At 32.5% G+C, this 57671-nt stretch carries 42 protein-coding genes; 18 read left to right on the forward strand and 24 right to left on the reverse strand.

Features of this window, described 5'->3' with window-relative positions:
* Both OA85_RS17515 and OA85_RS14390 read left to right on the forward strand, forming a co-directional pair.
* The coding region (locus OA85_RS17515) for a hypothetical protein (protein WP_039110503.1) at positions 1-342 on the forward strand (342 nt) is incomplete at its 5' end.
* A gap of 186 nt (positions 343-528) precedes the next feature.
* Positions 529-1923, forward strand: coding sequence for an HYR domain-containing protein (locus OA85_RS14390; RefSeq protein WP_039110505.1), 1395 nt, complete (start codon positions 529-531; stop codon positions 1921-1923).
* A gap of 266 nt (positions 1924-2189) precedes the next feature.
* Here OA85_RS14390 and OA85_RS14395 read toward each other — a convergent pair whose 3' ends face one another.
* The gene (locus OA85_RS14395) at positions 2190-3515 is read right to left on the reverse strand and encodes an ammonium transporter (RefSeq protein WP_039110506.1); all 1326 of its coding nucleotides are present in this window, start codon (positions 3513-3515) and stop codon (positions 2190-2192) included.
* Positions 3516-3870: 355 nt separating this feature from the next.
* Entirely contained in the window at positions 3871-4248 is a 378-nt protein-coding gene (locus OA85_RS14400) for a PH domain-containing protein (RefSeq protein WP_039110507.1), read from the reverse strand.
* Positions 4249-4339: 91 nt separating this feature from the next.
* On the opposite strand from OA85_RS14400, the gene OA85_RS14405 reads away from it, so the two are divergent.
* Both OA85_RS14405 and OA85_RS14410 read left to right on the forward strand, forming a co-directional pair.
* On the forward strand, positions 4340-5875 hold the full coding sequence (locus OA85_RS14405; protein ID WP_039110508.1) for a YifB family Mg chelatase-like AAA ATPase: 1536 nt from the start codon (positions 4340-4342) through the stop codon (positions 5873-5875).
* 193 nt (positions 5876-6068) lie between these two features.
* Complete coding sequence (locus OA85_RS14410; RefSeq protein ID WP_039110509.1) at positions 6069-6767, forward strand: pseudouridine synthase; 699 nt, start codon at positions 6069-6071, stop codon at positions 6765-6767.
* A gap of 398 nt (positions 6768-7165) precedes the next feature.
* Here the strand turns inward: OA85_RS14410 and OA85_RS14415 are convergent, their stop codons facing one another.
* The 11 genes from OA85_RS14415 to OA85_RS14465 all read right to left on the reverse strand — a co-directional run bounded on the left by OA85_RS14415 (position 7166) and on the right by OA85_RS14465 (position 23290).
* Entirely contained in the window at positions 7166-7852 is a 687-nt protein-coding gene (locus tag OA85_RS14415) for a hypothetical protein (protein WP_039110510.1), read from the reverse strand.
* Positions 7853-8119: 267 nt separating this feature from the next.
* Positions 8120-9409 (reverse strand): DEAD/DEAH box helicase, encoded by a 1290-nt coding sequence (locus OA85_RS14420; RefSeq protein ID WP_039110511.1) that lies wholly within the window; start codon positions 9407-9409, stop codon positions 8120-8122.
* Between the two features lie 195 nt (positions 9410-9604).
* Positions 9605-10456, reverse strand: a complete 852-nt coding sequence (locus OA85_RS14425; RefSeq protein ID WP_039110512.1) for a neutral zinc metallopeptidase — start codon at positions 10454-10456, stop codon at positions 9605-9607.
* 86 nt (positions 10457-10542) lie between these two features.
* On the reverse strand, positions 10543-14025 hold the full coding sequence (locus OA85_RS14430; RefSeq protein WP_231557112.1) for a PAS domain S-box protein: 3483 nt from the start codon (positions 14023-14025) through the stop codon (positions 10543-10545).
* Positions 14026-14735: 710 nt separating this feature from the next.
* On the reverse strand, positions 14736-15503 hold the full coding sequence (locus OA85_RS14435) for a hypothetical protein (RefSeq protein ID WP_039110514.1): 768 nt from the start codon (positions 15501-15503) through the stop codon (positions 14736-14738).
* 40 nt (positions 15504-15543) lie between these two features.
* Positions 15544-16281, reverse strand: coding sequence for a nitroreductase family protein (locus OA85_RS14440; protein ID WP_039110515.1), 738 nt, complete (start codon positions 16279-16281; stop codon positions 15544-15546).
* A complete protein-coding gene (locus tag OA85_RS14445; protein WP_039110516.1) occupies positions 16272-17600 on the reverse strand; it encodes an aldehyde dehydrogenase in 1329 nt (442 codons plus the stop codon). The genes OA85_RS14440 and OA85_RS14445 overlap by 10 nt, the downstream gene beginning before the upstream one ends.
* Positions 17601-17676: 76 nt before the next feature.
* Positions 17677-18366, reverse strand: coding sequence for an RluA family pseudouridine synthase (locus OA85_RS14450; RefSeq protein WP_039110517.1), 690 nt, complete (start codon positions 18364-18366; stop codon positions 17677-17679).
* 94 nt (positions 18367-18460) lie between these two features.
* Positions 18461-19279 carry a 3-methyl-2-oxobutanoate hydroxymethyltransferase gene (panB, locus tag OA85_RS14455; RefSeq protein ID WP_039110518.1) on the reverse strand — a complete coding sequence of 273 codons (819 nt, stop codon included), beginning with the start codon at positions 19277-19279 and terminating at the stop codon, positions 18461-18463.
* Between the two features lie 181 nt (positions 19280-19460).
* Entirely contained in the window at positions 19461-20570 is a 1110-nt protein-coding gene (locus OA85_RS14460; RefSeq protein WP_039110520.1) for an acyltransferase, read from the reverse strand.
* A gap of 257 nt (positions 20571-20827) precedes the next feature.
* A complete protein-coding gene (locus tag OA85_RS14465; protein ID WP_039110521.1) occupies positions 20828-23290 on the reverse strand; it encodes a glycoside hydrolase family 3 N-terminal domain-containing protein in 2463 nt (820 codons plus the stop codon).
* Between the two features lie 158 nt (positions 23291-23448).
* Here OA85_RS14465 and OA85_RS14470 point away from each other — a divergent pair, with 158 nt between their 5' ends.
* The 4 genes from OA85_RS14470 (at position 23449) to OA85_RS14485 (ending at position 28267) form a co-directional block, all read left to right on the forward strand.
* Complete coding sequence (locus tag OA85_RS14470; protein ID WP_039110522.1) at positions 23449-24195, forward strand: NUDIX domain-containing protein; 747 nt, start codon at positions 23449-23451, stop codon at positions 24193-24195.
* 198 nt (positions 24196-24393) lie between these two features.
* Positions 24394-25506: an ATP-binding protein gene (locus OA85_RS14475; protein ID WP_231557113.1), complete on the forward strand. Its 1113-nt coding sequence runs from the start codon at positions 24394-24396 to the stop codon at positions 25504-25506.
* Complete coding sequence (locus OA85_RS14480) at positions 25499-26185, forward strand: response regulator (protein WP_039110523.1); 687 nt, start codon at positions 25499-25501, stop codon at positions 26183-26185. The genes OA85_RS14475 and OA85_RS14480 overlap by 8 nt, the downstream gene beginning before the upstream one ends.
* A 147-nt stretch (positions 26186-26332) precedes the next feature.
* Positions 26333-28267 (forward strand): KUP/HAK/KT family potassium transporter, encoded by a 1935-nt coding sequence (locus OA85_RS14485; protein WP_039110524.1) that lies wholly within the window; start codon positions 26333-26335, stop codon positions 28265-28267.
* A gap of 126 nt (positions 28268-28393) precedes the next feature.
* Here the strand turns inward: OA85_RS14485 and OA85_RS14490 are convergent, their stop codons facing one another.
* Complete coding sequence (locus tag OA85_RS14490; protein ID WP_039110525.1) at positions 28394-29821, reverse strand: L-serine ammonia-lyase; 1428 nt, start codon at positions 29819-29821, stop codon at positions 28394-28396.
* A gap of 273 nt (positions 29822-30094) precedes the next feature.
* On the opposite strand from OA85_RS14490, the gene OA85_RS14495 reads away from it, so the two are divergent.
* From OA85_RS14495 to OA85_RS14535, 9 genes are all read left to right on the forward strand, one after another.
* On the forward strand, positions 30095-30775 hold the full coding sequence (locus tag OA85_RS14495; RefSeq protein ID WP_035671520.1) for a response regulator transcription factor: 681 nt from the start codon (positions 30095-30097) through the stop codon (positions 30773-30775).
* Entirely contained in the window at positions 30772-32058 is a 1287-nt protein-coding gene (locus OA85_RS14500; protein WP_039110526.1) for a HAMP domain-containing sensor histidine kinase, read from the forward strand. Before OA85_RS14495 ends, OA85_RS14500 begins: the two co-directional genes overlap by 4 nt.
* A gap of 14 nt (positions 32059-32072) precedes the next feature.
* Entirely contained in the window at positions 32073-33218 is a 1146-nt protein-coding gene (locus OA85_RS14505; protein ID WP_082014180.1) for a serine hydrolase, read from the forward strand.
* Between the two features lie 129 nt (positions 33219-33347).
* The gene (locus OA85_RS14510) at positions 33348-33767 is read left to right on the forward strand and encodes a PepSY-like domain-containing protein (protein ID WP_052257274.1); all 420 of its coding nucleotides are present in this window, start codon (positions 33348-33350) and stop codon (positions 33765-33767) included.
* Positions 33768-33928: 161 nt separating this feature from the next.
* Positions 33929-34951: a YncE family protein gene (locus OA85_RS14515; protein ID WP_039110528.1), complete on the forward strand. Its 1023-nt coding sequence runs from the start codon at positions 33929-33931 to the stop codon at positions 34949-34951.
* A gap of 28 nt (positions 34952-34979) precedes the next feature.
* Complete coding sequence (locus tag OA85_RS14520) at positions 34980-36215, forward strand: TolC family protein (RefSeq protein WP_039110529.1); 1236 nt, start codon at positions 34980-34982, stop codon at positions 36213-36215.
* Positions 36184-37134, forward strand: a complete 951-nt coding sequence (locus tag OA85_RS14525; protein WP_052257275.1) for an efflux RND transporter periplasmic adaptor subunit — start codon at positions 36184-36186, stop codon at positions 37132-37134. Before OA85_RS14520 ends, OA85_RS14525 begins: the two co-directional genes overlap by 32 nt.
* 75 nt (positions 37135-37209) lie before the next feature.
* The gene (locus tag OA85_RS14530) at positions 37210-40260 is read left to right on the forward strand and encodes an efflux RND transporter permease subunit (RefSeq protein WP_039110530.1); all 3051 of its coding nucleotides are present in this window, start codon (positions 37210-37212) and stop codon (positions 40258-40260) included.
* Between the two features lie 206 nt (positions 40261-40466).
* Complete coding sequence (locus tag OA85_RS14535) at positions 40467-40916, forward strand: heavy metal-binding domain-containing protein (RefSeq protein ID WP_039110532.1); 450 nt, start codon at positions 40467-40469, stop codon at positions 40914-40916.
* A gap of 68 nt (positions 40917-40984) precedes the next feature.
* On the opposite strand, the gene OA85_RS14540 is transcribed toward OA85_RS14535, so the two are convergent.
* The 7 genes from OA85_RS14540 to OA85_RS14570 all read right to left on the reverse strand — a co-directional run bounded on the left by OA85_RS14540 (position 40985) and on the right by OA85_RS14570 (position 53884).
* Positions 40985-42253 (reverse strand): NRAMP family divalent metal transporter, encoded by a 1269-nt coding sequence (locus OA85_RS14540; RefSeq protein ID WP_039110533.1) that lies wholly within the window; start codon positions 42251-42253, stop codon positions 40985-40987.
* Positions 42254-42371: 118 nt separating this feature from the next.
* Positions 42372-44663, reverse strand: coding sequence for a BamA/TamA family outer membrane protein (locus OA85_RS14545; RefSeq protein ID WP_039110534.1), 2292 nt, complete (start codon positions 44661-44663; stop codon positions 42372-42374).
* Between the two features lie 99 nt (positions 44664-44762).
* Complete coding sequence (tnpA, locus tag OA85_RS14550; RefSeq protein ID WP_039110535.1) at positions 44763-45224, reverse strand: IS200/IS605 family transposase; 462 nt, start codon at positions 45222-45224, stop codon at positions 44763-44765.
* An 89-nt stretch (positions 45225-45313) separates the two neighbouring features.
* Positions 45314-50284, reverse strand: a complete 4971-nt coding sequence (locus OA85_RS14555) for a translocation/assembly module TamB domain-containing protein (RefSeq protein ID WP_039110702.1) — start codon at positions 50282-50284, stop codon at positions 45314-45316.
* A gap of 198 nt (positions 50285-50482) precedes the next feature.
* Positions 50483-52165 (reverse strand): Na/Pi cotransporter family protein, encoded by a 1683-nt coding sequence (locus OA85_RS14560; protein ID WP_039110536.1) that lies wholly within the window; start codon positions 52163-52165, stop codon positions 50483-50485.
* A 167-nt stretch (positions 52166-52332) separates the two neighbouring features.
* Positions 52333-53133, reverse strand: coding sequence for an NIPSNAP family protein (locus OA85_RS14565; RefSeq protein ID WP_039110537.1), 801 nt, complete (start codon positions 53131-53133; stop codon positions 52333-52335).
* A 61-nt stretch (positions 53134-53194) separates the two neighbouring features.
* A complete protein-coding gene (locus OA85_RS14570; protein ID WP_039110538.1) occupies positions 53195-53884 on the reverse strand; it encodes an aspartate/glutamate racemase family protein in 690 nt (229 codons plus the stop codon).
* Between the two features lie 213 nt (positions 53885-54097).
* Here OA85_RS14570 and OA85_RS14575 point away from each other — a divergent pair, with 213 nt between their 5' ends.
* Positions 54098-54943, forward strand: a complete 846-nt coding sequence (locus OA85_RS14575; RefSeq protein ID WP_039110540.1) for a transglutaminase family protein — start codon at positions 54098-54100, stop codon at positions 54941-54943.
* A gap of 13 nt (positions 54944-54956) precedes the next feature.
* Here OA85_RS14575 and OA85_RS17100 read toward each other — a convergent pair whose 3' ends face one another.
* From OA85_RS17100 to OA85_RS14590, 3 genes are all read right to left on the reverse strand, one after another.
* Positions 54957-55511, reverse strand: a complete 555-nt coding sequence (locus OA85_RS17100; RefSeq protein ID WP_052257276.1) for an OB-fold nucleic acid binding domain-containing protein — start codon at positions 55509-55511, stop codon at positions 54957-54959.
* A 9-nt stretch (positions 55512-55520) separates the two neighbouring features.
* Positions 55521-56441: an AraC family transcriptional regulator gene (locus tag OA85_RS14585; protein ID WP_039110541.1), complete on the reverse strand. Its 921-nt coding sequence runs from the start codon at positions 56439-56441 to the stop codon at positions 55521-55523.
* A gap of 68 nt (positions 56442-56509) precedes the next feature.
* On the reverse strand, positions 56510-57520 hold the full coding sequence (locus OA85_RS14590) for an aldo/keto reductase (protein WP_039110542.1): 1011 nt from the start codon (positions 57518-57520) through the stop codon (positions 56510-56512).
* Positions 57521-57671: the final 151 nt, after the last annotated feature.

Consider the following 57671-nt stretch of genomic DNA (forward strand, 5'->3'; position numbering starts at 1 on the left):
TCATCTTCCCATAACGGAAGCATCAATGTACAGGTAACTGCTACCGATGCCGCTGGTCTTACAGATGTTAAGACAGTTGTGTTAACGGCTAAAGATTTGACGGCTCCAGTACTCACAGTAGCATTGGATCAGGATGTAAACCTTGACGGATCATGTTCTGTAACGATTCCAGATGTAAGAGGAACCGCAACGGATAATTGCACAGGAACGACAATAGCACAGATTCCAGCAGTTGGTTCAGTGGTCTCATCTTCCCATAACGGAAGCATCAATGTACAGGTAACCGCTACCGATGCCGCTGGACTTACAGATGTAAAAACAGTAGTGTTAACGGCTGGATAATTGCACAGGAACGACAATAGCGCAGAGCCCTTCAATTGGATCTGTTGTTTCATCTTTCCATAACGGAAGCATCAATGTACAGGTAACTGCCACAGATGCTGCTGGACTTACAGAACTCACAACGGAACCATCAATGTACAGGTAACTGCTACAGATGCTGCTGGACTTACAGATGTAAAAACAGTAGTGTTAACGGCAAAAGATGTAATTGCGCCAGTACTTATACCAGCGGCTAGTCAGAATGTAAATTTAAATGCCAGTTGTTCAGTAACAATTCCAGATGTAAGAGGAACTGCAACGGATAATTGCACAGGAACGATAATTACTCAGATTCCTTCAATTGGATCTGTTGTTTCATCTTCTCATAACGGGACTATCAATGTACTGGTAACTGCCACAGATGGCGCTGGACTTACAGATGTAAAAACAGTAGTGTTAACGGCAAAAGATGTGACGGCTCCAACAATAGTTTGTCCGGTAAATATTACATTGTCTGCTTGTCAATCTATAGCAACATGGTCAACACCTGTTGTAAATGATAACTGTGCTGTAACAATAGCACAAACTGCAGGGCCAGTTTCAGGATCAACTTTCGCTCCAAATACAGTCACTACTATTACCTATACGGCAACTGACGCCGCTGGTAACACAAAGAGTTGTTCATTTATTGTAACAAGAGCTGCAACCCTTTCTGCAACTATCGTTACCAATAAACCTACACTCTACTTTGGTTATGCAGGTGATCAGACTGCAACAATCACAGCAACGCCATTTGGAGGTACCGCTCCGTACACTATAAAAATTACAATGGTAAATGGTATAACCCCTGGAGTAGCACCTGCGGCTGTTCGTGTTGATGGTAAAATGATCTATGATTTTATTAACTCAGCTGGCGACGAGTTATGGAATCCGGGAGCAAATACAAATTCAGTTTTATCAACAGGTATTACTTCCGCAACAAATACAGTGGCTGCCTCATCCACTTCAATACCAATCAATGGTAGCTATTCAGTAAATGTGACGCTTTTGGCAGATGCAAGATTCATTGCAACAGTAATAGATGCTAATGGATGTTCTTATGTAACTTCATATGAATTGGCAGCAAAGGTTGATGCTGAGGATGTCCGCTGCTTTGCAGGAAATAGCGGTAACGCCAAAGTTACGATCTGTCATAGAACGGGTAGCACGAAGAACCCATGCGTAACTATTTGCGTCGATGAGTCTGCAGTGCAGGAGCACCTTAATCATGGAGACTTCTTGGGCAAATGTACGCCAGATTGTATAGCACCAAAATCTAATGCAAAATTGGTACAGCTTGATAAAACAATTATAGAACCTATTATATTCAATGTAAAAGCCTATCCCAACCCAACCGATCACCAGTTTACTTTAGTTGTGGAAGGGGACAGCAATGAAAATGTTGAAGTAATAGTATATGACATGCTTGCCAGAATGGTAAAAAGGATTGAAAAGAGTAATGGACAATCCATTTTATTTGGCGAAGATTTACCATCAGGTGAATATCTTGTATTGATTAAACAAGGTATTAACCAAAAAGTGGTCAACTTGATTAAACAGTAAAACTTATTCAGAATTTAAAATCAACTCCATTTCAATTTTTATTGGGATGGAGTTGATTTATATAGAGACAGGATGTCTTAGAATTCTGTTTCGAGAAGAAATAGAAATTATAATTTTATTCTATTAGTTATTTGATAAATTTTATAGAACAATAATTTGTATTGCAACATCTTATAGAATTTATTTCTATTTGTTTTAATTGGGATAAAAAAAACACTCTGAAAACTAATTTTCAGAGTGTTTAAATTTATTTTATAAAAAATGATTTATAGGTATTCTCCGTGTTGAGAAATATCTAAACCTAATTCTTCTTTTTCTTCAGAAACTCTTAAAGGAGTAATTTTATTTACAATAAAGAAAAGGAAATAGGATACTGAAAATGCAAATACAGAAACAAGAACTAATGCTTTTAATTGAATTAAAAACAAAGTAGCATCACCAAAAATTAAACCTTGGTTATCTCCTACAATCGCATTTACAGATTTTGATGCAAATACACCAGTTAAAAGCATACCTACCATACCTCCAACACCGTGACAAGCAAATACATCTAAAGCATCATCAATTTTTCCTTTAGGGAATTTACTCACTACAAGGTTACTTACAATACTGGCAATAATACCAATTGCCATTGCATGAGGAATGCTTACGAATCCAGCAGCAGGTGTAATAGCTACTAAACCTACAACAGCACCAATACAAGCTCCCATTGCAGAAAGTTTGTGTCCAAGGATTTTGTCAAGAAATACCCAACCCATTGCAGCAGCAGCAGCAGCAACTGTAGTAGTTCCTAAAGCTTGAGCAGCAAGACTTCCAGCTCCAACAGCAGATCCAGCATTGAAACCGAACCAACCGAACCATAATAAACCTGTTCCTAATAATACATAAGTAATACGAGCAGGATTTGATTTTTGTACTTTTCTTTTTCCTAAGAACATAGCTCCAGCAAGAGCTGCCCATCCTGCACTCATGTGTACAACAGTTCCGCCGGCAAAATCCAATACTCCCCATCCAAATAACAATCCATCTGGATGCCATGTCATGTGACACAAAGGAGCGTAAACAAATAATATGAATAAAACCATAAATAATAAGTAAGCCCAGAAACGAACACGTTCTGCAAAAGCTCCTGTTATTAAAGCTGGTGTAATAATTGCAAATTTAGCTTGAAATAAAGCAAACAAAATCATTGGAATTGTTGGAGCTAATTCCCAAGCAGTGTTAGCACTTACTCCTTGAAAAAATAAGTTTGGCATAGGATTTCCTATAAGTCCACCTATTGATGGTCCAAAACATAATCCAAATCCAACAACAACCCATAGAACGGTAACTATAACCATTGCCATAAAGCTTTGTAATACGGTACTAATAACATTCTTTTTACCTACCATTCCGCCATAAAAGAATCCAAGTCCCGGAGTCATTAATAATACAAGGGCGGTAGCAACTATCATCCAAGCTGTATCTCCCGTGTCTAATTTTAATGCAACAACATGTGCACCTAATGTTGATGATTCAACAAATAGATGAATTGAAAAAATGGATAATACTAGAATTGTGATTAATATCACACTTAAAATAATCTTTCGCATAGTTTTTAGTTTTAAATTTCGATAAAAATATAAAATGATTTTAAACCCCCTATTAAAAAAGAGTATAATATTTTATTTTTATTGATTTTTCATTTTACCCCCCTATATTTTGTGGGTATGTGATAATTCAACATTAAATTTAATGATTTATTAATGTTGTTTTTCTAAAAAACAACAATTCTTATAAACTATTAAATTTATCATAATATATTAGCAGTCTTTTAATATTATAGGAGTTATTCGATTATTACACACAATAATAAACAATTTTATCGATAATCTGTTAAAAATAAGGAATAAAAAAAACACCTGATACAATACAAGTATTAGGTGTTTTTTTTAATTTTAGAAGTTATTATTTTAAAATGTGTCCACTTAAAATTTTATAGACTTCATTGATATTGTTTCCTCCCTTACCAAATTGTTTAGAGATTGGTGTGTCTTCACTTTTTAACCAAATTTTTAATTCAGCATCCATGTCCAGTATTCCAGCACTTTCTTTTGAAAACTTTTTGATACTAGAATAAGGAATTGACATATAATCGACTTTAGTGCCAACTAATTGTTTCTCCACCAAAATCAACCTTTTATTGGTGAAAATAAACATGTCTTTAATTACTTTATATGCTTTCTCGATTATTTCACCGTCAATTAAAATAGGTTCAAATTCTTTTGAAACATTTTCAATACTAACTTCTGATGCGTTGCCTAAAATGGCATTAAATAGTCCCATAATTTTTTAGAATTTATAATTTTCAAAAATAAATTAATTTCAGTGTTATTAATGCCAATATTTTACTAATTTTCATACAAAATTAACATACATGCTGATTAAAGTTTTTGGAAGTGCCGTTTTTGGAGTCGAAGCAACAACGATTACCGTCGAAGTAAATATTGATAAAGGTATTGGATATCACCTGGTAGGATTACCCGATAATGCCATAAAAGAGAGTAGTTATAGAATTGCTGCCGCACTCAAAAATAATGGGTATGCGATGCCTGGTAAAAAAATTACCATCAATATGGCTCCAGCCGATTTGCGTAAGGAAGGATCAGCTTATGATTTGACTTTGACTATTGGGATTCTCGTTGCATCTGGACAAATCAAAGCAGATGATGTTGATAAATACATTATTATGGGTGAACTTTCTCTTGATGGAGGGTTGCAACCCATTCGTGGAGCTTTACCTATAGCGATAAAAGCTAAAGAGGAAGGTTTTAAAGGTTTTTTTCTCCCAAAACAAAATGTAAAAGAAGCGGCAATTGTAGCTGGTTTAGATGTTTATGGAATTGAAAACATACAAGAAGTCATTGATTTTTTTGAAGGGAAAGGGACTTTGGAACCAACAAAAATAGACACTAGAGCTGAGTTTTATAAAGATTTAGATTTTCCTGAATTTGATTTTTCAGATGTCAAAGGACAAGAGAGTATTAAGCGGTGTATGGAAATTGCTGCAGCCGGAGGACATAATATTATTTTGATTGGTCCACCTGGTGCTGGAAAAACAATGCTAGCCAAACGTTTACCCAGTATTTTGCCTCCCATGACTTTGCGTGAAGCATTAGAAACGACTAAAATTCATAGCGTAGCTGGAAAACTAAAAGAAGTGGGCTTGATGAATCAAAGACCGTTTCGCAGTCCGCATCATACTATTTCGAATGTGGCTTTAGTGGGAGGGGGGAGTTATCCACAGCCAGGTGAAATTTCTATGGCACATAATGGTGTTTTATTTTTGGATGAATTACCCGAATTTAAACGGGATGTTCTTGAAGTGATGCGTCAACCATTGGAAGATCGAGAAGTAACTATTTCTAGAGCTAAGTTTACCGTTACTTATCCATCGTCTTTTATGCTGGTGGCAAGTATGAATCCTAGTCCAAGTGGTTTCTTCAATGATCCAGATTCGCCACAAACTTCTTCACCACACGAGATGCAACGATATTTGAGTAAAATATCAGGTCCTTTATTGGATCGAATTGATATTCACATAGAAGTTACTCCTGTTCCTTTCGAAAAATTATCAGATGACAGAAAAGCAGAGAGTAGTGTTGACATTCGAAAGCGAGTTACTGCTGCTCGTGAAATTCAATCAGGTCGTTTTGAGCAAATGGAAAATATACATTATAATGCACAAATGAACACGAAACATATCAGAGAATATTGTGCACTTGATGATGTTTCAAAACAATTGTTAAAAACGGCTATGGAACGATTAAATCTTTCGGCACGTGCATATGACAGAATTTTGAAAGTGGCCAGAACGATAGCCGATTTGGATGCTGCTCCCCATGTTGTTTCTGGACATATCGCTGAAGCCATTCAGTATAGAAGTTTGGATCGTGATGGTTGGTTGGGTTGAGATTTTCAGATTTTTGATCAACTATTTTTGATTTCAGATCTTTATCACAACGCTCCACAAAGTCGTCAACTATGAGGAAGTGACTTTCTATTTTTAACCGACTTTGTTTTCGAACTAAAATGAAAAAAGAAAAGCATAGAAATAAATAAGTCAAAAAAGAGATTTCAATAGAAATCTCTTTTATTTTTGCCAAATGTTAGAAATTCTTTACCAAGACGAATATATTATAGCAATTAATAAGCCAAGTGGATTGTTGGTCCACAAATCATTTTATGCGCGCGATGCAAAAGTTTTTGCTATTCAAGAATTGAGAAATCAAATAGGAGGGCAACACGTTTATCCTATTCATCGGTTAGATCGCAAAACATCTGGTGTCTTGTTATTTGCGTTGGATAAAAAAGTTTTAAAAATTATGAATGATCGTTTTGCCACACGCGAAGTCGAAAAAAAATATTTAGCAATTTTACGGGGTTGGTCACCCGAAGAACTAACGATTGATTATGATTTAACCAATGATGATGGCATTATACAAAATGCAATAACCTACTTTCATCGATTGCAAAGTACCGAAATTGAGTTAGAATTTAACAATAAACCTACGTCACGATATTGTTTGGTAGAAGCGATTCCTGAAACCGGACGTATGCATCAATTACGAAAACATTTCAAACATATTTTTCATCCCATTTTAGGAAGTCGGCCACACGGTTGTAACAAACAAAATAAATTATGGTTGGAGAATTTTGAACTGAAAGGAATGATGCTTCATGCACATCAGTTAATTTTTAATCATCCTATAACTAATGAACAATTTATCCTGAATGCAAAGATTAATGAAGAGTTTAGCAGAGTAGGTACTATTCTTAATCTAGATTTGAATACCTATGAATAGAATACTGATACCATTCATTACTATATTTTAGTCCAATATTTTTTTGTCACATCGAGCGCAGTCGAGATGTATAGCGGGTTCTCGACTGCGCTCGAACTGACAAATCGGACTAATTGATAAAAAGTATTGGTGTAATTTGTAAAGTAATGCTTTAAATTATTGTTGTATTTGGAAACAATAGTTTTCAGTATAGAGAGGAGCAGATTTCAGATTTTGAATCAACGTTTTTTGATTTCAGATATTTATCACAACGTTCCACAAAGTCTCCTACTTTGAGGAAGTGACTTTCGGTTTTTAACCGATTTTGTTTTTATAATATTTTAATTTTAAGGTCAGTTGGCGACTGAGAAACACATACTCAAAGTTGGAGACTTTGCGTAGCGGGGCATTTTCGTTGTTCAACTTTTTTGAAATAGAGGAATAATTATTCCTCCAATAATTGATACTAATAAACTCAATAAAGAAATAAGTAATGTTATATTTTCTAAATTTAAAAAAGATTTTTTGGTATTTATTATAATCTGTGTATAAGGTAAAAATGTACCTTTTAAATTTAAGATACCTGCATAAATTGTAGAAATTAAAAAGATTATTGTACTTATTGAGTAAATTATTTCTTGATTTTTTATAAATGTAGAAATAGCTATTAATGAAATTGTTAGAATAACACCAAGTAGATATGGAAAAATTTTGTTTATGGCCCAAAACCATGGTTTTTTGTTTTTTAGAAAATTTGAAACTTGAGTATACTTACCTAAAACCCAAGTTTCATCCATTCCATCAATATTTAGTTCAATAAAGTTTACAGTAAATTCAATTCGAATACTTTTATCTATTCTATTTTCATTCCAACTAATATTTCTTAGTGATAACCTATTAAAATTATTGGGTAATTCTCTATGAGCCAAAAAATCTTCTAAACTATTCGAGTTTATATTGATATTTTTAAGATTTGTGGTTATTTCAAAATCTTCTTTTCTTTCTGAATTAGGAATTTTTTCTCTCAATATCTTAATCAGTTCTTGTAAATCATCAATTTCTAATTTACAAGGATTCATTCTTCCAGATTTTGTATATTTTTTCATAGTTATTTTCTAGTGTAATATGACAACTGTCAAACTATTTTATTTCAAATATATTGTTTTTTTCTTACAAGTCGTCTGGCTATTTTAGATTTGGGAATTAATTTGCAAAATGGTATTATGAAAGTAAAAACGCTCTAAATAGCCCCGATAGAAATTAAAAACCTAGTAAGAGCTGGCTTTCAGCTCTTACTAGGTTTGTAATGTATAGCGGGAAATACGTTCTAAAAAAACGAAAATATTCTGCTCCTAAAAAATAATAAAAATTAATTATCTATTAGAACGTCGGTCATTATTTTGACTCGGGCGTCTTGGACCAAAACTGTTATTACTGCTCCGGTTTGTAGTGTCAGTTTTTGGTTTCTTAGGAGTTGAATTGCGTTGTTGTCTTCCTTGCCCTTGTTTGATTGGTTCTTTTGAAGCGTTAGGATCTGGCTCAAAACCTTTAATATTTTCTACTGGCAATTTCAAGCCTACCAATTTTTCTATATCACGTAAAAAGATAGTTTCGTCTGGACTAAATAAAGAAATAGCTTCTCCACTTGCTCCGGCTCTACCAGTTCTACCAATGCGGTGAACGTAATCTTCAGGAATATTTGGTAATTCAAAATTGACAACATGTGGTAATAATGGTATATCCAAACCTCGCGCTGCAATATCCGTAGCCACTAAAGCAGTCAGGCTTCCGTCTTTGAAACCCGCTAAGGCTTTGGTTCTTGCGCCTTGACCTTTGTTTCCGTGAATCGCTGCTGCTTTGATTCCTGCACTAATCATGCTTTCAGTCAGTTTGTTGGCGCCTTGTTTGGTACGTGTAAAAACCAAAATCTGTTTCCAGTTTCCTTCCGTAATCAATTTAATTATCAGTTCTGTTTTTTTCTCTTTTGCAACAGGATATACTTTTTGGATAATAGCATCTACGGTCGTGTTTTCCGGGGTTGCTTCCACGTGAACTGGATGGTGCAAAATGCCCATGGCCAATTTCTTGATGTCTTTTGAAAAGGTTGCCGAAAACATCAAGTTTTGCCTTTTTGAAGGTAATACTTTTATAATGCGCTCAATGTCTCGTACGAAACCCATGTCTAACATGCGGTCTGCTTCATCTAAAACTAAGATTTCAACTTTTGCAAGCGATATTAAACCTTGATTTTGCAAATCGATTAATCGACCTGGAGTGGCGACTAAAATATCGATACCTTGACGCAGTTGGGTAACTTGTGGATTCTGGTTTACGCCCCCAAAAATAACGGTACTACGTATGTCTAAGAATTCACTGTATTCTTTTATATTGGCCAATATTTGTGCTGCTAATTCTCTTGTTGGAGTCAATATTAAGGCACGAATAGGTCTTTGTCTCAACTGTTGACCTTGCGATAATAATTGTAATATGGGTAGTGTAAAACCGGCAGTTTTTCCTGTTCCTGTCTGTGCAGAGGCTAATACATCTTTGCCTTCTAAAATGGGTGGAATTGCTTTTTGTTGAATTGGAGAAGGGGTTGAATATCCTTTTTTGCTGACGGCTTTTAATAAAGCATCAGATAAGCCTAATGAGTTGAATGACATAAATAGTGTTTATAAAGTAAACACTATTAGTTAGTTTACTTTTTTAAGTGGGCGCAAAGGTACTGCTAATTTTTTCGATGTGCTTTTGATTGCTTGATTTTGTTTAAATAAAGATAGTACGTTGTTTTTAATCCGTTACAAACCATCAGTATTTAAGTTTTTAATATTGCTATTGAAATTTGCATTATCATTCAATTATTCTAACCCTGCAAAAGTATCTCCTTGTTTGATATCTCCAGTTTTATATCCTTTCATAAACCAAAATTTACGCTGTTCAGAAGTACCGTGTGTAAAAGATTCGGGTACAATATGTCCCTGCATTTTACTTTGAATCGCATCATCTCCTACAGCCTGTGCAGCACTTAAAGCTTCATCAATATCATCAATGTCAAGATTTTCTTGATTGTATTTTGCCCATACTCCGGCATAAAAATCAGCTTGCAGCTCCAATGCTACAGATAATTTATTGGCCTCTGTCTCACTTTTTCCTCCTTGCATTTCTCTCATTTTATTTGAAGTTCCTAGTAGATTTTGTACATGATGTCCAACTTCATGTGCAATTACATAGGCTACTGCAAAATCCCCCCCTTTAGCTCCAAATTTAGTTTGTAATTCATTAAAAAAATCTAAATCCATATATACTTTTTGATCTCCAGGGCAATAAAAAGGACCAGAAGCTGATGATGCACCTCCACATGCTGTTTCTACAGCTCCAGTAAATAAGACCATTCCAGGATTTTTATACGTCATATTATTTTCACTAAATATCTGTCCCCAAATATCTTCGGTATCAGCAAAAACAGTTTTAGGGAATTCAGCTAATTTTTTTTCCTCGACAGATAATTCTCTCTGTTCAGTAGGAGCACTTTGTCCTTGATTCATTTGTTCTAAAATAGGAGCTAGCATTTGACCATTTTCTCCTCCAAAAACATTTAATAATAAAATTATAATTCCTATTATTCCGCCACCAACAATGGTCTTTCCTCCTGACGACATACCTCTTCTATCTTCGACATTGTCACTTTGACGTCTTCCTATCCATTTCATAATTTTATGTTTTTTAAGTTAATCCCTTTATAAAGCTGACTCTAATTTAAAATATTTTTTAAAAATAAGAGCAAATTTCACTAGAATTAATTTGTCCATCTAGAAAGTGTCTCTTCAATAATTCCTTTTATTATTGGTTTTGAAATATAATCATTCATTCCTGCATTGATACACTTGTCTTTTTCATCTTTCTCAGTACCGGCAGTTATTGCGATAATAGGAATTTTTTCACCAGCTTTTAAATTACGAATTTCATTAGTTGCTTCGTATCCATTCATTATCGGCATTTGTATGTCCATGAAAATAATATCAGGATTTAGGGTTTCAAACTGATCTACAGCATCTTTACCATTGAAAACTTCAGAAATGATAACATCAGAATATAAATTTTTAATTATTGTTTTAAGCAATAACATGTTAACTTTATTATCCTCAACAATCATAATTTTTATTTTTTTAGGAATTTTATTGGTCTTAGCAAGGGACTCTTTTTTATCAATCAATGCCTCAATTTCATTTTCGAACGTTTCATCGCTAATCTCTAAATCTAAATCAAAATAAAAGGTACTTCCTGTATTAATAATACTTTTCAGTTGTAATTGACTATCCATCAAACCTAATAATTGATTTGAAATTGTTAAACCTAAACCGGTTCCGCCAAATTTTCTGGTTGTAGAACTATCTTCCTGAGAAAATGCCTGAAAAATTTTCTTTTGGTTTTCCTCTAAAATTCCAATTCCAGTATCTGTAACAGCAAAACGAATTTTTGCTCTGGAAACAACTGTTTTTTCGATAACAGAAACATCTAATTTGATATTCCCTTTTTCTGTAAATTTTACTGCATTTGCTAAAAGATTGATAAGGATTTGTTTCAAACGAACACTGTCAATCCAAAAATATTTAGGAACATCTGGAAATATATTTAATTCTAAACCTAATTTTTTTTGATTGGATTCATATAAAATTAAATCAATGATTTGGCTTAGTATTTCCTTAACATCATGTTTTTCAATAAATAAATCTAGTTTTCCGGCTTCTATTTTAGAAAAATCAAGAATGTCATTTATGATTTCTAACAAGGAATGAGCAGATTGATTTACAGTTGTCATGTATTTTTCCTGTGTTCTTCCCAAATTAGTTTTCATCAATAAATCAGTAAAACCAATAATTCCATTTAAAGGTGTTCTAATTTCGTGACTCATATTTGCAAGAAATTCTGATTTTGCTTTGTTGGAAGCTTCAGCTAATTCTTTTGCTTTTATAAAAGTTTCGGTTTGTTTTCTCTCTGTAATATCAATAAAAATACCTTCGATGAATGCAATTTTTCCGTCTTTATAAATAGCATCACCAAATTCTTCTACCCATATAATTTCCTTGTTTTTATGATGAATTCGATAAATAGAATGTATAGGTCTTCCGTTTTCTATAGCATCTTGTTCCTCGAGCAAAGTTCGTTCTTTATCTTCGGGATGGATTAAATCAATGAAAGACAGTTTTTTAGTAAGAAAATCTGATTTAGGATAGCCTGTCAGCTTTTCAATTTCATCGTTAATATAAATTTTAGTGGCGTATTTGTCATATTTAGATAAATAAACAGTCCCCGGAATATTATTAGCTAATAATCGAAATTTTTCCTCACTTTCATAGATTGCAGTCTCATTTGTGATTCGCTCAATCGAGGCAGCAATATTTTTTGCTAATGTTTGTAGAATATTGACTTCATCTTCACTCCATATTCTTTCTTTTTCGGTGTCATCAAATCCTAAAAATCCATGAAATTTGTTTTTTACAAAAATTGGAAAAAGAATTAATGAAACTACATCAACATGAGATAGTTTAGTTCTCAAGGATTCATTTTTTATTTTTGGAACAACAGCTTCAAAAATTTTATTATTTAAAAGTGGCGTTAATAATTCCTCAAAATAGGCATGAGGTAAATTTTGAAGCTTGATATTATTTTCAGTTAATTTAATATTGTTAATTATCCAACGGTATTTTTGGTTTATTAACCCTGTATTTGCATCATTTTCATAATAATAGGCACGATGCGATTTAGTGGCTTTACCCATGATTATAAGAACATCCGAAAAAATAGCATTAATATCTTTACTATTTAAAAATTTATCGGTGCAAAGTGCCATTGCCGATAAAAGATCACTTTTATATTCTAATTTTTTATCCGTTTGATGTCTCAGTTGCGATGCTATAGCTAAGGAAATAATATCAGATATTGTTCGGGCAAAATTGATGTCTTCATTATCCCAATTTCTAATAGTTCCAGTAGTTTCAAAGCTAATGGTTCCAAATAATTCACCATTTGTAAAAATGGGGATATCAAGCAATGACTTGATATTGTTTTTCAAAAAATAGTTTTCTGTGAATTCTGAAATATCCTTTTCATTAAAAACATCTGGTGCACAAATTTGTTTTTTACTTTTTATGGATTCAAAATAAATAGGAAATTTTTCTCTTTTCAAAAGATTTCCAGTGCCAAATTCATTTGTATCTAAATGGTATAAATCCTCACAACTAATGGAATCATCAGTATATTTCCAGTAGCCAACCCGATTGCATTTTGAAGCTTTTGCTGCAGCTTCAAGTATTAATTTTATGCTAATTTCTAAATTGCTATAACTGCTAAAATTCGTAGTAGATAATTTTTTAATTGTTTTGTTATACTCTTCCGTTTTTTCTTGACGTATTTTGCTTTCGGTTTCAATATTTTTAAGCTTTGTTATATCTCTTGCAATACCGGAGTAACCTACTATTATATTAGAATCATTTCTGCGAATAATTACCTTTTGGGAAATCCACATTATTTCTCCATTCTTTTTTAATAAAGGAATTTCGATTGTAGGGAAATCATTTTCGTTTTCTTCTAAGTTTTGATAAAATTGCATCATTTCATCGATATAATCAGCTCGAATAAATTCAGAATAATTTCTAGTTAAAATTTCTTCCTCTGCGTAACCTAAAATTTTAATGGTAAAGTCATTAATAAATATAAAATTGCCATCATCATCTACTTCAAAAATTATATCAGTAGCGGTTTGAATTAAATTTTTATATTGATTCTGAATTTGAACTTCATTCGTTACATCTTGTCCAATCCCTATAATTAGATCATCGGTAAACTTTTTATCTTTCCACTGGATGTATTTGTATTCTCCATTTTTGCATTTAAGTTTCCTTATAAACATTGCTTCTTCATTGAAATCAGTTTGGTATGCTTCGCCAAAAAATTCGGTGTCTTCAGTAAGTTCCCAATATCCTAACCCCAAAACTTCATTAATGGAATATCCTAAAATTGAAGTAATAGTTTCACTACAAAACGAAACCTCTCCCTTTCTATTTGTAGCAATAATAAGAGAATTTCCCTTATTTATAATTTGATCATTAAAACGAAATTTGTCCTTGATTTTTAATGATGATACATATCGAATGTAGTTTATAATGAATGTTATAAGGGAATAATTGAATAATAGAATACTTGTTTTAAATGGAATTAATTCAAAAAAGGTAACTGTAGTCAAATAAAGAATAACAAATAGAACAAAAAACCAATACAATTTTAAAGGTTTTAGAACACTATAGGAAAAGAAAAAAGTGACTATAAAGGCTATAATTGGAATAATGTCTGAAGGGGTGAAAATTAAATTTCTACAAATTAAACCAAAATATAATATAAAAACTACAATGAAAAAATGCTTAATATTTTTTAAAACATAGATAGATTTTGTACTAATAAAATACATAATCAATAAAGATAAACCAATAAGACCGTTTGTAATTAATAAGCTCTTTGGTCTTATGTCAAAAAGTTCAAAATTAATTTCTATGATGGGTAGTATAATTCCTAAAAATAAAAGATAGATTTGATATTCTTTATTTTTTGAATCACTGTAGTGGTTTTTTTCTATAAAAGTGCTGTTTAATTTTTTTTTGATTTTAAAAAAATTGTAGACCAACAAAAAAATAAAAATGAGTAAAATAGTAATTACTAACCAAAATTTCAAGTCGTTATTAATCAGTTTTTTAATTAATAAAAAATGATTGAACATTATAAAACCATTAAACGAACTAAAAAAAGTAAGGTTAAGTTTAGTTAATAATAAGGAGCTATAGTAGAATACCATAGAATATATTTTGCTTAGGTTTGAAAGACTCGATTTGGGTTTCTATCTTTTGGTCAAGAAATATAATGATTTTTTTAACATCAAAACACAACATAAATTTTTTAGTTGTGTTTTGATGTTAAAAATTAAATATTTAAGGTAATCTATTCCAATTCGCTTTCTGGATCAATTCCTATAATAGAAATGTAAATAGAATAATACATAGAATACATAAAAGGAATTGTAAAAAACACTCCAATACAACATCCTATAAATCCTACCATTGATGCTATAATTGCCACAATGATTAATCCTAAAATTACTAAAGGTTGTTTTGCAATAATGATGGCACTAGATTTAATAGCATCGATTGCTTTTAAATTACCAAAAATAATAAGCGGAATAGTTAGGAAAGTAAAAAACGATAGTATCATAGATAACAAAGTACCTATAAATTTAATTCCACTATAATCAAAAAGGGATGATAGTATTGAACTTAAAATAGAAATTGTTAAAGTTGAAATAACTAATTCTTTAAAATAGGGAGCCTTGTAATATTCGAAAACTGTTGAAACATGAAATTCTTCATCTTTTTCAGCGAAATGAGCCATTTTGATTAATCCTGCTGGAAAAGGGCTTAACAGGCAAGTAAAAATTATTGCACTGACTATATATATCAAAAGAGAAATTCCTGTGAAATTTTCGTTTTTTAAATTTTCTAAAAACTGTTGATTCATACCAGACATTCCAAAAGTATAAATTATAGCTCCAGCAGTTAGTATTCCTATAAATACTGAGAAAACAAATATCATTAAGCCAGCATATACTGCAATTTTTTTATAGTTTTCAAATGCCAAATTAAAAACGTTTGCAAAATCTAATTGGTATCCATTGTTTTTTATTTCTTCAATTTTTTCTTTTGTAGTTCTCATCAATTGGTTTGTTAGTTTTTAAGGTGTGAATTAAATGTATTTATATTTTAAAATAGACTTCTTCAAAAGGAATCCTAAAACGTTCTCCGTAAACGCCCTGTTCCTCCCGAAGTCCACATCCTATAATCATATTTATTTCGGATGAAGCAGGTAAATGTAATATTTTTTTTATTCTTAGCGAATCAAAACCTTCCATAGGACAAGTATCATAGTTTATTGCTGCCATACTTATCATAAAATTTTGAGCAGCAAGTCCGGCACTTTTATGAGCGACAATACGCATATCACTTTGCCTTGCTTCTCTGTAAATAGGTTTGAATAATCCGATGATTTGAAAAGCAATAAATTTTACTATTCCAATGATTCCAAGAAAATCAAAGTAAAGCGTTGGAATTATTTTTTGATAATAATTCAAAGCAAATTTTTCTCTTTTCGAGTAAGTTGATTCTGGTTTGTTTCCATACAGTGATTTTAAATAATCAATATTTGACTGTACTCTTTTTCTCCATAAATCTTTTCTCGCGACAACTATAACCATTTGTTGTGCTGTTTTTGCTGCATTTTGGCCAAAACTTGCGGCTGTTACTTTTTGTATAATTTCAGGAGAAATGACATGGTAAAATTCCCAAAGTTGCATATTACTGCTCGTAGCTGCAAGTGTAGCTAATTGAATACATTCTTTTACTTTTTGTGCATCAATGGGTTCATTTTTAAAAACTCGAACAGACCGTCGGTATTTAATGGCTTCACTTACCGATTTTTCATTGGCTACAACCATTTTAATAATTTTTTAATTGTTTTTAATTTATCATTGTAAGGGGCATAACGCATCGGTAAATCCAACCAATTTGCTTTTTTTACGATTCCTTTTTTATGCGAAAAAGTGTCAAAACTCAAACTGCCATGATACGCGCCTATTCCGCTATGGCCAACACCTCCAAAAGGTAATCTTTTATTAGAAAAATGGATTACCGTATCATTGATACAGCCACCACCAAAAGAATATTTGTGTATAATTTTTTGTGCAAACGAATGATTTTCTGTGAAAACATACAAGGCTAAAGGTTTCTCGTACTTAGAGATTATGGCATTTATTTCTGTCTCATTTTCATAGGAAAGAATAGGAAGTAAAGGACCAAAAATCTCTTCTTTCATAATCAGACTGTCCACATTCGATTCATCAATAAGCGTAGGGGAGATGTAACAATTTTCAATTTCAGTTTGACCTCCAAAAATAATTTTCTCTTCTTCAATCATATTGACTAATCGGAGCCAGTTTTTTTGATTTATTATTCGGGCATAATCGGGTGATAGTTTAGGGTTTTCACTATATGCTTTTGTGATTTCTTCTTTCATGAATTCCAAAAAATGGCTTTTCATGTTTTTTTGAATCAAAATATAATCGGGTGCAATACACGTTTGTCCGGCGTTTATGAATTTTCCCCAAACGATTCTTTTGGCAGCGAGTTTTAAATTGGCAGTTTCATCAATAATACAAGGGTTTTTTCCGCCAAGCTCCAATGTTACGGGAGTTAGGTTTTCGGCGGCAGCTTTTGCCACAATTTTGCCAACCGGAACGCTTCCTGTAAAAAAAATATAATCCCAGCGTTGTGAAAGTAAGTTCTGAGTGACTTCAACGCCGCCTTCTATAACTTCGACATGATTATTATGAAATGTTCGTTCAATAATTTTTGCAATTATTTCGGACGTTTTTGGAGTGAGTTCAGAAGGTTTTAAAACTACTTGATTTCCTGCCGCAACAGCCGAAATTAAAGGACAAAGAGCCAGTTGAAACGGATAATTCCAAGGCGCAATAATCAGTACTTTACCGTAAGGTTCTTTATAAATATAATCGGTGGAAGGGAAATTGAGAATGGAAGGGAAAACCCTCTTTGGCTTTGCCCATTTATGTAAATTCTTTATGGTGTCTTTTAATTCAGAAATAACGTAATTGGTTTCTGTGAGTACCGCTTCAAAAGCCGGTTTCTTAAAATCATCGTATAAAGCTTGAATAATTTCATTTTCATGAGTAATAATGACATTCAGTAACTTTATTAAAGTTTCTTTTCTAGAACCTATATTAGTTTTGTAATTCATTAGAGACACACCGTTTATTTAGTGCTATGCAAGTTAATTTTTATAATTTACATAATGAATTATTCTTAAAAAAAAATTATAATGCTTCCCAGATAGAGTCTGATGGAGTAGGAGCAGTTATAGTAATAGCTTCTTTTGTAACGGGATGAATGAACGTTAATTTTCTAGCGTGCAAATGAATTCCACCGTCAGGATTACTACGGTCAAACCCGTATTTTAAATCCCCTTTTATAGGACAACCTATAGCCGAAAGTTGCGCCCTGATTTGGTGATGTCTTCCTGTGTGAAGATTAATTTCTAATGCAAAATAGTTATTGAGTTCCTTGAATATTTTATAATCTAAACTGGCTAATTTACTTTCAGGAACTTCTTTTATATGCGCTTTGGAAGTGTTATTTTTTTCGTTTCTTTTTATGTAATGAACGAGATTATCTTCTTCTTTTGAAGGTTTGTTTTTTACGATAGCCCAATACGTTTTTTGAGTTTCTCGATTGCTAAACAGTTCATTCATTCGGGTTAAAGCCTTGCTTGTTCTGGCAAAAACGACTATTCCGGTTGTAGGTCTGTCTAAACGATGTACAACACCCAGAAAAACTTCCCCGGGTTTGTTGTATTTATCTTTGATGTATTCTTTAACAACTTCACTCAAAGGTTTATCACCGGTTTTATCGCCTTGCACAATATCGCCAACACGTTTATTGACAACAATAAGATGGTTGTCTTCGTGAAGAATTTGTAAGTTATTTTTATTCGAAATTATTTTCATTTGGATTTTTAGATTGTTGGACTTCTTAGAATATCAAACTACTTAGATATTGAATCTAAATGGTCTAACTATCTAAAAATCTATGATGTCTAAATTAATATTGCTCATTAGCATTAGGAAAATCACTCGATTTTACATCAGCAACATATTGACTGATTGCAGTTGTCATTCCTTCATATAAATTCATGTATCTTCTCAAGAAACGAGGACTGAATTCATTATTCATACCAAGCATATCGTGAATAACCAAAACTTGTCCGTCAACGCCACCCCCAGCACCAATACCAATAACTGGAATAGAGATGCTTTTGGCTACTTTTTCGGCTAAATCTGCAGGAACTTTTTCGATAACGATGGCAAAACAACCTAGTTTCTCAAGTAATTTAGCATCCTCCATTAATTTAAGTGCTTCTTCTTCTTCTTTGGCACGAACCGTATACGTTCCAAATTTATAGATAGATTGTGGGGTTAAACCCAAATGTCCCATTACTGGAATCCCTGCATTTAATATTTTCTTGATAGAATCTTTGATTTCTTTTCCACCTTCCAGTTTCACGGCATGTCCACCGCTTTCCTTCATGATTCTGATAGCTGAACGCAACGCTTCTTTTGGGTCAGATTGGTAACTTCCAAAAGGTAAATCAACCACAACCAAGGCTCTTTCTATGGCTCTAACTACAGAGGAAGCGTGGTATATCATTTGGTCCAAAGTAATAGGCAAAGTCGTTTCGTGTCCAGCCATTACATTCGAAGCAGAATCACCAACAAGGATTACATCGATTCCAGCAGTATCAACAATTTTAGCCATCGTATAATCATAAGCGGTCAGCATAGAAATTTTCTCTCCATTGGCTTTCATTTCAATTAATGACTTTGTTGTAATTCTTTTGTAATCTTTTTTTGCTACAGACATTTGATATTAGATTTCAGATTTAGTTTGTAAAAGTAGTAAAATCGATTAGTTTTAAACAAAAAAATGGACTTGAAATAAATCAAATCCATTTTTTAACCATTGTTAAATTGAAAATATTTAAAGTTATGTAAGTGATTTTTTTTATTTATTGTTTTTATCAAAAAATCATTTCCAACTTGATTTAAGATATTTTTTTATTTATCCATTGTCTTACAGGTATGTCATATAATTTCAAGCAAATGTAAGCAAGCGCAACACACGATAATAAAACTAATATACTTACAGGAAATGCTTCACTAAAGGGTATTTTATTATCTGCTACCCATCCTGTATATATGTATATTATTGGATAGTGAGTAATGTATATCGGATACGAAATATCACCGAAAAATTTACATACCCGTGAAGAAAATTTACTTTTAATCTCTCCGCTTGCCGCCAAGAAAATAATCAGAGGGAAAAATAAAATTACAACTGCTGAATCATAAATACCATTCAGCCATAAATGCTCACTTCCACCAATCCTTGGCATAGCTAATGCTGTTATAACTAGTAAACTACACCAAAAAAAAGCATTTTTTACGTGAATCAATTTTCCTATACGGAAAAGCAATAATCCTGCAAAAAAGGGATACATCATTCGAGCAAAACCAATATGCATTTGCGTTGGTTCTAGTGACCAACCTCCAATAATATCCCCATTTGGGCTTGTAACTGCAAGATGAATTAATGCGCAGCCAGCAAGAAATACGAGTATCGAAAGCGCAGTTTTTGAAAATTTTCTAACAAAAAGAGCATACAAAATATTGGCAATATATTCATAAAACAATGACCAACCTGGGCCATTTAGAGGATGCAATTCTGTCCATCCACGAATATCCAAAGAAGGTGGGACAGGAATCAGCGTAAATCCAATGAACATTACCAATAGCATTTTCCATACAGGTACATCATGAATAGTAGGCCACAATATTGAATCTTGAAAATAGAATAACAAAGCTCCGATAATCATTCCCATAATTACCATAGGCTGAAGACGAATCAATCGGCGTTTGAAAAAATTTCCAATCGACATAGTATCCCATCGGTCATCATAGGCATAGCCAATAACAAAACCAGATAATAAAAAGAAAAAATCAACCGCAAGATACCCGTGGTTTATTATTTGGTCCAGATGACTTGTAGCATGTGCCTCAAAAATGTGAAAAGTAACCACCATCAATGCGGCTACGCCACGCAAACCATCTAAGATAGGATAATGGGGTTTTGATTTTAAAGTGCTTATATTCATGTCTTTATCTTGTGTTTTTGTCGTAAGTTAGTATTTGGTTTCAAAAATATATATTTCTCTACTTAAAAAAAGCATTTTTTCTCCTTGATCGTTAAATAGTTTAAAGGGTATGTAAATTAATCAAACTTATTTCAAGTTAGGGAAAAACTTAAATAGCACTTAATCTTTATTATAAAAGCCCAACATTGCTGTCAGGCTTTTAATTACTACTTCTTTGAAGAAGCTGCATCAATAATTTAATAATTGTAATGTATAAATTAGTGTTTTAAGTCTGCAAATTTTGCATCCGGAGCAAACGCTGCATTTGTTTTTTCAACAATTTTCTCTTTTGCTAAAGTAAAATTTGCTGTTTGCTTAATATTTAATGATGACGTTCCAATTGCTACTTTATAAGAACCTGCTTCAGCAATCCAAGCATTTTTGTTAGGAATAAATGAAGCTAAATCTTTTGAATTTAATGTCAATACAATCGTTTGACTTTCTCCAGGTTGTAATAAATTAGTTTTACCAAAAGCTTTTAATTCTTCTGTTGGTTTATCAATTGTTTTTGCAGGAGCAGAAAGATATAGTTCTACTACTTCTTTACCTGCTATTTTACCGGTATTTTTTACGGTTACGGTAACATTCATTTTGTCTGTAAATGTGCTTGAACTCAATTTTAAATTAGATATATCAAATGTTGTATAAGATAATCCGTAACCAAATTCATAAGATGGTTTTACATGGAATGTATTGAAATAACGGTATCCAACATAAATTCCTTCTTCATAAGTTACACTTGTAGGATTTTCAGCAGGTGTTCCAATCCAGTTTTTAGCGGATGGTGTATCTTCATATTTTACAGGGAAAGTCATTGTTAATTTTCCAGAAGGAGTTACTTTTCCAGAGAAAACATCCGCAACAGAATTTCCACCTTCTTGACCCGGTTGCCAAGGTAAAAGGATAGCATCTACTTTATCTTTCCAGCTAGCTGTTTCGATTACACCACCAATGTTTAAAACTACAACTACTTTTTTGCCTTGAGCATGAAAAGCTGTTGAAACCGTATTGATTAAGTTGATTTCATCTTGAGCTAAATTAAAATCTTCATCTACTTTACGGTCATCTCCTTCACCAGCATTTCTTCCAATTGTGATTAATGCTAATTCAGAAGTATTCGCTTTATTTTGAACGATTTCCGAATTTAATTCTAATTCAGGAAGTCTTTTTGGAGTTGCCAATAAACCTTCTTTTTCACGTCTTTTTGTTTCAATCTCTTTTTGAGTAGCCATAAAAGGTTTGTATAATCCTTCTAATTCTTTGTCAATTGAGAATCCTGAGTTCGTTAAACCATCAATTAATGAAACAGAATAGGCTTCGTTAACATCACCACTACCTGTTCCACCTGAGATAAAATCATAAGAGGTTACACCAAAAACGGCTAAAGGAGCTGATTTTGAAGTAAAAGGCAATACATTATTATTTTTTAATAAAACTACCCCTTCTGCAGCAGCTTGTCTTGTAACTTCTGCATTTTCTTTTAAGTTTGGTTTGTTAGAATATTTGTAATTGCTCATTGCGGGAGATCTCATAACCAATTCTAATACTCTTCTTAAATTGATATTGATTGCTTCTTTAGATAATTTTCCGCTTTTTATATCTTCAGCAATTACTTTTTGTTGTGCAGGTAAACCCGGCATCAATAAATCATTTCCTGCTGTAAGTTGTTTGGCCACATCACTAACAACGTTTTTATCCATAATAGCTCCAAATCCATTATAACCTCCAAACCAGTCTGTCATTACTAATCCTTTGAATCCCCATTCGTTACGAAGTACAGTAGTCAATAGATCTTTACGTGCTGATGTGTAAGTGCCATTTAATAAGTTATAAGATGACATTACCGTCCATGGTTGTGATTCTTTAACTGTAATTTCAAATCCTCGTAGGTATATTTCGCGTAACGCTCTTTCGCTAACATGAGCATTAACACCCATTCTGTTTCTTTCCTGATTGTTGGCAGCAAAGTGTTTTATTGAGGTTCCTACACCATTAGATTGTACACCATTTACCATTGCAGCTGCAATTTTCCCAGCTATTAATGGATCTTCAGAATAGTATTCAAAATTTCTTCCACATAATGGGTTTCTGTGAATATTCATTCCCGGACCTAATAAAACATCAACTCCATATTCTTTTACCTCATTACCCATTGCTTTACCAACAGTATTGATAAGTGCTACATTCCAAGTAGAAGCTAGTGCTGTTCCCACAGGGAATGCGGTAGCATAATACGTATTCGAATCATCTTCTCTAATGGATTTGATACGCAAACCAGCAGGACCATCAGATACAATTACGGAAGGAATTCCTAAACGAGAAATGGCTGTTGTTCCTCCTGCAGAACCGGGAACTTTTGCGGTGTCTTTTTCAGTGGAAAACTGCATTTTAGCCCAGTCAAAACCTGGCATTCCTATTCCAATAAGCATACTCGCTTTTTCGTCATCAGTCATTTGATTGATTAAATCTTGAATTCGGTCTTGAGTTGAAAGACGGTAATCTTCGTATCGGTCTAACTTTCCATTTTTATTTAAATCAGAAAAGGTAAATCCATTAACAGTGATTATTGGATTTGGTTTAGTCTCTTTTACTTCTGGGTTTTTTGCCCAAGAAATTCCAGAAATGACAAGCGCTGACAGCAGCGAAGTCTTTGCGATTTTTGAAATTGAATTGTTCTTCATTTGGTTTTTTTAGTAAATAGTTTTTTTATTGCTTCATTATGAAGCAATATTAATTATTTTTTTTAATATTTGCAAAAAAAGACAGTTTATTTTTTGATTATCAGTTTTTAAAGTGAAAATTATAATCAATTTCGTATTTTTGCAATCAATATAAAATAATGGAATTTAATAAAATAATAGAAGGAAAATCAGCTGAAGCTTGGGATATATACATCCCAAATTTATCCGTGGATTGTGTCGTTTTTGGATTTCATGACACTATCTTAAAAGTGTTGGTTACAAGATTGAAAGAGGCAGATCTTTGGGCTCTTCCCGGAGGATATGTTTTAAAAACAGAAAATCTTAAAGAGGCGGCCAATAGAATTTTATTTAGTAGAACAGGTGCGCAAAATATTTATTTGCAAGAATTTAAAGTCTTTAGTGATTTAAATCGATCCGATGGAATTTTTGATGATTTTCCGGACACGCTATGGAACAAACAGCGATTTCTATCCGTTGGATTTTATGCCTTAGTTGATTTTCACCATGTAAATTTAGTTATGGATGATTTTTCTGATGCGTGCGAATGGAAATCAATTGATGAATTGCCAGATTTTATGATGGATCACAGAAGTATTTTTGATAAAGCATTAGAAACGCTGCGCAGACAATTAAATCATAAACCTATTGGCTACAGTTTATTGCCTGAAAAATTTACGATGCCTGAACTTCAAAAATTGTATGAAATTATTTTAGCAAAGAAGTTGAATCGCGGTAATTTTTATAGAAAGATGCTGCGTTATGATATCCTCGAAAAATTAGAAGAAAGCAGAAAAGGGGGAGCGCATAAAGCACCGGATTTATATAAATTTGATTTAGAAAAATACCGATTAGCACTTAAAAATGGATTAAATGAAGGTTGGTAGAAATTTTAAGTTTTTGAAGGAGTGCATTTGTATTTTCATCATTGACGGAGAATAAGAAGTACATATTCTTCTTTACTGGAAACGTTTTAAGAAATCAGCGAAAGAAATCTTTATAAAATCTTTATGTCTTGTTCAGATATATTATAAAATACTTACAACATATCATTTAACTTTGTAGTGTTAATAAGAAAGATAGTTGTGAGAAGTATTTTAAACCAAATAAAAAGAGAAAACCAATACCTGATATGTGTATTGTCAGTAAGCATAGTTGCTTCGCTATGTTTGTTCACTAGAGATTATTTGGATTACAAAATTGTGGGTTATTTATTGTTGGTTGTAGTTTCTTTATTAGCTACATTTTTAGATATTTTTCCAGTATTGTTAAGTGCTATCTTAAGTGCTTTAATCATGAATTTTTTCTTTTTGAAACCCTATTATACATTTCATATCAGTAATGCCGAAGATTCTTTATTATTGTTTTTATTCTTTCTAATTGCACTTATCAACGGAGTTTTGACCTATAGAATTAGAAAAGCCGAAAAAATATTGCAAATAAAAGAACTCAGGATAAATACAATGAAGCTATACGATGCTTTATTGGATTCATTATCACATGAATTACGGACTCCCATTTCTACAATTATGGGCTCCATAGATACGATACAAAGTAAAACGTTAACTATTTCTGAGGAAAATAAACAAAAATTATATTCCGAAATCGAAAAAGCATCTTTACGTTTAAATCATCAAGTAGAGAATTTATTGAATATGTCCAGGTTAGAATCGGGTGTAATACAACCAAAAATGGATTGGTGTGATTTAAAAGAATTGGTTTATAATGTTCTGGATAGTTTGAAGGATGATTTACAATTTCATAAAATTGTTGTTGTTGCTGATGAAAATTTACCGCTTTTCAAATTGGATTACGGTTTGATGGAACAAATTATTTATAATTTGGTTTTTAATGCTTCACAGTATACTCCAAAAGGTGCTAAAATAGAAATCAAAGTAGAATATAATCCGGATATTGATTTTGAATATAATCCAGATAAATTAATACCGTGTGTCATCACTATTTCCGATGATGGAAACGGTTTCCCAGAAGCTGAAATAGATAAAGTCTTTGATAAATTCTACAGATTGCAAAATTCTAAAACGGGAGGAACCGGATTAGGATTGTCTATTGTAAAAGGTTTTGTTGAAGCCCAAAATGGTAAAATAACTTTAGAAAATAAAGAAGAAGGCGGTTCCTCTTTTAAAATATATTTCCCAACATTAGTAATGAATACAGCAGCCATTTCAAATGAATAATTCAGCCGAAATATTAATCATAGACGATGAAATCCAAATTAGGAAACTACTCGAAATCGCTTTAGATTCTAATGGATATAAAACTATTTTCGCTGTAAATGGAAAGGAAGGTATATCCCTTGCAGCAAACCATCAGCCGGATTTAATCATCTTGGATTTAGGTTTGCCAGACGAAGATGGACAGGTAGTTTTAAAAAGATTGAGAGAATGGTATAAAAAGCCCATCTTGATTTTAACTGTAAAAAATACCGAAGAAGAAATTGTAAAAGCACTCGATAATGGCGCCAATGATTATTTGGCAAAACCATTCAGAACCCAAGAATTATTGGCTAGAATTCGCACCGCTTTAAGGAATTTAAACCAAGATGAAAATGAACCAATAATCGAGTTTGGAGAAATTTCGATTGATTTTACTTCGAGAATTGTCAAGTTAAAAAATGAAATCCTAAAATTAACAACTACTGAATATAATTTGCTTTCCATTTTGGTTAAAAATGAAGGCAGAGTACTCACGCATCAGTATTTACTCAAACAAGTTTGGGGCAACAGCTATTCTGATCAAACACAATACCTGCGTGTTTTTGTGGCACAACTTCGTAAAAAAATCGAAGAAGACCCAAACCGACCTAAATATATCAACACAGAATCTGGAGTTGGTTATCGCTTTAACACCAGCTAAAATCCATAATGCTTTTAAGTAATCAGCTTTAAGCAATAATCAAAATAAAAAATAAAAAATTATTGAATTGTATGTTCTAAACATCACGATTAAGATTTCTATTGCCTAATAATTAATACGTTTTACAATCTAAAAATTAAAATTAAAATGAATAAATCAACTATTCAAAAAGTCAGCGCCGCATCGCTTTTAGTGGCGCTAGGAATTATTTATGGTGACATAGGAACCAGTCCGTTATATGTTATGAAAGCCATTATTGGACAAAGAGAAATATCAAAACTGCTTGTTTACGGTGGGATTTCTTGTATCTTTTGGACGCTAACCTTTCAAACCACTTTCAAATATATTTTCTTGACGCTTTCAGCAGATAATCATGGTGAAGGGGGTGTTTTTTCGCTTTATGCATTGGTAAAAAGGTTTGGTAAAGGTAAATTAATAATTCCAACAATACTTGGAGCAACTACACTTTTAGCGGATGGAATTATTACGCCTCCCATTTCCGTGGCTTCTGCTGTTGAAGGATTAGGAGATGTAGTTCCCGGTATTCCAACACTTCCTATTGTGATTGTAATTTTATCTGGACTGTTCTATTTTCAACGATTTGGAACCCAAAAAGTAGGTTTCTTTTTTGGTCCGGCTATGGTAGTTTGGTTTTCGATGCTTTTTGTTTTAGGATTTGTACAAATACTGGATCATCCTGCTATTTTGACCGCATTAAACCCAATATATGCCTATCAATTACTGGTTGAATATCCTCATGGATTCTGGCTGTTGGGAGCAGTTTTTCTATGTACAACAGGGGCAGAGGCTTTGTATTCGGATTTAGGACATTGTGGAAAAAAGAATATCAGGATTACATGGATTTTTGTTAAAATCGCCTTAGTTGTGAATTATTTGGGTCAAGCATCTTGGCTTATGACGCAAGGAAATACATTTCTTGAAGGAAGAAATCCTTTTTATACCATCATGCCACAATGGTTTCTTTTTTCAGGAGTTATCATTGCTACTTTTGCGGCAATCATTGCTTCACAAGCTTTGATAAGCGGTTCTTATACGTTAATAAATGAAGCGATGTCACTTAATTTTTGGCCAAGAGTTGCCATGCGAAATCCAACCAATTTGAAAGGACAAATATACATTCCTTCGGTAAATACAATTCTTTGGGCAGGCTGTATTTTGATGATTTTATATTTTAAAAACTCATCAAATATGGAAGCGGCTTATGGTTTTTCAATTACGATTGCCATGCTGATGACCACTGTACTTTTGAATTATTATTTGATCTATATCAAAAAAATGAACAGGGTTTTGATAGCCATAATTATTACAGTTTTTGGTATTATTGAAATAGCATTTTTTGTTGCCAATATTATAAAAATTAAAGAACGTTGGATGTTCTTGTTCTTTGAGCTTTTCATTTTCATGACGATGTATACTTGGTTTTTCGCGAGAAAAATTAATAATAAATTTCTAAAATTCACGAATTTAACAGAGCATACGCAGCAACTTCAGGAATTGAGTAATGACATCAGTATTCCAAAGTACTCCACGCATTTGATTTATCTGTCTAAAGCGGATAGAAATTATGAAATTGAAGAAAAAATATTAAAATCCATTTTTTCCAAAAAGCCAAAAAGAGCAGATGTCTACTGGTTTTTTCATATCAACAGAACCAATGATCCTTTTACTCTAAATTATGAAGTAATTGAATTATTAGACGACAAAGTCATTAAAATTGTTTTGAATATTGGTTTTAGAATCCAACCAAAGGTTGAATTGTATTTCAAAAAAATTGTTCAAAATCTGGTTCAAAATAAAGAATTGAATTTGCATATTCGCCCAGACGGTTCTACGAAATACAATACCGAACCTGATTTTAAATTCATTATTTTGGAAAAATTCCTTTCTGTCGAAAATGAATTTGCGATTAAAGACGCCTTACTGTTGAACTCCTATTATATGCTTAAAAACTGGTCCCTTTCAGATACCAAAGCATTTGGATTAGATAAAAGTGATGTTGAAATTGAAGAGATACCTTTTGTATACCAACCTATTACAAAATTAGAATTGGAGAGAAAGTAGGTCTCAGATTACAGAAAAAAAGCAGTTTAAAAATGATTCATTTCATTTTTAAACTGCTTTTCTATTTATATGTAAAGTCTGATTTCTATGTACAACAACCTGAAATCTGCCACCTGCTATCTGAATCTAGCAATCGGCCATATTCACAGCAATTGCTAAACCTCCTTCAGAGGTTTCTTTGTATTTATTGTTCATGTCTTTGGCAGTTTGCCACATGGTGTCAACCACTTTATCTAAGGGAACTTTTGCGTTTTTAGGATCAGTTTCTAATGCTAATTCGGCGGCATTAATAGCTTTTATGGCTCCCATTGTATTTCTTTCGATACAAGGAATTTGGACTAATCCACCAATAGGATCGCACGTTAAACCAAGATGGTGTTCCATGGCAATTTCGGCAGCCATTAAAACTTGTTCTGGAGTTCCGCCCATTAATTCACATAAGGCTGCTGCTGCCATTGATGATGAAACACCAATCTCTGCTTGACAGCCACCCATTGCTGCTGAAATAGTAGAACCTTTTTTGAAAATACTTCCTATTTCGCTGGCAACCATAAAGAATTGTTTGATTTCTTTTTCGCCTGCATTATGGTTTTCGATAACTAAATAATACATTAAAACCGATGGTATAACACCGGCACTCCCGTTAGTTGGTGCTGTAACCACACGCCCTAAAGCTGCATTGACTTCATTTACAGCTAGTGCAAAACAGCTCACCCATTTTAGGATTTGGCGAAATTTCACTTCGGTCAATCTAATTTGTTCTAACCACGTTTGAGGTGAATTATAATTGGATAAACCAATTAGTTTTTGATGCATATCAAAGGCTCTTCGTCGTACATGCAATCCACCGGGTAAAATTCCTTCGGAATGGCAACCAATATACATAGACTCCAGCATGGTGTTCCAAATGCGCATTAATTCGTGATGAATAACTTCTTCGGAACGCATAGATTTTTCGTTCTCATAAACAATTTCCGAAATCTTTTTATGCTCGTTAGTGCAATAATTCAAGAGTTCAGCAGCTTTATCGATTGGAAATGGAAAAGCACATTTTATGGCAATTTTTTTCTTGGCATTGATGCGTTCTTCTTTCACAACAAAACCTCCACCAATCGAGTAGAATGTGGAAATATATTCTTTAGCATCCGTTATGTAGGCCGTAAAAGTCAGACCATTAGCATGAAAAGGAAGGAAGTTTTTATTAAAAACAATATCTTGTAAAAAATGGAAAGGAATCTGGTTTTCATTGCCTAGATTGATTTCATTTTTATCCTTGATTAATTTTATAATTTTATCGATATTTGAAATAGGAATATATTCAGGATCTTGTCCGCTTAGACCTAGCATTATTGCTAAATCAGTGGCGTGCCCTTTACCAGTTAGCGAAAGGGAACCATATAAATCTACTTTTACTCTGTTTACTTTATGAATTAAATTTTCATTTCGCAATTCATTCAGAAAACGTTCTGCTGCGCGCCAAGGCCCAAGTGTATGAGAACTAGAGGGGCCAACACCAATTTTAAGCATATCAAAAACAGAGATACATTCTTCCATAATTTATTAGTAGGTTTATTTAAAACAAAGATAATAGAATGTAGCAATGAAAAGGTTTAAAAGTAGAGTTTTATTAAATATTTGGCAAGATATCACCTTATATTCTAATCATTCAATAACGTAAATAAATAGGGACTTAAGATTGGAGTTGCAATAGGTTCTTCTGAAATTTTGGGTAGTTGGGCTAATTTGTACTAATAAGCTATTGAAATCACTTAAATTTAATTTAAAAACAGAATTAGAATAGATTTTAGCTTTATTTTTACGTTACCTATGAAAATACTCCTAATAGAAGACGAGCCAGAATTGCAAAAAAGCATTGAGCAATACCTTGAAATGGAAGGGAATATTGTTGAGATTTCTCCTGATTTTTCTCATGCGCAACAGAAAATTGCGATTTACGATTATGATTGTATTTTGGTTGATATTACTTTGCCAAACGGCTCTGGTTTAGATTTACTCAAAGAAATTAAACTAAAAAAATCTAAAGCGGGTATTATAATAATTTCTGCAAAAAATTCTCTTGATGATAAAGTAAATGGTTTGGACCTTGGAGCGGATGATTATTTGCCAAAGCCCTTTCATTTGTCGGAACTTAATTCCCGAATTAAAGCTTTGATTAGAAGAAAAAGTTTTGATGGAAATTTAGAAATTAGTATCAACGAAATAAAAATTTTGCCTCACGAAAGACGTGTTTTAGTTCATAATAATGATATAATTTTGACGTCAAAAGAATATGATTTATTGCTTTACTTTATATCTAATAAAAATAGAGTAGTGAGCAAAAGTGCGCTTGCAGAACATCTTTGGGGTGATAATTCGGATAGATTGGATAACTTCGATTTTATATACAATCACGTGAAAAATCTGCGCAAAAAATTATTGGAAAAAAAATGCGAAGATTATTTGCAAACTATTTATGGCATAGGTTACAATTTTAAAACTCAAGAATGAAATTATTAGCTAAAACAAGTTTGTATTATTTGATTTTGAGTATCCCGATATTAATTCTATCAGGATTTATTTGTTTTCATATCATTACAAGAGAGGTTAGAGAAAGTAATAACGAACTATTGCTAAATCGGAAAGAACTAATTGAAAATTATTTAAAAGAAAATGACACCATTTCTTTGAAAATAATCACTAAAAGTAGTGAAGCTACAATTAAAAAAATAGCTAAAATAAATGCTAACGAAATTTTCACACCTATTTTTTCGGACACTTTAATTTTTGATAAAAAAGAAAATGAACTGGCGGAAAATAGATTACTTTCTTCTGTTTTTAAAGTTGGAAATACTAATTATTCCATTAAAATATGGAGAAGCACATTAGAATATAACGAATTGTTCAGAGGTATTTTTACTTCGTTAGTTATCTTATTGATTTTGCTTTTTGTAACCTATTTGATTATAAATTTTTGGATTTCAAAAACAGTATGGAAACCCTTTTATCAAACAGTATCCAATTTAAAGAAATTTCGTGCCAGTGATAATGTAATTCCGCGTTTAGCAAGTACATCGGTAACTGAATTTGATGAATTGAATCTTTCCTTAAACGTTATGATGCAGAAAATGATAGTTGATTTTAATAGCCAAAAGAAATTCACTGAAAATGCTTCGCACGAAATCCAAACGCCATTAGCTGTTATAAAATCTAAGATTGATTTACTTATTCAATCTGAAAATTTGAAAGAGAATGAAATGAAATTAATAGTAGCAATTGATTATGCTTGCTCTAAAATAATTCGATTGAACAAAACATTTTTATTACTTACCAAAATTGAAAACAGACAATTTAATACCACAGAAAAAGTATCTTTTGAAAATACAGTTGATAACTCTTTAGTCTTTTTTGATGAACATATTCAAGCCAATAAAATTGAGATAATAAAAAATATTGAAAGCGATTTTTGTGTTTTGATGAATGCTGATTTGTGTTTAGTATTGGTTAATAATTTATTACAAAATGCAATTAGGCATAATATTAATAGTGGAAATATTGAAATTTTTATAGCGAAAAATAAAATTACAATCTCAAATTTAGGGGTTGATACCCCAATTGATAGTCAGTTATTTGAACGCTTTCATAAAAACTCTACTTCACAAGAATCACTAGGACTTGGATTGTCTATCGTAAAAGAAATTGCAGATGTAAGCGGATTGGTATTTAATTATAAATTTACTAGTGGTAAACATTGTTTTATTTTGACTAAAGACAATACTATTGAATTAAAATAAAAAGAGTTAGTGTAATGAAATCAAAAAAGCTGTTTAAATATTTTTTTCTTGTTGTATTATTTTGCTGCTTAATTTCTTGTGACGTATTTCGATCCTTGAGATATGGGGGAATTCCTAGCCAAAGTGATTACAAACATTTTCCTCAAAGAATAGTTAATAATGAGGGTCCCGCTTATAATTTTTATAAAGCGAATAAAGAGTATCAGTTAGGAACAAAAATAGGAGTAGCCAATCGGGATTTTAATTCGACAAATGTAAGCTTGGATAGTTTTGCGACATTACATAAAACGGTCACATTTTTAATTATTCGTAATGACACAATTGTTTACGAAAAATATAACAAAGGGTATACCTCAAATTCATTTGTTTCCTCCTTTTCAATGGCTAAACCATTTGTTTCTACATTAATAGGAATAGCAATTGATGAAGGAAAAATAAAAAGTGAAAATGATTTCATCGTTGATTATTTACCTGAATTTAAAAATAAAATTGGTTGGGAAAAAATCACCATAAAAAATTTGTTACAGCATACCTCCGGTATACGGTTTACAGATAGCGAATTGGATCCTGCGTCTGATAATGCGGAGTTTTATTGGGGTGATAATTTACGGGAAAGAATGATTAATATAACTATCGAATGTCCACCCAATACTAAATTTCGATATAGCAGTGAAAACACATTGCTTTTAGGATACATCATTGAGAAAGTGACCGGAGGTACTATTTCAAAATATTTAGAAGATAAAATTTGGAAACCATTAGGAATGGAGGCACCGGCGGCATGGAGTTTAGACCGAAAAGATGATAAAGCAATTGAAAAAACCTTTTGTTGTTTACAAGCAAGAGCCATTGATTTTGCTAAATTAGGCAGGCTTTATCTGAACGGTGGGAATTGGAATGGGAAGCAAATTGTTTCTAAAAAATGGGTTGAATATTCGACACATTCTGATCCATCCGGAAATAATAAACACTTTTATAATAATAATTGGGGAATAGGACCTTTTAAATATGGCAGTTATTTTGCTGTTGGTTTGTTTGGCCAATATCTCTATATGTATCCCGAAAAGAATATTATTATAGTCCGTTTTGGAGATACAGAAACCTCGTACCATCCTAATTATTGGCAGGAAGTATTTTTGCAAATAATTGATCAGATGTAATAAATAGTTGAATTTTATCAGCATTAAAAAAAAACTGAATCGCTATGATTTTGCATAGAATTAAAATAGAATTGTATTTGATATTTGTAGTATAAAATTAATTACAATTAACTTTTAAATCTAAAAAAAATGAAAAAATTACTAATGATTATGTCAATTGTATTCATTTGCAGTTGTGCATTTGCAGGTACTCCGCCAGATGTAGTGAAAAAAGCGTTCGCTAAAAAATTTCCTACTGCAACAAAAGTGAGTTGGGGAGTTGAAGGTCCAAAAGAATGGGAAGCAGAATTTACATTGGAAGGAAACAAGATTTCTGCTAATTTTTCAGAAGATGGAACCTGGCTGGAAACCGAAAGAGAAATTAAAGCTGTCAATTTGCCAAAAGCAGTTTTAGCAGCTGTAAAATCGAAATACAGTGATTGGAAAATTGCAGAAGCTGATAAAACTGAAAGTTTAAAACACGGAACTATTTATGAAGTAGATTTAAAAAAAGGGATGAAGAGTAAAAGTCTTGCTTTTAAAGAAGATGGTACCTCGATAAAAGAATAATTTTTTTTAAATTAATTAATATCCATCATAGAGAGTTGGGTTTTTATATCCAACTCTTTTTAATAATGTAAACAGTTGTGATTTCCATAGAATTAAAATAGAATTACAGCTGAAATTTGTCTCATAAAATTAATTACAATTAACTTTTAAATTTCTTTAAAATGAAAAAAATACTACTATCATTTATAATTATTGCTTCTATTTCTAATAGTTACAGTCAAACCTATAAATTATCCAAAAAGATCAGCACTTCTGGCAATGACGGATGGGATTATCTCGCTGTTGATGATGTGGCGCAACATTTATTTGTTTCACACGGAAATATGGTCAATGTGATTGATTTAAAATCAGATAAAACATTAGCTACTATTCCAGATACAAAAGGAGTTCATGGAATTGCGGTTGCCAATGATCTCAATAAAGCATTTATCAGCAATGGAAAAGACAATTCTATTACAATTGTCAATTTGAAAACATTTGAATTACTTGAAAAAGTAAAAATTGCAGGAGTTAAACCAGATGCCATTTTATACGATCAATTTTCTCGAAAAGTGTTTGTTTACAATGCAGAAAGTAATGATGCTACAGTTATTGACGCCAATACAAATAAAGTGGTAAAAACAATTCCATTGGGTGGAAAACCAGAGTTTTCAGTAACCAATACTAAAGGGTTAATTTATGTGAATATTGAAGATAAAAACGAAATAAAAACGATAAACGCTTCAACATTAAAAGTTACAAATACCTGGAGTATTGCTCCCGGAGATGAACCATCAGGATTAGCAATAGATTTAGTTACGAACCGTTTGTTTTCTGTTTGCAGTAATAATTTAATGATCGTTGTTAATGCTACAAATGGAAAAATAATAAAGACTTTACCTATTGGTGATGGTTGTGACGGCGTTGCTTTTGATGCCAAAAAGAATCTTATTTTTAGTTCTAATGGCGAAGGAACGATTACCGTTGTAAAAGAGAGTAACGCAAATACTTTTTCAGTTCTTGAAACTGTAAAAACTCAAAAAGGAGCCAGAACCATTGCATTGAATAAAACTACGAATCAATTGTATTTGTCTACAGCAGATTTTGGTGCAAAACCAGAACCAACAACAGAAAACCCGAAACCACGAGCAGGTATTGCACCTAATTCTTTCGTTGTTTTAGTTGTTGAACCAATTTCAAAATAGTTTCATTCTTTTTATCTAAATTTATCCAATGAAATGGAAGCTTTTACTACTAATTTTTATTTGTTTCAAATCTTTTTCGCAAGAGAAGGATTTGAATTACTTTATTACTAAAGCACAAAATAATTCTCCTTTAATTAAAGATTACAGCAACCAAATAAAATCGGCTACACTGGATAGTTTATTAAATCGGGCAGTTTATAAACCACAAGTTGCCGGAAATCTTAATGCTAATTATGCACCTATAATAAATGGTTTTGGCTATGATACCGCGTTGAGTAACGGGCAATCCGTTTCGGGTTTGGTAGGTGTTAATCAGAAGATAATTGGAAAAAACAGAATCAATTCGCAATCAGATTCCTTTCAATTAATAAAAGAAGCTTTGGTTTTGAATCAAAAAATTACTTTAAAAGATTTAAATAAAACCATTGTTGCTCAATACATTTCGGCTTCGGCAAGTTCAGAACAAATTGGTTTCAACCAGAAAATTGCAACTCTTTTAAAACAAGAAACAAGCATCCTAAAAAAATTAACCCAAAATGCAGTTTACAAACAAACGGATTATTTGATTTTTAGCGCAACTGTGAAGCAACAGGATTTAGTATTGTTACAATTAAAACAGCAATATCAAAATGATTTGGCTTTGTTGAATTACCTTTCAGGTGAAACCGATACGACTTTTATTAATTTAAAAAAGCCTGAAATCACTCTGAAAAATATTCAACCTTCTAATAAAATAATTTTTTTGAAACAATTTGAAGTGGACAGTCTAAAACTTCAGAATCAAAATAAATTCATTGATTACAGCTATAAACCTTCCTTGTCTTTATTAGGTGATGCAGGTTATAATTCCAGTTTTGCCTATCAGGCGTATAAAAATTTCGGATTTAGTGTGGGTTTAGGACTGTCAATTCCTATTTATGACGGAAACCAACGCACTTTGCAACATCAAAAAAATGATGCGGCATTAGCTACTAATTTGGCTTATAAAAACAATTTCAATAAACAATACAAACAACAAGTATTGATGTTGAATTTGAAACTGAAACAAGCAGCAGCTGTAGAAAATCAATTGCAATCGCAGCTTATTATCGCTGACGCATTAATTGAAGCCAATAAAAAATTATTGCTTACCGGAGATGCACAAATTACCGAATATAGTATTGCTGTTGGCAATTTAATAGCCATCAAAAATGCCATTTCTCAAAATAATAGCAACAAACTCCAAATCATAAATGAAATTAATTATTGGAGTTTTAATGACTAATTCTATGAAGAAACCAATTCTATTTTTTATCCTGATAGCGCTTTTTTTTATTTCCTGTAAAAATAGCAACGAAGCCGAAAAAGTAATTGACGCGAGTGTTCCTGTGACTTTAACGACTATTGATACCAGTTCAATTCAAAGTTATATTGACCTGAATGCTACAGCAACTTATTTGGTTAAAAATGTTATAAAAGCAAATGCTACTGGGTATTTGAATTCAGTTAATGTGGCTCCCAATGATTATGTTTCTAATGGGGCAGCATTATTTTCGATAAAAACTCGTGAGGCAAAAGTGTTAGGGAATACGATTAATAAAATTGACCCAAGTTTAAACTTTGGCGGAGCCATAAAAGTTAGAGCAAATACAAATGGTTTTGTAACTTCAGTAAATGTGCAACAAGGTGATTATGTTCAGGATGGGGATGCCTTAGTAACTATTAATGACGCCAATAGTTTTGCCATCGTTCTGAGTTTGCCTTATGAGTTCAAAAAATATGTTTCAATCAATGAAGAACTAACGGTAATTTTACCGGATAGTACTTTGATAAAAACGAAAGTTCAAAAATACATGCCTACCGTTGATGCTACTTCACAAACACAAAGTGTGATTCTAAAAGTCACTGGTAAACATGACATTCCAGAGAATTTAATTGTAAAAGTCAGAATTAATAAAAGTTCAAATTCAAAAACGATTTCACTACCAAAAGCAGCCGTTTTAAGTAATGAAACAGAAACGGATTTTTGGATTATGAAAATGGTTAATAACAATACTGCCATAAAAATCCCGATAAAAAAAGGAGTAGAAACGCAAGATAAAGTAGAAATTCTAGTGCCTGTTTTAACTCCTGAAGATAAAATTTTACTTTCAGGAAATTATGGTGTTGCCGATACAATTAAAGTGAAAGTGATAAAAAATTAAAATCGTTTGCCACAGATTTAAAAGATTGTCATAGATTCTTGAAATCCTTAAAATCTTTGGCTAAAAAAATAAAATATGAACAACTTTTTTGTAAAACACAAGAACGGTTTAAGCGCTATTATCTTCCTGATTATTCTGGGAGGCTTTTTCGCGTATTCTAAAATGCAAACTAGTTTATTTCCGGAGATTACTTTCCCAAAAATAAAAATCATCGCTGATGCAGGACAACAACCCATCGATAAAATGATGATTACGGTTACAAAACCGTTGGAAAATGCCATTAAAAAAGTACAGGATTTAAAAACGGTCAGAAGTACAACGAGTAGAGGAAGTTGCGAGATTTCGGCATTCATGGATTGGAAATCGGATATCGATTTGAGCAAAACCAGAATAGAAGAGCAAATAAATCAGATAAAAAATAATCTTCCGCCTGATACCCAAATTTCAGTCGAAAAAATGAATCCTTCCATTCTTCCGGTAATTGGTTATGCAATAGAAGGAAAAGGAATCTCGGCTATTGAACTTAAAAAAATAGCCAATTATACCATAAAACCTTTCCTTTCTCAAATTGATGGTGTTTCCGAGATTAGGATTATTGGCGGAAAAGAAAAAGAATATTGGTTGTCACTTGATTTCACTAAAATGACAGCATTGGGAATTACGCCAGATGCTATCACACAAGTTTTAAGTCAAACTAATTTTATTAAATCCAATGGGTATTTATCGGATTACCGCTATTTGTATCTTACGATTACAGATGCTCAGGTTGATAAAAAGGACGAACTGGAAAATTTAGTTATTCGCAATAACGGAAAAGGAATTGTAACCTTAAAAGATATTGCTGCTGTTGAAATTCGGGAAGCTAAAGAATACATAAAAGTAAATGCGAATGGTAAAGAGAGTATTCTTATTGCCGTTCTCAAGCAACCCAATTCAAATTTGATTGCACTATCAGAGGCGATGCATGATAAACTGGAATCATTAAAAAAAATCCTTCCGAAAAACATAAAAATAACTCCATTTTATGAGCAGGCCAGTTTTGTAAATGATGCTGTAAAAAGTGTAACGGATAGTTTGTTAATAGGACTTTTATTAGCCATAATTGTAGCTGTTTTGTTTTTGAAATCGGTAAAAGCCAGCGCCACTATTTTGATTATTATTCCCGTTACTTTAGGGTTAACATTGATAGTTTTGTACTTAACCGGACAAACGTTTAATATTATGACTTTAGGTGCTATTGCGGCGGCTTTAGGATTAATAATTGATGATGCGATTGTAGTTGTAGAACAAATTCATAGAACTCACGAAGAGCATCCTGATGAGCCTACTGTTTCGCTTTTGCAAAAAGCGATTCACTATTTATTCCCGGCAATGGTGGGTTCATCCATAAGTACGATTGTTATTTTTATTCCTTTTGTATTAATGAGCGGTGTTGCTGGTTCGTATTTTAAAGTGTTAACGGATACTATGATAATTACTTTGGTCTGTTCCTTTTTTGTGACTTGGCTGTTACTTCCGGTAGTTTATTTATTGCTTTCCAAAAAAGAAAATAATTCGGAAACGAAAAAAGAAATTGAAATCCATGATGTAAAAACGCAGACTTGGGTAGCTTATTTTATTGGAAAACCGATAATTAGTATTTCATTTTGTATTGTATTGGTGCTTTCTATTTTTATTATTTTACCCAATTTAGAAACCGGTTTTTTACCAGAAATGGATGAAGGTAGCATCATTTTGGATTATGAAAGTCCACCAGGAACTTCACTAGGAGAAACCGACAGAATGCTCAAAGAAGTAGAGAAAATAATTATAAAAATACCTGAAGTAGAAGCATACAGTCGCCGAACTGGAACGCAAATGGGATTTTTTATAACAGAGCCCAATCGTGGAGATTATTTGATTCAATTAAAAAAAGACCGAAGTAAAACAAGCAATGATATTATTGATGAAATCAGACAAAAAGTAGAAGCGACTCAGCCCGCTTTGCGTATTGATTTTGGTCAGGTAATAGGGGATATGTTAGGTGATTTAATGAGTTCTGTTTCGCCAATTGAAGTGAAAATATTTGGGGATAATCAAGCAGAATTACAAAAAATAGCCAAAAAAGTAAACGCAATAGTCGAAAAAGTAAAAGGTACTGCTGATGTATTTGATGGTATTGTTTTGGCTGGGCCATCTATAAATATTGTGCCCAATTATAGTCGGTTAGCACAATATGGTATCACTCCAGCCGACTTGCAATTTCAGTTGCAAACTGCGCTTGAAGGGAATGTTATTGGAAATTTATTAGAGAATGAACGTATAATTCCCATTCGATTAATCTATAAAAATTCAGAAAAAAGAAGTTTAGAAGACATTAAAAAATTGCAACTGTTTTTACCTAATGGTCAATCGATTCCTATTTCCAGTTTAGTTGCTATTTCAGCTCAAAAAGGAGTGGCTGAAATAGAACGTGAAAATCTTCAAATGATAAGTGTTGTAACTGGAAGACTGGATAATAGAGATTTAGGAAGTGTGATGAAGGACATTCAAACACAAGTTACAAGCAATATCCATTTGCCAAGTGGGTATTATATAGAATATGCAGGTGCTTATAAAGAGCAACAGCAATCTTTCAAGGAGTTATTAATGATATTAATCGCTTCTTCCTTATTGGTTTTTGGTGTTATTTTATTTCTATTTAGAGATTTTAGAATAGCATTGGTAATTCTTTTAATTTCGGTACTGGGAATTGCAGGAAGCTATCTCTTACTTTTTATAACTGGAACACCATTAAATGTAGGGAGTTACACAGGAATTATTATGATTGTTGGGATAATAAGTGAGAATGCTATTTTTACTTTTCTGCAATTTAGAGAAACTTTTAAATTAACCCGAAACGTAAATGAATCCATAATTTATTCAATTTCTACGCGATTGCGCCCTAAATTGATGACAGCACTTGGAGCAATTATAGCTTTGTTTCCCCTTGCAATAGGAATTGGAACGGGGTCAGAATTGCATCAACCGCTTGCCATAGCCGTGATTGGTGGATTTATAATTGCGATGCCTTTACTTTTGATTGTATTACCCACTTTATTGTGCTTAGTTTACAAGAATGAAAAACATTTTACTCACTTTAATTGATTCAATTTTTTATTTAGATTCTTCATTTTTAAATGAATACAAATTATATTTCAAATAAAATGTATAACTTTGGTAGAGAGAATGGTATGGAATAATAAGCTTTTATTTTGAGTAGGGTATTACGAGTTTAAGATCAATTTTTTTATTATATAAGTTGGATTAGAATGAAACTAAAAAACATTTAATTAATTTAAAACGCTGACAAAATGAAAAATTTATTATTACTACTATTGGCTGTTGCATTTAGTACTGTTGGATTTGCCCAAGATACTGTAAGTAAAAAAGGGGATATGCATGAAATGATGGATGGTAAAATGATGGATGGAAAAATGCATGATGAAATGCATTCCAGAATGCATGAAAAAATGTATACTTGTCCCATGCACTCCGATGTTATGCAAGATCACCCTGGGAAATGCCCTAAGTGTGGAATGGATTTAGTTGAATCTAAAAATATGACTAAAGGGTACTGCCCAATGTGCAAAGAAAAAACCATGATGAAAGATGGTAAATGCACAAAATGTGGAAAACAAATTACAAAATATGGAGAGAAAGGGCAATCTAAAAAAATATACATTTGTTCCACTTGTCATGCTAAAAGTAAAACATCTGGTAAATGCCCAAAATGTGGCGCTAAAATGGAAGAAATGAAATAAATACAGACGATTCAATTCCTATAAACTCTGATGAAGCAATACTGCTTTTCAGAGTTTTTTTGTTTGAATTATCCAAATACTTGTAAGTAAATTAAAGCGACAGCTGCAACTGTCATAATAACGAATGCTAAAATTCCAAGAATATTAGCTGTTTTGCTATTTGTGAATTCTCCCATTACTTTTTTGTTATTTGAAATATGAAGAATAATAGCAATTAATACGGGTGCTGTCAAACCATAAAGAATGGCAGTATAAATTAGGGCTTTAATTGGCGAAATACCAACGTAATTCAAAGATAAACCCAATATAAGGGATATTGCAATTACAATGTAAAATGCTTTGGCTTCATGAAACTTTTTATCTAACCCTTGTTCCCAACCAAAAGTTTCGGTGATAATATAAGAAAGGGAACCACTTAAGACGGGAATAGCCAAAAGACCAGTTCCAATAACTCCAATTGTAAAAAGGAGGTAGGCTGAATTGCCTGCTAATGGTTTCAAGGCTAACGCTGCTTGTTCCACTGTGTCAATTTGATGGATGCCACTTTTAAATAAAACGGTACCGGTGGTCAGAATAATAAAAAACATAACTAAGCCTGAAAAAGACATACCAAAATCAACATCTTCCTTCATATCATTAATTATTTTTTTATTGACCATCAAATGATTTTTCTTGTGTTTCATTTCTTCCACTTCCATGGATGCCTGCCAAAAGAATAGATAAGGCGAAATAGTGGTTCCAAGGATACCAACAAGAATTCCAATGTATTCTTTGTTGAATTGTATAGTAGGAATAAAAGTTGCCTTTAGTATTTCGGTAAGATCCTGTTTGTATAAAAAGGGAACTATTAAATATACCAAAAGAACAATACATAGGTATTTAAGCGTTGCGGCAATTTTTTGATAAGGCAAATAGACAATCAGTATTAGCAGAATAATAGTAAAAACTACACTAAAAAAAGTGGCATCAATAGCGGGAAATAATAAATTACCCACAGCTCCCATTCCTGCAATATCGGCACCAATATTCATAACAATAGCAGGAAAACTAAATAATAACATTAGATACAAAACAGGTCTTGGATAATTTTTTTTAAGTGTTCCTGTTAAGCCTTGTGAAGTAACTAAACCAATCCTGGCACACATTTGTTGAATAGAGGCCATAAGCGGGAATGCAATAAGTGCAGTCCATAATGTTGAAAGTCCAAATGCAGCTCCTGCTTGGGAATAAGTGGCAATACCGGATGGATCATCATCACTGGCACCAGTTATTAATCCGGGACCGAGGAGTTTCCAAAAACGCACAAACTTAGTTGATAATTTTTTTCGGGCATTCATTTTCTAACCGCTTTTGAGTTATTTAACTACTTGTTTTAATGTATAGTAAAAGTACAACCATGCAATTTAATTTCAATAAAAAGTTGTTTCAATATTTTTAAAATCAATTCTGTCAGAGCTAAAATGGATAGCCAATAGCTAAATTGAAAACTAAATTTTCTTTTCGCCATGAGCTATTTCCAAAATTGATTTGATCTAAAACCCATCGCTGTCCATCCGGTAAATAAGGTTTCCGAATAGGAAAGGCAAAGTCTGTTCTAAGAATAAGAAAAGAGAAATCAAAACGCAATCCGGCACCAGCTCCAACAGCTAATTCATTCAAGAATTTTTTAGAAAATTGAGCACCAGGTTTTTCAGGATTATTGTTCATGAGCCAAATGTTCCCAGCATCTATGAATAATGCCCCTTTTACCAAACCATAAATCTTGGCTCTGTATTCCGTATTAAATTCTAACTTTAAATCGCCTGATTGATCTGCTAAAAAGGAACTTGTGGTAGCAGAACCATCATAACTTCCCGGACCTATGGAACGAGCTCGAAATGCTCTTAAACTATTAGTTCCACCAATAAAAAACTGCTTTATAAATGGCATTTCTCTAGAATTTCCATAAGCAAATCCTGCCCCTACAATTATTCTGCTGGCAAGTTGTGAATCTTGACCCAATTTTAAATAATGTCTAAATTCATTTTCAATTTTTATAAATTGACTAAACGGAACACCAAACACTTTAATGGTATCTCCTTTTTTACTATTTGCTCCAGTAGCTAATCCGGCAATGTTTCCAGCAAGATCAATAGTTCCTTTATAGTAAAAGGTGTTTTTTCTTCTTTTTTCTAATGTATTGGTGTACGTAAAAGAGTAAGTCGGACCAAAAATTAATTGTTTCTCAATTACTTTCCCCAAAGAAGGATTGGCAGCAATTTGTTGTTGATACAAAGCCGTTACATTTTGTGGACTGGCATAGGTAATTTCAGTTACATTTAATAGATGTTCTGTTCTTTCGTTCGCTTTCCATAAATAACCAAACGAACCTTTGAATGTTTGTAAGGAATATAATTTGGTTCTGTTTTGGAATTCATATCCTATCGTAGCTTTTGTTTTTGGTACAAAACCACTAGAAGATTTTAGTTTGAGAGGAGAAATAAATCTCGGCCACACTAGATTAGCTTCGGTTCCAAAACGGTATACATTAAAGCCATTGTTTTGCCCTGAAACTTGTACTTCAACGCCACCAAATGCAGAAATGGTAAGTAACTCAGCTCCTCTAAAAGTATTTCGATTACTCCAGTTCAAATTCAATTCGGTACCAGTATAATTAGCGGAATTGGTTTTTGCCAATACTTCCAAACGTAGCGATTTTTTAGGCAAAGGAGTGAGGTAATAATAGGCATCCAGATAATTACCTAAAGTGTCTGAAGTTTTAAACTGATTTTTAACAAATTTGAAAGTACCTAAATTTACTAATCTGTTCAAAGATAAATTATGATTGGTACGATTGTATAAATCTCCTTTTTTAAAATACAAAGCACGGTCAAAAATTCGGGGCTTGAATAAATTTTCTTGATCAATAATAGTAAAATCATTATATTTTACTACTGAATCGGATTCAATGCTTAAACTATCAGAGCCAATAGAAAAATTTGGATAAACGATAATTTTATTGATTTTGTATGCTGTTTCAGCCAGTTTTGGGGCTTCCTCTTTTACTTTGACAATCAAATCAACTTGATGATCAGCAACAGTGCTATCCACCTGTACTTTAAGATAATCTGGATTAAAGTAATAAAAGCCTTTTTCTTTTAGCCTTGTATCGATACGAATTCGCTCCTCTTTTATAACATCAAGACTATATGCTTGGTCTTTTTTTAATAAACTTCTTTTGCTGGTTTTGCGAACTGCAGTGGAAATGGCTGAGGAATCCGTTGGGAATTTTACTTCTCGAATTTTGTATTGTTTTCTGGGTTTTACACTATATTCTGCTGTTGCTTTTTTACCATGACGGGTTGAATCTGCTGAAGTATGTGCGTTGAAATAGCCATTGTTTTCAACAAAGTTTTGTAAAACACTTTTATTATATTCTAAATCTACTTGGCTGTATAAAACGGGTGGTTCTCCTACTTTCGTTTTCAACCAATAACGCAATCCTTTTTCTTTTTTTGGTGTTCCCACAATATTATAAACATACAATTTAGGTCGTAATCCCAGAATTGAAGAATTTGGTTTGGGTCTAACGATATTTTTTAAGGCTGTTTTTAATGCTTTATTTTCTTTATTGGATGTATCGTTACCTTCTATTTTTATTTTTGCGCCTGTGTACAGTAATTCTCCTTCTGGTAAAAATCGCGTATTGCTACAAGATGCAGCAAACAATGCTAAAAAAAGAATATATAGGAAATGGGGCTTATTCATTAGTTTTTTTTTTGATATTATTATTGTTCCGTTAGGAACTAAATATTGGTAGAAAAATTAATCAATGCATCTTTTGTCCCTTTAGGGACTATACGAATTCTAAATTAATTCATTAAAAATAAATCTTTCATCATAGTCGACTTCAAATTTTTTAAGAAAATCTAAATATTCTTCTATGAATGTTAGCTTTTTATGATGTAATTCTTGATTCTGTATGTAATTTATTACTTTGTTTATCTGTGATTTACTATGTGAAAATGCACCATATCCTTCTTGCCATTCAAAATGTCCGTTTACTAATTTATTTTCATTAATCCATTTTGAAGAACTTTGTTTTACATCTTTCATTAAATCGGAAATAGATTGTGATGGTCTTAGTCCAATTAAAATATGGATGTGATCCGGCATTCCATTAATTGCTAATAATTTATGATTATTATTTTGAATAATTCCTGCGGTATATTTATAAAGAGAGTCTTTCCATTCAGAACGTATAATTCCATTTCTAAATTTAACTGCAAAAACAAAATGAAGATGTATTTGTGTATATGTATTTGCCATAAAGGTTTAGTCCCTACGGGACATTATTGTGTGAGATTAATAATTACACTACCAATATTTAGTGCCTAAAGGCACATTTAAAACTTGATTTATTTTGATTCTTTTTTTGTTTTCTTAACTGCTTTTTTAGCTTCACTTTTGCGAAATAATTCCTTGAATTTATTATAGTCCAAAGTGATGATAAATGCAATTCCGGTTTCAACAACTTCTCCTTGAAGCGCCACTTGATATTTATTTATTCGATAGGCTCGTATTTTATACCTTCCGTCTTTTGAAAGTTGGTAATCCAGAGAAACATCACCGGCAATATTATTTGTGTTTTGATTGACTTGTTGTGGTCCTTCAATACCAAAACTACTTCCTACGGTTACTTTCAATCGGTCGTTTAATAACTTTTTGGAAATACCTACATTCAAATCGGTTTTGTTTTCTCGTTGTCCAGTTGTATAGTCATCGGATGCATTCAAATCAAAATTAAGCTCAACGCCATTTATTAAATTACCTGCCAGATTATTAAGTTGTTGCGATAAGATTTTGCTGGCGCTTTCTCTGGCCAAAGAAGATACATTCGTTCCGCCGGCTTCACTGGCAAAAGGATTTTCTCCAATAAAGCGATTCAATAGGAGCAAGGCAAAAACCTGTTTGTTTAATTCATCCGGTTGCTGACGTAATTGGGTCAGTTTGGCTTGTGTTGTATTAATAATTTCCGTCGAAACACTATTATTTCCTTCTGGCAGAACGATATTAAATGCAATGGTAGGTTTCATCAGTTCACCAGTCATTTTTAATTCAGTTTCAAAAGGAATTTTTTGTTTGTACGTATTTCTGACTCCTGCAGTAACAGTTCCTAGCTGGTCATTCACTAAATCTATAGGGGCAGCTTCTGTTTTATAAATCGCCGTAATATTAATATCAGCCGTTGTAGGTTCTCCAGTCCATAGTATATAACTTCCTTTTTTGATATCAAATTTTCTTTTGATGGAACTAAAACTCATTTCATAACTCCCTTCGGATAATTCATATCTTCCGGTCAAAGTTGTTTTTCCGGAAGGATCAATTCCACCATTCAATTGCGCTTCTCCTTTTAACTTCAGGAAATCCCCGTTGGCTTTGTCAATAACCAGAGACAATTCGGCTTCTTTATCAATTTCAATATTTACCGAAGCATTGATTCCTTTTATATCCGATTGGCTATTCAATTCATTAGTAGCAATAGTCTTAATTAATTGTGGTTGGTCTTGGTCAATAAATTCTACAATTCCTTCTCTATCGGCTATTGATGGATCTGATTGTGGTAAAACAATAGTGAATTTAGTGTCTTTATTAATTTTGATATTTCCTTCCACAACAGGATTACCAAAATTGCCTGTTATTTTTAAATGGTTGTCTAAGTATAATTCGCCATAATACAAATCATTGTCTTTGGCTTTAGAATTGATGGCTTTGAAATTATCTGCATCTAAGTTTAAATCAAAACCAAAATTGCTGAAATTGGCACTATTAATTTTTCCATTAATAGTTAAATCATTGTCTTTTTCATCTTTTATAGTAAAGTTATCGAACAGAATAGCATCACTTGTAAATACGATTTTATCATTAGCCGACTTGAATTTAGAATTGAGTTGCGTCGCTTTGAAACCAATTTCATTAAATTGTAATTCTCCAATAACTTTGGGCTGCTTTGTAGTACCTGTAATTTTGAAATTTCCAGTAAAAAATCCGGTACTTTCTTTGATATTATCCAATGTAAAACCCTGAATACTTTTCAAGTTTAGTTTTTCAATTGCCAGATTCATATCAAAACTGCTGTCAGCTGTTTTATAATTCCCGTCTAAATTGACTTGATTTCCTTGGCCAGTAATCGAAATAATGGCATCATATCTATTGGCAATTTCATTATTTACTTTTATGCTAATGTTCCCAACAGTCTCTTTTTTGAAAGTAAAATTTTCAATATTTAAATCTGAAGTAAAAAGTGGTGCTGTATTTACATTTTTAATAAGAGCGTGTCCGTTGATTTTTCCGCTCATTTGTAAATCGCTTTTTTCGACGATACTTGTAATGGTTTTTATATCAAAATCTTTGAAATCAATTGCCATTGGTGCATTCGTTTCCTCAGATTGTGATTGTATTTTGATACTGTTTCCATCTTTGCTCAATTCAAAATGATCAGCATAAATGCCTTTTTTTCCAAAACGAATTAAATTGTCTGGAGCTATTTTCCAGGATTCATAGTTAAGCAGCAAATTCTTCGGATCAAGAACTATTTCGTTATTCCCGTTTGTTGCCTTTAGGGTTCCGGTAATTAAGTATCTTTCTTTGTCTTTTAAATCCTTTAATTGTAACGTATAATCTACAATATTGTCTTGCACTTTTCCCGAAATATTGGTGTAAGGCAATTGAATTTGTTTGTTTAGAATGTCATCTACAATTAAACTGTAAACAAGTGCATTGTCTTTTGTGTCCACATTAAGAACTGCATTTGTAATAGTATTTTCTCCATAAATTAATTTTGGAATCGTGCCATTCAGCACTATAGAATCGTTAACTGAATTGTATCTTCCACTGATGTTTATGGGTTCAAGACTTTTCAATTCAGGGATTAATTTTAATAAAATAGGATTGTCTTTTACGCCAATTTTAAAAGCAAATTGTTGTTTTTCAACATCGAGTTTTCTTGAATAAGGTTTGCTGTCATAATACTTAGAAATAGAATTTGATAAAGCTGTTGCTATTTTTGATAACTTGTATTTTCCATTTACTTCTGCATCCAAAAATGAAGATTTCAATACTAATGTATTCTTTTGAGCAGTTGAAGTTGCTGTTACATTGATAGAATCAATTACAAATTGTTCTTTTGCATTAATGATACTTATGTTGTGAGCACTAATATTTCCATTGAGGTAATCTAAATTACCCGACTGAATATCAGCGTCTACAGCACCTCTTATTTTCATTGGACCAGCATGCAGATTTAGTTTTTCTAAATCAGCGATATCAACATTTAGTTTTAGTTTTCCAGTTGGATATTTGTCTCTAAAACTTCCGTTACTGACTAAATCAAAAGTCAAATTTGGATCTTTTGCGACAGCGGTTGCATTGAAATTTCCGTTGCGAATAGTTCCTTTTACGCTCAAATTTTGATACGTATATTTATTGTAATAGGCTTTTTGAATAGTTCCGTTGAAAGAAGCCGTAGCTGTTTTTAGATTGGAGCCGCTTCCTTTTATGTTGGCTTTTAAAGTGACTTTTCCAATAGAATCGTTTTTAATGAATTTCCCTAAATCAAAATTTTCCAACTCCATTTGGGCGTCGTATTTATCCTGATTTTTTATCCTGCGGTCGTATGAACCTTTAATTTTTGCTTTGCCAAAATTACTCAGCACATTCATATTGGTACTAAAATTAGCAATAGTCCCTTTGAAAGTTCCTATGGCACTGAATTTTGTAGGCAACTGAATCGAATTAGGAATAGTTCCTGGAGGTAAAAAGCCATTAAGATCTTTTGAACCTGATTGTAGGTCTTTGATATTCAAATCAAAATACGCTTTATTGACATCAGGCAAACCTGTAATGTTTCCGCTGGCTGAAACTTCAGTAGTACCAATGCCGCTGATCTTAATATCCGGGAACTCAAGATTCTTTATTTTTCCTTTAATAGCACCATCTATTAGCAGTATCGCATTAGGATTGCTCATAAAAGGATTCGTATTTATTAAAGTGGGAGCAAAAAGCAAAATATCTTTAATACCTAATTTACTTTTCTTTAGATTAGCCGTAAGACCTAATTCTCCTGGATTTTTTGCTAAAGATTCAATAGAAGGATAGCTTATCTGGATTTCATTTTTCAACTCCGTTTGAGGTGTTTTTAGATATAATTTTTTAAGAAAAGCATTTTTTTTACCATAGAAAAACTCCGCATTAAACGATTGAATGTTCAAACCGCTTTTATCTTTAAGAGTTAGCAAATTGGCATCTCCAGAAATGTTTTCGGGATTGTAATACAGCGCGTCAATTTGTAAATTTAATTTAGTAAGATTTAAATGGTTGTAATCGATACCTTCTTGTGCTGCTGCAACATTATTATTGTCATAACGGAAATACACGCGTTTAAAATCTGTTTTATTTACTTTCACTTCCCAGTTGCTCGGTTCTGCATTAACAGATTCTTTTTTTATTTTTTCTAATTTTCCAAAAGCTAATGCGCCTTCTACACCAGTCAAATCAATGCTGTCGATTAAAAGTATTTGATTATTGAAATCTATTTTATCAATTTTAGCTAACAGTTTTTTCAAATAAAAAGTAGTGGATAACTTGGTTTCCTCACTTTGGTAATCAATATCAATTTTAGATAAATCAATTTCACCCAGTTTTAATTTTAAGGCAGTTTGGGAGATGTTTTTTTCTGCAATTACTTTGCTTTGTACCAAGCCTTGTTTCAATTTAAACTTTAATCCTTTGATTTTAGCTTTAGGGACTTCAAAGTTCATTTGATCTAAATCAAAAGTCTTTATTATCGTTTCAAAATGATTTAGGTTTGCGACAATATCATTTTTTGAAATGGCATCAGTATATTTAAATTGTATCTGATTCAATTCAATTTCTTCTACAGAAAATTGCATCGGTTTTGAATTTCCTTTTTGTTTTTCAGGAGAAGCAAAAGCTTTGATGATATAATCAAAATTGAAAACCCCATTAGAATCTCTATTTAAATGAGTCGTAATACCTTCGAGTTGCATGGAGTTAATCTCGACTTTATTATTTATCAATTGCAACAAACTAATGTCAACTGCCAATTTTTTACCCGCTAAAAGCGTATCTTTTTTTTGATCCTGAAAATAAACGCCTTCCAGAATTATTTTCTCAGGAAAACTAATTTTTAGTTTGTCTATAGAAACTTTGGTTTGAATTTTCCCTTCAAGGTAGGTTACGGCTTTTTCTTTAACATAATTTTGAACGGAAGGGAATTGAATAACAATGATTAATAATAGAAACAATAGTAGAATTGTCCCTATTATCCATAGGAAAATTTTAAAACTTTTTTGTAAGTATTTTTTCAAATGGTCTTGTTTTAGGTCTAAAATTAGCCAATTTAGACTAGAAAAGCAATTTATAGTCCAAATTGGATTAAACACAAAGATGAAAATTTAAATCAGAAATGCTTTATATAATTTGGATATAAAGTTGTAAAATCTTTGGATTTAATCCTTAAAAATTATCTTAATAATTGCATTTCAAGAGAGTTACCGTAACACGTTTTATGTTTTGTAAATTGGAATCTCATTAAAATATTCCGCTTGTTTTTCTTCCAATAAAATTTCTTTTATAGCCATAAGCATTGCTTTATTTGAGGTAAATAATTCTCTGTTAAAGTTAATGACGGTTGTAATATCAATTTTTTCAATAGGCGCATTTACGGCTTCGGTATAAAAAGTATTGAGAGCGCTACTATAGTTATTTTGTATGGAATCAAATAGATGTTGCAGTTCTTCAAAACTTGCAGTTTTATCTTGGATAAGAAATGCATTCAATTCAAGATATAGGTTTTCAGTTTCTTTTTTATGGTGAATAAAAAAATTGTACTTGATGTCTTTTGATGAATTTCTAAGGTTTGTAATATTAGTGCCAATGTCTTTTACGCTTTTTACCGAATGCATAGCACTGCGTACTGCAGAAATAAGTTGGTTAAGTTCCGCTTGTTGTTCTCCTGCTAATTTTGTTCGTAGATCTAAATAAAATGACTGAATCTCACCTTGTAATTGCTTTAGGAATTCATATTTTTCTGCTATAGTTTTCGAAAAGAAATCTCTTTTTTCATTGATAGCTTTAAAATCATCATTTTTTCGGAGCATAATGGTATCAATCTTGAATAATTCCAGATTGAATAGCATTGAATTATGGATGAAATATTTTGTTTCCATACGCAGTAAATCAAGAGCAGTTTCAGGTTCTTTGATTGTAGCATGACTTATAAAAGCCGCAGTAGCTGCATCGGTATCTTTGAAAAAGAGTTCTAGAAACTTGGTGAATGAATTGAGTATTGGAAAAAAAATCAGGATGGCTAAAAAATTGATTAGACTGGAAAAAGTGGCCAATCCAATTAACGGGTCTTTTATATTTAAAACATCAGTAATCAAAAAAAGAATTGGATTCAGAAATAGAAAAACCAATGCTGTAATGAAAATATTTAAAAATAGATTACCAAGGACGATTCGTTTTTTTGAAGCATTGCCGCCTATCGCTCCCAATACAATTTTGATAATGGTACCCGTTTCTGAACCTAGTGCAATTATTGCCGCAATGGGAAAACTGATGGCTCCGGCATGAAGCGCACTGAGCGTAAGGGCCATTGTTACAGAGCTAGATTGTACAATAAGAGTAATGAGAAAACCAATAAGTATGAAAATAACTTGAGGCATTTCGACATATTTTGAAAAATCAAAATCCTGCACCTGCGATTCCATAGCTGTTTTCATGAAAGATAGGCCAACGAATAACAAACCAAAACCAAAAAGAAAGTAGGCAAGATATTTCATTGACTTGCGATTGCCAAAAAGGATAAGCAATATACCTCCTAAGCATATTGCTGGATACGCAATTACTTCAATATCTACTTTAAAACCAAGGCTGGCAATTAACCAACTATTAACCGTTGTTCCCAGATTTGCACCTAAAATGATTGCCATAGCATTTCGCATACTGAAAACCCCTGCACCTACAAAAGCCAGTAGCATCAAGGTAACCATAGAACTACTTTGAAGAATACCTGTTATGATTACGCCACCTACAACAGCACCAATTTTATTTTTGGTAATACGTTGCAAAAAAAGTTTGAAACTCCTCCCCGAAAGGTTTTTTAAAGATTCCTCCAGCAGGTACATGGCAAAAAGGAATAAACCAATCCCAGCCGCAAGTTTGAAGAAATGATTGAGGGTTTCCATAGCTGTATATAGTAATAAAGATACTTAAATTTAATGGTTTTATCTTACTTAAAGCGTTCATTTTTATTTAAGTAAAGTCATGAAATGAATAAAATTTATTTAAATTATAAAAAAAACTACAACTTTTTAGGGTTGTAGTTTTGGTTAATTTTTAAGAATCAGAATGATTAATAATCGGAATAGTCAGTTGGATATAAAAAAGTAATGTCTATGTGAGAAATATTGTTTTTGTATTTTTCCATAGCGATTAATCCTTTCCATTCTGGTGAATCTACAAAGGCTTTCCAGTGTGCATCTCGACTTTCTTGATCTGTAAAACTGGTCATGTACATCAAGTTTGGCATTTTGGCTCCCGAAATCACTTCGCCGTAAAAAACAGGATTAAATACAAGACGGTCAAAGAGTTTTACTTCCCCACCGGCATTAAACATATCCACTTTATTTCTATAAATCGCTTCGGTTGCTGATTCATAACTTCTTAATTCATATACTCTATTTGCTCTAGGACTATTAAAAGCAGGAATTGTCATCATGGGATGATCAGCGAATGCTTTTAATAAAACAGATTCGATACGTACATAAGGTGCTTGCTTATAGCTTGCATTCAAATAATCTGCTCCGGCAGCCAAATACGTTTTGTCTTTGGCCAGTTTTTCTTCCAATCCAAGAAATTGTGACAGGGACGAAAATGGAATTAATACTATAATCTTTTTTAGTGTGTCTGTAGCATTTGGTTTTGGTTTGAAAACCCCAATATTCTTAATTCCCATTTTTTTTAATCCTGGTAAATAGGCTTCTTTTAAAAATTTGTCAGTCGTTTGTACTTGCTGTTCTGTATTTAAAATGTACGTTTTGAGTTGGTAGAATTCTCTTGATGGCGCTACGATTTTAGAATCAGAAGTTATTGTTTTAAAGCTGGTAATGGCTAAGGCGATAACCACAAGGAATAGTAATTTTGTTGCTTTCATATTTTATTTTTGAAGTGTATTTTATTTTAGTTAAAAATAATTGGAAATTATTGATACATTTTCATCTTAAAGCAAATTCCACTGCAGCTGCCGAATGAATTATAGCGGTGTCGAAAATAGGAACGGCAATGTCCTCTTGTTGAATTAACAATGGAATTTCAGTGCAACCTAGAATAATTCCTTCTGCACCATTTTCTATTAATTTATTGATGATACTGATATAACGCTGTTTCGTATCGGGGCTAATGATTCCTTTTCCAAGTTCGTGGTAAATGGTATCTTGAATGAAATCTCTGTCTTCCGGATCCGGTATACAAGTTTCAATATTTTCATTACTGAGTTTAGAGGTGAAAAAGTCCAGCTCCATTGTGAATTTAGTTCCTAAAAGCCCTACTTTGGATAAATTCAATTTTTTTATTTCTTTTGTAGTTTCAGTTGCAATATGAATTACGGGAATCGTCATTTTTTCCTCAATTCTATCGGCTAAAAGATGCATTGTATTAGCGCATAAAACAATTGCTTCGGCGCCACTTTGTTGCAGGTTTTCGCAGGCTTCTGAGAGCATGATAAATGTTGATTCCCAATCATTGTTGTTATTGTTTCTTATAATATCTGCATAATTGAAAGAATGGATTATACATTTGGCAAAATTGATGCCTCCCAGTTTCTCGTTTACTCCTTCATTAATAAGTTTATAATAATCAGCAGTAGAAACCCAGCTAATCCCACCAATAAGTCCCAATGTTTTCATCTTTTTTTATTTTTGTCTGTCGATTTAGAATTTTTTTTTCAAAACCGATCGTTATTGTTGTTGTGTTTATAAAAGTATAAAAAAAAGTATCACTTTTTTGGAATTGCATAAATAGATTCTATCCGATTTAAGAATCTGATAAAAGCGAATAGCGGCGGAGAATAAATCAAACAATCGTATTTAGCGCCAGTTGCAAATTGGTACATTTACAAGATGAAATTTAAAGTATACAGTGAATTATCATACGAAGTTTTTTCTCCAACTACCTTTATTTTTAATATTCAGGCAGCTAAATCTGCGAGCCAAAAAGTCATTTCAGAAACACTTATTGTTACTCCTTTCATAAAATTTGAGGAATTTACTTTGAAAAATTCAGATACACGGTTTGTAAAAATGGAAGTGGAACAAGGCGTGTTTTTTACTGTAATTTACGAAGCAGAAGTAGAGGTCAGTTATACCGTTTATGATGAAAAAGTACTTTTGAAATCGATACCAATTATAAATCTGGATCACGAAGTATTGCCTTTTATTTCTCCAAGCAGGCATTGTGAATCGGATAAATTATTGGAATTAGCCACAAATGAATTTGGATATTTGCCCAATGAATATGCTAAAGCAAAAGCCATAAACGAATGGATTTTCAACACTGTCGAATACAAAACCGGTGTTACCAATTCCAGTACTTCAGCCTGCGATACATTACTTGATAGAGTAGGAGTTTGTAAAGACTTTGCTCATTTAGGGATTGCATTGTGCAGAGCGTTAGATATACCGGCACGCTATTTTACCGGATATGCCCATAATCTTAATCCACCAGACTTTCATGCTTGTTTTGAGGCTTATATCGGTGGACAATGGCTGTTTTTTGATCCCACTAAATTAGCGGTTGCTAATGGATTAGTAAAAATAGCGAATGGTAAAGATGCATCAGAAGTAGCGGTAGCCAGTTATTTCGGGGATGTTACTTGTACGTTCATGAAAATTGATTGTAATCCTGTTGTATCCGATTTTATACCTTTCAATTCTGAACTTGATACCAAAGCGATTTCTTATGAATGAAATTAAGAATTTTTTAATCTAAAATTTTTCTGACGGTGATTCGGTTGTCGTCTCCCATTTTCCAGATCTCTCCAAACAAAGTGACATTTTCTCCCATTTTAAACGCACGATATTTCTCTGCACTTCCAAGGTTAGGAATACTAATTACAGCAAAATAGATTGTGCCTTGAGCTGTTTTTATTTTGGCAGTATAGCCATCTTTTCCTTTTTCAACAGATAGAACTATTCCAGTAATTTTAGCTTCAGCATTGTTCTTCTTTTTCAGCTCCAATATTTCTCTAACAGTAATTTGTTTTTCTTTTCCTATTTTCCAAACTTCACCTTTCACGACTAGTGTATCTCCAATTTCCGCCTGTTTGAATAACTGGGGATTGCTCAAATTGGGAATACTAATTGTTCCAAAATAAATGCGTCCTTTTGTGTTTTCAATTGTCGCAGTGTAGCCATCTTTCCCTTTTTGAATAGCCGAAACTTTCCCCCTAACGGTAGCTGTTTTTACTGAGGAACAAGAAAGGATGCTTAAAATAATCAGGCTTAAAATACTTTTTTTGAATGGAAATGATTTCATGTTTTATGTTTAATTGAACGAACTTCTAAATTCTAAAGGCGAAACATTAGTTTTACTTTTGAATAATTTGCTAAAAGACTGTGGGTATTCAAAGCCCAATTGGTACGCTATTTGACTAACGGATAAAGAAGTTGTAGTCAAAATTTCTTTGGCTTTTTCTATCAACTTATCGTGAATATGCTGCTGCGTACTTTGTCCAGTGAGTGATCGGAGCATATCACTTAAATAATTTGGCGAGACATTTAATTGCTCTGAAATGTATTGAACGGTTGGAAGTCCAAATTCCTGAACTTTGTTGCCATTAAAATAATCCAAGAGCAGTTTTTCCAGATTACTCAACAAATCATTGCTGGCATTTTTACGGGTAATAAACTGTCGGTTATAGAATCGGTTGGAATAATTGAGCAATAATTCAATGTGAGAGAGTATAACATCCTGACTAAAACCATCTATTACAGAACAATATTCGGTATCAATATTTTGCATAATGTCCGTAATCATTGCTTCTTCTTTATCCGAAAGGTGTAACGCTTCATTTACTGCATAGGAGAAAAATCCATAGTCTTTGATGCTTTTTGCCAAGGAATAATTTTGGATGAAATCAGGGTGAATGACTAACCATATCCCTGAAAGCGCCATATCTTCATCAACAACAGTCGAGATTACCTGACCCGGTGAAAAAAAGGTCATTATGCCTTCGTCAAAATCATAATAGTTTTGTCCATATTTCAATTTACCTTTAAAATCCTTTTTGGTACAAACCGAATAAAAATTATAAACGAAACTTTTTATGCTTTCATCAAAATGATACTTTATTTCATTCAGATTAATAACACTAACCAATGGATGTTTTGGTTTAGGTAATTCCAATAAACGATGCAACTCAGAAATGGAATTGATGATATAAGGAGAATTGGTCTCTTTTTTCATGGTGCGAATTATAAATTCAGTAGGAAAAGCGAATAGTAAAGATAGCTTTTCCCACTGAATAATGTTGTTTATTGATCGATAGCTCCCATATTGGCGGCATCATAACGAGCACCTGTGATAGTTCCTAAAGGGATGATGGTTTCTAAACGGTTTAGATCTTCAATGCTTAATTTAATTTCGGCGGCGGCATTATTTTCTTCGATATATTTCACGCGTTTTGTTCCCGGAATTGGTAAAATACCTTTTGAAATAATCCAAGCAATGGCTAATTGTGAAGGTGTTATTTCTTTTTCGGTAGCTAATGTTTTTATTTCATTTACCAAGGCAATGTTTTTGTAAAATTGTTCGCCTTGAAAACGAGGTAAACTTTTTCTAAAATCAGTATCAGGAAAATCATCAGGGCTTTTGATATCGCCAGAAATAAATCCTCGGCCTAATGGGGAATACGCCACGAACCCGATTCCAAGATCTTGAAGTGTTTTTAAAATTCCCGTTTCTTCTACACCACGCTCAAACAAAGAATATTCTGTTTGTACCGCAGTTAAAGGATGAATGGCATGGGCTTTTTTTATGGTCTCCGATGAAACTTCTGAAAGTCCGATGTGACCAATTTTTCCTTCTTTTACCAATTCAGCCATTGCCGCAACAGTTTCTTCAATAGGCGTGTTTGGGTCTAAACGATGCAAGTAATACAAGTCAATATAATCAGTTCCTAAGTTTTTAAGCGAACGCTCCACTGCTTTTTTTACATAATCCTTTGTACCGTTGAATTGCCAAGTCAGTTGTTCCTTGTCATCAATTTCATAACCAAATTTTGTGGCAATGGTATATTGATTTCTGTTTCCTTTAATGGCTTTGGCTACAAGCCTTTCATTTAGTAAAGGGCCGTATAAATCTGCAGTGTCCAGGAAGTTGTATCCTAGTTCCAATGAACGGTGGATAGTAGCGATAGATTCGGTTTCATCTGCTTTTCCATAAACATCCATTCCTGCAATTTGGGTCATTCCCATACAACCCAATCCTACTTTTGGAACAAAAAGTCCTTGACTTCCCAGTTCGATTTTTTTACTAGTATTCATACTTTTTTATTTAATTGTGGATTTAAATTAACAATGCAAATGTCCGTACGATACTAAATTTAAAAGTAACCCAATCTCTTATAGTTGTATCCAAAATGAGGGAAGTTGATTTTAAAAACGAAATCAGTCGCAAAACAAACCTTATTTAAAT

The organism is Flavobacterium sp. AED, from assembly GCF_000812945.1.
In the GTDB taxonomy this organism is placed as follows: domain Bacteria; phylum Bacteroidota; class Bacteroidia; order Flavobacteriales; family Flavobacteriaceae; genus Flavobacterium.

Bases quoted from the DNA above. Each gene is read 5' to 3' on its own strand.
- OA85_RS14560 (WP_039110536.1), bottom strand. From the start codon at position 52,165: ATGGAAACCCTCAATCATTTCTTCAAACTTGCGGCTGGGATTGGTTTA.
- OA85_RS14565 (WP_039110537.1), bottom strand. From the start codon at position 53,133: ATGAAAGCAACAAAATTACTATTCCTTGTGGTTATCGCCTTAGCCATT.
- OA85_RS14445 (WP_039110516.1), bottom strand. From the start codon at position 17,600: ATGAATTACAAAACTAATATAGGTTCTAGAAAAGAAACTTTAATAAAG.
- OA85_RS14535 (WP_039110532.1), top strand. From the start codon at position 40,467: ATGAAAAATTTATTATTACTACTATTGGCTGTTGCATTTAGTACTGTT.
- OA85_RS14540 (WP_039110533.1), bottom strand. From the start codon at position 42,253: ATGAATGCCCGAAAAAAATTATCAACTAAGTTTGTGCGTTTTTGGAAA.
- OA85_RS14485 (WP_039110524.1), top strand. From the start codon at position 26,333: ATGAATAAATCAACTATTCAAAAAGTCAGCGCCGCATCGCTTTTAGTG.
- OA85_RS14410 (WP_039110509.1), top strand. From the start codon at position 6,069: ATGTTAGAAATTCTTTACCAAGACGAATATATTATAGCAATTAATAAG.
- OA85_RS14460 (WP_039110520.1), bottom strand. From the start codon at position 20,570: ATGAATATAAGCACTTTAAAATCAAAACCCCATTATCCTATCTTAGAT.
- OA85_RS14415 (WP_039110510.1), bottom strand. From the start codon at position 7,852: ATGAAAAAATATACAAAATCTGGAAGAATGAATCCTTGTAAATTAGAA.
- tnpA (WP_039110535.1), bottom strand. From the start codon at position 45,224: ATGGCAAATACATATACACAAATACATCTTCATTTTGTTTTTGCAGTT.
- OA85_RS14440 (WP_039110515.1), bottom strand. From the start codon at position 16,281: ATGGTTGTAGCCAATGAAAAATCGGTAAGTGAAGCCATTAAATACCGA.
- OA85_RS14400 (WP_039110507.1), bottom strand. From the start codon at position 4,248: ATGGGACTATTTAATGCCATTTTAGGCAACGCATCAGAAGTTAGTATT.
- OA85_RS14575 (WP_039110540.1), top strand. From the start codon at position 54,098: ATGAAATTTAAAGTATACAGTGAATTATCATACGAAGTTTTTTCTCCA.
- OA85_RS14510 (WP_052257274.1), top strand. From the start codon at position 33,348: ATGAAAAAATTACTAATGATTATGTCAATTGTATTCATTTGCAGTTGT.
- OA85_RS14530 (WP_039110530.1), top strand. From the start codon at position 37,210: ATGAACAACTTTTTTGTAAAACACAAGAACGGTTTAAGCGCTATTATC.
- OA85_RS14585 (WP_039110541.1), bottom strand. From the start codon at position 56,441: ATGAAAAAAGAGACCAATTCTCCTTATATCATCAATTCCATTTCTGAG.
- OA85_RS17100 (WP_052257276.1), bottom strand. From the start codon at position 55,511: ATGAAATCATTTCCATTCAAAAAAAGTATTTTAAGCCTGATTATTTTA.
- OA85_RS14590 (WP_039110542.1), bottom strand. From the start codon at position 57,520: ATGAATACTAGTAAAAAAATCGAACTGGGAAGTCAAGGACTTTTTGTT.
- OA85_RS14395 (WP_039110506.1), bottom strand. From the start codon at position 3,515: ATGCGAAAGATTATTTTAAGTGTGATATTAATCACAATTCTAGTATTA.
- OA85_RS14405 (WP_039110508.1), top strand. From the start codon at position 4,340: ATGCTGATTAAAGTTTTTGGAAGTGCCGTTTTTGGAGTCGAAGCAACA.
- OA85_RS14525 (WP_052257275.1), top strand. From the start codon at position 36,184: ATGAAATTAATTATTGGAGTTTTAATGACTAATTCTATGAAGAAACCA.
- OA85_RS14450 (WP_039110517.1), bottom strand. From the start codon at position 18,366: ATGAAAATAATTTCGAATAAAAATAACTTACAAATTCTTCACGAAGAC.
- panB (WP_039110518.1), bottom strand. From the start codon at position 19,279: ATGTCTGTAGCAAAAAAAGATTACAAAAGAATTACAACAAAGTCATTA.
- OA85_RS14505 (WP_082014180.1), top strand. From the start codon at position 32,073: ATGAAATCAAAAAAGCTGTTTAAATATTTTTTTCTTGTTGTATTATTT.
- OA85_RS14465 (WP_039110521.1), bottom strand. From the start codon at position 23,290: ATGAAGAACAATTCAATTTCAAAAATCGCAAAGACTTCGCTGCTGTCA.
- OA85_RS14470 (WP_039110522.1), top strand. From the start codon at position 23,449: ATGGAATTTAATAAAATAATAGAAGGAAAATCAGCTGAAGCTTGGGAT.
- OA85_RS14495 (WP_035671520.1), top strand. From the start codon at position 30,095: ATGAAAATACTCCTAATAGAAGACGAGCCAGAATTGCAAAAAAGCATT.
- OA85_RS14515 (WP_039110528.1), top strand. From the start codon at position 33,929: ATGAAAAAAATACTACTATCATTTATAATTATTGCTTCTATTTCTAAT.
- OA85_RS14570 (WP_039110538.1), bottom strand. From the start codon at position 53,884: ATGAAAACATTGGGACTTATTGGTGGGATTAGCTGGGTTTCTACTGCT.
- OA85_RS14500 (WP_039110526.1), top strand. From the start codon at position 30,772: ATGAAATTATTAGCTAAAACAAGTTTGTATTATTTGATTTTGAGTATC.
- OA85_RS14420 (WP_039110511.1), bottom strand. From the start codon at position 9,409: ATGTCATTCAACTCATTAGGCTTATCTGATGCTTTATTAAAAGCCGTC.
- OA85_RS14520 (WP_039110529.1), top strand. From the start codon at position 34,980: ATGAAATGGAAGCTTTTACTACTAATTTTTATTTGTTTCAAATCTTTT.
- OA85_RS14490 (WP_039110525.1), bottom strand. From the start codon at position 29,821: ATGGAAGAATGTATCTCTGTTTTTGATATGCTTAAAATTGGTGTTGGC.
- OA85_RS14425 (WP_039110512.1), bottom strand. From the start codon at position 10,456: ATGAAATGGATAGGAAGACGTCAAAGTGACAATGTCGAAGATAGAAGA.
- OA85_RS14435 (WP_039110514.1), bottom strand. From the start codon at position 15,503: ATGAGAACTACAAAAGAAAAAATTGAAGAAATAAAAAACAATGGATAC.
- OA85_RS14480 (WP_039110523.1), top strand. From the start codon at position 25,499: ATGAATAATTCAGCCGAAATATTAATCATAGACGATGAAATCCAAATT.
- OA85_RS14545 (WP_039110534.1), bottom strand. From the start codon at position 44,663: ATGAATAAGCCCCATTTCCTATATATTCTTTTTTTAGCATTGTTTGCT.